A 57068-nucleotide genomic window follows, 5' to 3' on the forward strand; every position below is an offset into this window, starting at 1 on the left:
GCGCTGGGCGTTGCGCAGATGCTCCGGGCTGACCACCTGGGGCATGACCCGGCTGATGGACGCCTCGATGTCGATCGCCGGATAGTGCCCTTCCTCGGCCAGCCGCCGCGACAGCACGAAGTGACCATCCAGCACGCCACGCGCCGAGTCGGCGATGGGATCCTGCTGGTCGTCGCCTTCCGAGAGCACAGTATAAAACGCCGTGATCGAACCCCCACCTTTTTCTGCGTTGCCGGCCCGTTCCACCAGGCGCGGCAGCTTGGCGAACACCGACGGCGGGTAGCCCTTGGTCGCCGGCGGCTCGCCGATGGCCAGGGCGATCTCCCGCTGCGCCTGGGCATAGCGGGTCAGGGAATCCATCAGCAGGAGCACGTTCTTGCCCTTGTCGCGAAAGTATTCGGCGATGCGGGTGCAGTACATGGCCGCGCGCAGGCGCAGCAGGGGCGCATCGTCCGCCGGCGAGGCCACGACCACCGCCCGCTTGATGCCCTCCTCGCCCAAGATGTGCTCGATGAATTCCTTCACCTCGCGGCCCCGCTCGCCGATCAGCCCGACCACGATGATCTCAGCCTTGGTCAGCCGAGTCATCATGCCGAGCAGCACGCTCTTGCCCACGCCGGTACCGGCGAACAGGCCGAGACGCTGGCCGCGACCTACCGTCAACAAACCGTTGATGCTGCGGATGCCAACGTCCAGGGGCTCGCTGATGGGTTCGCGCTTGAGCGGGTTGATGGTGGGGCCGTCCATCGGCACCCAGTCTTCGGCGCGCATGCGGCCCTTGCCGTCCAGGGCGTTGCCCAGGCCATCCAGTACGCGCCCCAGCATTGACATGCCCATCGGCAGGCGACCGGTATCCGGCACCGGCACCACCCGGGCACCGGGCGCGATGCCGGCCAGGCTGCCCACCGGCATGAGAAAGGTCTTGTTGCCGTTGAAGCCCATCACCTCGGCCTCGACCTCCACCGGCTGATAGCCACCGCCATTGATCAGCCGGCAGCGACTGCCGACAGCGGCGCGCAGGCCTTCGGCCTCCAGGGTCAGACCGACCATGCGCAGCAGGCGGCCTTCGATCACCGGCTGCTGCTCCACCCGTATGGCTTCATCGTAGCCGCTGAGGCGGCGTTCGAAACTCAGACGCTCAAGACGCATGGGAGGCATCCTCGATGTCGATGTGCAGATCGGCTTCCTGGGGCTGGGTCGCCTGGTGGCGCTGCTGTTCGGCCAGCTGGGTCAGCGCCTGGGTCAGACGGGTCTCGATGCTGGCGTCGATGACGCTGCTCTCGGTCTCGATCCGGCAACCGCCAGGCATCAGGGTCTCGTCCTCGAGGATGCGCCATTTTTCTTCGTGGCGGTCACGCAAGGCCTTCATCAGCTCGAAGTCCTGGGGGCTGACCTGGATGCGGATGTTCTCGGCACCCATGGGCAGCAGCTTCAGCGCCGTGCGCACCACCTGAACCAACTGACTGGAGTCTAGCGTGAGTTCGCGCTGGATGACTTCGCGGGTGATATGCCGGACCAGCTGCACCATGCCGGCCTCCAGGGCCTGGTCCTGCTCGCCGATGGGATCGAGCAGATGGCTCATCAGGGTCTCCAGGCTGGCGAGCCGAGCGGTCAACGCCGCCTCGGCTTCCTGGCGCGCCTTGAGCTGGCCGGCGTGGTAGCCGTCGCGCTCGCCGGTGCCGAAGCCCTCGTTGTAGGCCTCCTGGCGGATCGCCTCCAGCTCTTCGAGGGTGATCGGCTGGACCTCTTCGACCGGGACCTCTTCGATCTGGGGCTCCGGCTGGGGCTCGGGCTCGGCTGCCGCGGGCACAGGGATTTCTGCAGGCGCATCGAAGCTGTCGAAGGCTGGCAGTCGCCAGACGTCGAAGGCTTCCAGATCCCGCGCCCTGATCAGTTCGCTCGCCGCTTCTTTGCTCATTACCTGTCCGTCAGAAAACCGCTACTGACCAGACCTTAGCAAAGCACAGGCCAATCCCGGCAAGCCGTCAGACCATTTCCTCGCCACCCTTGCCGCCGAGGACGATCTCGCCGGCGTCGGCCATGCGGCGGGCCACGGCGAGCACCTCTTTCTGCGCCCCCTCCACCTCGGACAGTCGCACCGGCCCCTTGGCTTCCAGGTCGTCGCGCAGCAGCTCGGCCGCGCGCTTGGACATATTGCGGAAGAATTTCTCCTTGATGCCATCGTCGGCGCCCTTGAGCGCCAGCACCAGCACATCCGAGGACACCTCGCGCAGGAGCGCCTGGATGCCGCGATCGTCGACGTCGGACAGGTTGTCGAAGACGAACATCAGGTCCTCGATCTGCCCCGACAGATCCTGATCCGCGTCGCGGATCGCGTCCATCAGCGGGCCTTCGACCGAGCTGTCCAGGTAGTTCATGATGTCGGCGGCACGTTTGACGCCGCCCAGGGCGGTACGGGTGGTACTGGCGCTGCCGGAGAACTGCTTCTCGAGGATCAGGTTCAGCTCCTTGAGCGCCGCCGGCTGCACGGTGTTCAGCGAGGAGACGCGCAGGACGATGTCCAGGCGCACCTTGTGATCGAAGTGGCCAAGGACTTCGGCCGCCTGGTCAGGATCCAGGTAGGCCACCACGATGGCCTGGATCTGCGGGTGCTCGTAGCGAATCACGTCCGCCACCGCCCGCGGCTCCATCCACTTCAGGCTGTCCAGACCGCTGGTGTTGCCACCCAGCAGGATGCGGTCGATCAGGCCGCTGGCCTTGTCCTCGCCCAGGGCCTGGGTGAGCATCTTGCGGATGTAGCCGTCGGCGCCCACGCCCAGACTGGTCTGGTCGCCCACCACCTCGATGAAGTCGCCCAGCACCCGCTCGACCTGCTCGCGGTTGACGTTGCGCATCTGGGCCATGGCGGTACCGACCTTCTGTACCTCCTTGGGTCCCATGTGGCGCAGGATCTGCGCGGCATCGGCTTCACCCAGCGACAGGAGGAAGATCGCGGCCTTCTCTACCTTGGAAAGTTGCGCTTCATTCGTCGCCATTGATCCAATCCTTCACTACCTGGGCGACACGGCCCGGATCATCGTTGACCAACTGCTTGATGGCGGTCAGTTGAGCGTCATAGCCCTCGCTCGGGCTCGGCAGCAACAGTGGTGCCGGACCGGCCAGACTCACCTTGTCGTCGGCCAGATCGTCCGACAGGCCATCCAGACCACCGGCACCCAGGGCACCGGCACCACCGGCAGCGGCCAGGGCAGCGGCGTCCTTGGTGTTGCCACCGGACAGATTCTTCAGCACCGGACGCAGCACCCCAAAGACTAGCACCAGGATGAAGAGGACGCCGAGGGCCTGCTTGACCACGCCCCAGAACCAGGGCTGCTGGTAGAAGGGAATGCTCTCGATCTCTTCCTGCTGCACCGGGGCAAAGGGCGCGTTGATCACGCTCACGCTGTCGCCACGGCTGGCGTCGAAGCCCACGGCATCCTGCACCAGACGGGTGAAGCGAGCCAGGTCTTCGGGGGTCCAGGGCTGGTGGCTGACCTTGCCGGCCGCATCGACCTTGACCTGATCGTCCAGCACCACGGCGACGGAAAGTCGACGCAGACGGCCCTGCTGCTGACGGGTATAGCTGATGCTGCGGTCCAGCTCGTAGTTACGGGTGTTCTGCTCACGCTTGTCGGTCGGGTACGGCAGGGTTGCCGGCAGGCTGGTCTTGCTGTCGTAGATGTACTGGTCGTTGGCGTCACGCAGCGGCTGGCCGGGAGCGATGTAGTTGGCGCCGCCACCCTGGGCACCGGCCTTCTCCGGGGTCGAAGACGGACCGGGCGGCTGGTTGGACAGGGCACCGGGCACGCCCTGGGCGCCGCCGCCGGACGTCTGGCGCTGCTCGCTGTTCTGCTGCTCGCTGCGCAGTGCCGGTTGATCGGGATTGAATTGCTCGGCAGTCGATTCCACGGCGTTGAAATCCACATCCGCGGCCACTTCGGCCTTGAAACGACCGTTGCCCACCACCGGCTGCATGATGTTCTGCACACGCTGGGTCAGGGAGCTTTCCATCTTGTGGGTGTAGTCCAGTTGCTTGCCGGCGATCGACAGCTCGGACATGTTCTGCTGGTCGGACAGCAGCTGCCCCTTCTGGTCGACGATGGTGACCTGGGACTTGTCCAGTTCCGGCACGCTGGTGGCGACCAGATTGATGATGGCCATGACCTGACCGGCATCCAGGGTACGGCCGGGATACATCTCGACCAGTACCGAGGCGCTCGGCTTGCGCTCGTCACGGACGAACACCGAACTCTTCGGGATCGCCAGGTGCACCCGGGCGCCCTTGATGCCGTTGAGGCTGGAGATGGTCCGGGCCAGTTCGCCTTCCAGGCTGCGCCGATAGTTGGCCGCCTCCATGAACTGGCTGGTGCCCAGCGGCTGCTCCTTGTCCAGCAGCTCGAAGCCAACATTGCCATCGGAGGGGGTGATGCCGGCTGCGGCCATCTTCATGCGCGCCCGGCCGAGGTCGTCGGACTTGACCAGCAGGGCGCCGGAATTCGGATCGACCTTGTAGCCGATGTCGGCCGCGCCCAGGGCCTGCAGCACCTGATTGGCGTCGAGACCATTCATGCTGGTGTACAGCGGCCGATAGTCCGGCTGCTGGGTCCAGAGCACCACGGCAAAGCCCAGGGCGACGCTGGCGGCCAGGCCGATCAGCAGCCCCATCTGCCGCAGCAGCGGCATGTCGGACAGGTTGTCGAGAAAGCTGAGCCCCAGCAGCGACTTCTTGGGCTTGTCTTCAGCCTCGGGCTTGGTCGTCGGGACGGGTGCGTTGGTGAGAGCTTCAGCCATTTTCTAGACCGTCCTCAAATCGACATTTGCATGATGTCTTGGTACGCCTGAACAAACTTGTTGCGTACCTGGGTCAAGGCCTGCACGGAGACGCTGGCCTTCTGCGAAGCGATCATGACTTGAGTGAGGTCGACGCCGCCCTGCCCCAGCTCGAAGGCCTTGGCCATCTCGCCAGCGGTCTGCTGGGTCTCGTTGACGGAGCCCACGGCCTTGCTGAGCATGTCGGCGAAGCTCGGACCCTGGACCTGTTCCGCGCCGGCAGCCGGAGCTACCACGGCTTTCGACCGGGCCATGGCTTCGGTCTGCATGGAGCGCATTTCCAGCATCAACCGATTGAACTCGACACCTTGAACCATTTGCTCTGCTCCTCTGGCACGGGAAATTGACGCCGTACCCACTCGTGTCAGAGATAGAGCAATGCCTGTGCCAGATCCTAAAAATCCAGCCAAAACAATGGTTTGGGAAAAAGGTGCAAAGAGACGGTTAAAGTTTGCCGAAAATCAGTCGACGCTGAGCAGTTCGCGGTTGCGCTGCAGCAGAGCCTTGCCGATGCCCTTCACCTCGAGCAGCTCGTCCACCGAGGCAAAGGCGCCATGGGCTTGGCGATGGTCGACGATCGCCTGTGCTTTGACGGCCCCTATTCCCCGCAGCCGTTGCAGCGCGGTGACGTCGGCGACATTGATGTTCAGGGGTGCCAGGCTGGCATTCGCGGCAGGTTTGGGTGCAGCACCCGTGCCAGGCTCACAGGCATTGGCCCAGGGACCGAACAGGGCCAGCAACGTCACTATCCAGACGAATCTCATAGAGGAACCTCCCTGTTCCGCTGTTTGATCCGGAGAGCTTAACGCAAAGGGTCAGACGGTCAACTCACCAGAGACCCTGCTTGGGCACGCTCGGTCTGGAGCGCCAGCAGGGTCTGGCGAACGCCCTGGCGCCAGTCGCTCGGCGGGATGCCGAAGTGCTGCTCCAGCGCGCTGGAATCCAGCATGGAATAGGCCGGGCGCTTGGCCAGGGTGGGAAATTCGGACGTGGCGATGCCGGTGATGAGCGGCGCCCGTTCCAGCATGCCCAGCTCCTCGCCGGCATCGATGATGTAGCGCGCGAAGTCGCACCAGCTCAGGCCGCTGTCGCCGCCGAAGTGATAGAGGCCATAGGCCGTCTGCTCAGGCCGGGCTTCGGCCTGGACGGCGATCTGCAACAGCGCATCGGCGATGTGGCCGGCGTAGGTCGGGCAACCCACCTGGTCGCTCACCACCCGCAGTTCGTCACGATCGGCAGCGAGCCGCAGCATGGTCTTGAGGAAGTTGTTGCAGTGCTCGCTGAACACCCAGGCGGTTCTCAGCACCACCGAGCGCGGGCAGGCGGAGAGCACGCGGTTCTCCCCTTCCAGCTTGGTCATGCCGTAGACCCCGGACGGACTGACCGGATCCTCGACCTGATAGGGTTCGGTGGCGGTACCGTCGAACACATAGTCGGTGGACAGGTGCAGCAGGGCGATGCCGGCGGCGCCGCAGGCCTGGGCAAGCACCGCAGGACCTTCGATATTGCCGCGGGCGGCGATCTCGGGTTCCTGCTCGGCCTTGTCGACCGCCGTGTAGGCGGCCGCATTGATCACGACGTCCGGAGCGAACCGCTCGAGATGGCTGGTTACCGAGCCTTCGTCAGCGATATCCAGAGTGGCACGTCCATGGGCCTCCCATGCCAGTTCTGAACGCTGAAGACGATCGGTCAGACAGCGTCCGACCTGACCGTTAGCTCCGGTAACCAGTATCTTCATCTATACAGCTCCGCCAATCGAAGGCCTTGTGCATCTTTGGCGGACAGGATGGGATCCGTTACCCGCCAGTCGATATTCAGATCCGGATCATTCCAGATCAAAGACCCTTCATCAGAGGGATCGTAATAATCTGTGCACTTGTATTCAAAATCAGCGGTTTCCGACAGCACCACGAAGCCGTGGGCCAGGCCCGGCGGTATCCAGAGCTGGCGCTTGTTGTCTTCCGAGAGGATCTCGGCGACCACGTTGCCGAAGGTGGGCGAACCGCGACGGATGTCGACGGCCACGTCCAGCACCTCGCCGCGCACCACGCGCACCAGCTTGCCTTGCGGCTTGCTGCGCTGGAAATGCAGGCCACGCAGCACGTTCCGGGCGGAGCGCGAATGGTTGTCCTGCACGAACGGCAGGGTGATCCCCGCCTGCTGGGCATAGCGCTCCGCCTGGAAGGACTCCAGGAAGAAGCCGCGGTCGTCACCGAAGACCTTGGGTTCGATCAGCTTGACGTCCGGGATCGCGGTGTCGAAGACCTGCATCAGTCCTGCTCCTTGCACAGCCGCGCCAAGTACTGGCCGTAACCGGTCTTGCTCAGCGCTTCGGCCTGCATGGCCATCTGCTCGCAGGTGATCCAGCCCTTCTGGAAGGCGATCTCTTCGAGGCAGGCGACCTTCAGACCCTGGCGCTTCTCGATGGTCTGGACGAAATGGCCGGCTTCCAGCAGGGCGTCGTGGGTACCGGTGTCCAGCCAGGCGAAACCACGGCCCAGCAGGGAAACGTTCAGCGAGCCACGGCGCAGGTACTCGTTGTTGACGTCGGTGATTTCCAGCTCGCCCCGGGGCGACGGCTTGATGTTGGCGGCGATGTCCAGCACGTCGTTGTCGTAGAAATACAGACCGGTGACGGCATAGTTGGACTTCGGCTTCTTGGGCTTTTCTTCGATGCTCAGGGCCTTGCCCTGCTCGTCGAACTCGACCACACCGAAACGCTCGGGGTCGGCGACGTAGTAGCCGAAGACGGTGGCGCCCTTGTCCACGCTGGCAGCCTTGAGCAGCGTCTCGCTGAAGTGCTGACCGTAGAAGATGTTGTCGCCGAGGACCAGGCAGACGTTGTCATCGCCGACGAATTCGCGACCGATGATGAAGGCCTGGGCCAGGCCGTCCGGGCTGGGCTGCTCGGCGTAGCTCAGCTGCATGCCGAAGTGGCTGCCGTCGCCGAGCATGCGCTGGAAGCCGGGCAGGTCGGCCGGCGTCGAGATGATCAGGACTTCCTGGATACCGGCCAGCATCAGCACGGACAGCGGATAGTAGATCATGGGCTTGTCGTAGATCGGCAGCGACTGCTTGGACACGCCCAGGGTAATGGGGTGCAAACGGGTACCGGAGCCACCGGCCAGCAGAATTCCCTTGTATTTGCTCATGGCAATCGTCCTCTGAAAATTGACTGTTGCTGTCGGTCGAACACGCCCGCGGGCGTGTCCGCGATAGGATCGTTAAACGGCTTCGCCGAGACGCTCGAGGCGGTAGGCGCCGGACAGTACCCGCTGCCACCACTCACGATTGTTCAGGTACCAGGTTACGGTCTTGCGCATGCCGGTCTCGAAGGTCTCTGCCGGCGTCCAGCCCAGCTCGCGGCCGATCTTGCTGGCGTCGATCGCGTATCTCATGTCGTGACCCGGGCGATCCTTGACGAAGGTGATCAGGTCGCGATAGCGCTCGACACCCTCGGGCTTCTGCGGAGCCAGTTCTTCGAGCAGGTCACAGATGGTCTCGACGACCTGCAGGTTGCGCTTCTCGTTGTGGCCACCGATGTTGTAGGTCTCGCCGACCTCGCCCTGGGTCACCACGGTATAGAGGGCGCGGGCATGATCTTCGACGAACAGCCAGTCACGCACCTGGGAGCCGTCGCCATAGATCGGCAGCGGCTTGCCATGGATGGCATTGAGAATGACGTGGGGGATCAGCTTCTCGGGGAAGTGATAGGGGCCATAGTTGTTCGAGCAGTTGGTCACCAGTACCGGCAGCCCGTAGGTCCGACCCCAGGCACGTACCAGATGGTCGCTGCCGGCCTTGCTAGCCGAATAGGGCGAGCTCGGGGAATAGGGCGTGATCTCGGTGAAGAGGTCGTCGGTACCGTGCAGGTCGCCGTAGACCTCGTCGGTGGAGATGTGGTGGAAACGGAAGGCTGCCTTGGCCTCCGGCGCCAGGTCGTTCCAGTACGCACGGGTCACCTCGAGAATGACGCCGGTGCCGACCACATTGGTCTGGATGAAGGCGGCAGGGCCCTCGATGGAGCGGTCCACGTGGGACTCGGCAGCCAGGTGCATGACCACGTCGGGCTGGAAGGACGCGAAGACCTGCTGCAGGGCGGCGAAGTCGCAGATGTCCACCTGGTGGAATTCATAGCGGTCGGAGTCGGCGACTTCGGCCAGGGAATCCACGTTACCGGCGTACGTCAGCTTGTCGACGTTGGCAACCTTGCATTGGGTCTCGTTGATAAGAAAACGTACCACGGCGGAACCAATGAAACCCGCGCCACCTGTTACCAGTACCTTCATCCTGAATCCTGCCTATATCGATTTGTACATCATCGCGCCCGGCGCTGCGGACGAGACATCGGAGGACGGCGCAGCCATCCCTGGCTTGGGTCACAGCCACGGCTATGTACCCAAAGACCTGAGTTAAACAGTGGCAGGAAAAGAAAGTTCAGCCTAGCGCTGGGCGGCTGCCGCTTCTGTGCTCGGCTTCAAATCCAGGCTGAAAGAAAGCGTGGACGGGATCACTCGATGGATCTCTTGCCGTGCAGCCAGTCGACGATGTCGCCCTCTGGCGAATAGCCGGCGACGGTGTCGCGCAACAGTTGCCGGACGCGGAGATAATCACCGGCATCGATCGCGCGACTCAGCTCGACGAGGGCTGCCCGGAAGGCATCCCAGGCCAGGAAGTCTTCGCTGGCACGCATGATCTTCGGATGGGAAGTCGGACTCACGTCGTCACCGATGAGCAACTCTTCATAGAGTTTTTCACCGGGTCGCAGCCCGGTGAACTCGATGGCGACATCGCCATGGGGATTGGCCGGCGAGCGGACGCTCAGGCCCGATAGCTTGATCATCTGCTCGGCCAGTTCGACGATGCGTACCGGCTCGCCCATGTCGAGCACGAAGACGTCTCCGCCCTCGCCCATGGCGCCCGCCTGGATGACCAGTTGGGCGGCCTCGGTGATGGTCATGAAGAAACGCGTGATCTTGGGATGGGTGACGGTGACCGGCCCACCCTTGCGGATCTGGGTCCTGAACAACGGGATGACCGAACCGGACGAGCCCAGCACGTTGCCGAATCTCACCATGGTGAAGCGGGTGCGATTGACCTGATGGATACCATCCGTTTGCCCGTGCAGCACGGGCGCCGCCTCGCGACTCAGGGCCTGCAGGATCATCTCGGCCAGGCGTTTGGTACTGCCCATGATGTTGGTGGGCCGTACCGCCTTGTCGGTGGAGATCAGCACGAAACTGGTCACGCCAGCCTGGATGGCCGCCTGGGCGGCATTGAGGGTGCCCAAAACGTTGTTGCCGAAACCCTCGGCAATGTTGTGCTCGACCATGGGCACGTGCTTGTAGGCTGCCGCATGGTAGAGGGTGGCCACCTTCCAGTGCCGCATCACCTGCAGGAGCAACGGCGCGTTGCGAATGGAGCCCAGCACCGGCACCAGGGTGACCGGCAGCGCTTCGCGCTGGATATAGGTCTCCAGCTCACGGTGGATGCTGTAGAGGTTGAATTCGGCGTGGTCGAGCAGGATCAGGGTGCGCGGTTTCTGGCCAATGATCTGCCGGCACAGCTCGGCGCCGATGGATCCCCCTGCCCCGGTCACCATCACCACCTGGGCGGTGATGCAACGGGCGAACAGCTCGGGCCGGGGCGTCACCGGATCCCGTCCCAGCAGATCGGCGATATCGACCTCCTGGAGGTCGTCCACCTGTACCTTGCCGCAGGCCAGGTCGCTGATCCGCGGCACGGTTCTGACGTGCAGCGGATAGGGTTCCAGCAGACCGAGAACCTCACGTCGCCGTGCGCGAGTAGCGGACGGGATCGCCAGAAGGATCTCCTCGGCGCCCGTTTCATCGATCATCTGCTGGATGTGTTTGGGGGTGTAGACCTTGAGACCGGCAATGATGCGATTGGCGATGCTCTTGTCATCGTCGATGAAGGCCACCGGACGCATGGCCCGGCCCATGCGCAGCGCCGCGACCAGCTGATTGCCCGCCGAGCCGGCGCCGTAGATGGCGACCCGTGGCAGTTCGTCCGGCTGCTTGATGAAGGGCACGGTAATGGCGCGATACCAGTCGCCCAGGAAATACTGGCGCAGCGCGAGACGCAGGCCGCCGATCAGGATCAGGCTGACGATCCAGTAGTTGAAGATCATCGAACGCGGGACGATCTCCGGCAGGTCGCGATACCAGTAGATGACTACCGACAGCAGCAGCGTCGACAGCGTCACCGCCTTGGCGATGGCGATCAGGGCGTCGTTGCCCAGGTAGCGCATGACCGCGCGGTACATGCCGAAGCGGATGAACAGGGGAATGGCGATGGCCGGCGCAGTGATGAACAGCCAGGCATGCCCACTGAAGGGCTCGATCATCTGCACGGAACCCAGGCGCAGATAGAAGGCCAACCATAACGAGAGCCAGATCAGCAACAGATCGACCGCGACCTGGATGACTCTCTTGGTACGCCGGTTCAGCTTGACCAGATGGTCACGCAACATGTCAGTGTCCCTAATCCCTGAATCCGGTGGACTGCGCAGCCATGGCTACCTCATCGGTCCCAGCATGGTATCGAAGGGCCAGGCAAAGCAAAGGCCCATAGGCAAGCAAGAGCCCCAGTATGGCACTTAAAAGCCCCAGCCCCACCAGCAAAGCGATAGGCAGCAACCAGAACAGGTTGATGGCGAGTACCGTCAGGGTCACCGGGCGATGGGCGCCATGCTGACGGGAGGCCCACTGATAGGCGTGGGTGCGATGAGCCTCGTAGGGCTTCTTGCCCCGGCTCAGCCGCCGCAACAGGGTCCAGGTCGCATCGACCACGAAGACGCCGAGCAGGATCAGCCAGGCCCAGAACAGCGACAGCTCCACCAGTGCCGCCTGCAACGACAGCATGCCGAGAATCAGACCGAGAAAGCCACTGCCGACATCACCCATGAAAATGCGCGCTGGCGGAAAATTCCAGCATAGGAAGCCACCCACGGCCGCCGCCAGGAGCAAGGGTGCGCCCAGCAAGGCGCCATGCTCGGTCACGGCATAGATCAGCGCCATGCCCAGACAGACGACGAGCGCCTCGACGCCGGCGATCCCATCGATGCCATCCATGAAATTGTAGAGATTCAGCAGCCAGACCAGATAGAGCACGCCAAGGGTCATCACCAGCCAGCCGGGCAGCCCCAGAACAGCGGACAGCTGCGCAGGAAGTGCGCCATAGCCGCCCAGCCACAGCAGGGCAGCGAGCGCCGCCAGGAAGTGACCCAGCAGACGCCAGCCGGCGCCCACGTGCCGATGATCGTCGACGAAGCCGAGCACTGCCACCAGCAGCCCCGCGCCTATCAGGACGCCGCAGGAAGCCGGATCAAGCTGCCCCAGCAGCTCCAGCACCACACAGCCGAGCACGAACACCACGACGATCGCCAGGCCGCCGCCTCGAGGCGTCGCCACCTGGTGCGAACTGCGCGCGTTGGGTTCGTCGAGCAGGCCTCCGGACAGGGCATAGCGGCGCAGCGCCGCCGTGCCGAGCCAGCTGCAGCCGCCAGCCAGGAGCAACAGGAGCAACATCATTTCCGACCCTCCGCACCGGCCCGTTGCGCGCCCAGCGCACGCAAGGCGGCGCGTGCCGACAGCGGGGGCTGCCAGCCCAGCAAGGTCTTGGTGGGCTGGATGTCGACCTGCAGCGACCCACAGAGACGTTGCGCCACCTCGCCCCGCCCCAGCAATCTGGCGCCCCATTCGAGCCAGGCGGACGGAACGGCGATCAGCCGGGGTTTCTGACCCAGGCCTTCGGCCAGCGATTCGAGCAGCTCGGCGGTGGAGAGATCTTCATCGTCGCTGACCAGCAGGATGGCCCCGGCCGCCTTGGGCGCCGCGATGCACAGGATCAACAGATCGAGCAGATTCTCCAGGGCAAGCAGACTGCGCCTGTTGTGCCGAACGCCCCCCAGTGGCAGCGGTACGCCCCGCGCCAGGGTGTCCAGCAGACGGGCCACATTGGCCTTTACCCCAGGCCCGTAGATCAGTGGTGGACGCACGATGACCACTTCCAGCCCGGTCTCGGCCATCAGCGCCAGCAGCTGCTGTTCGGCAGCGGCCTTGGAACGCGCGTAGGCATCGGTGGGTGCGGGCAGATCGTCAGCGCGAAAGGGCTTGCCGGGAAGGGTCCAGTCACCATTGACCTTGATGCTGCTGACAAAGATGAAGCGACGGACGCCAGCAGCCTGGGCGTCCCGTGCCAGCTTGAGGGTTGCCGCCCGATTCACCTCATCGTAGCGAGCCTCGCTGACCACGCCTGGCTGCTCGCCTAGCTGATGGACCCGGGCGGCGAGATGAATGACGGCATCCACCCCTGCCAGGGGCGCGGACCAGTCGGTATCGGCGGACAACTCACGGATCACCGGAATCACCTCGCTCGCGATCGAGGCAGCTGCCGGCTGGCGCTGCGCGGCGACCACCGGATACCCCTTGGCCTGTAGCTGCCGAACCAGGGCTGCGCCGACGAAGCCCCCCGCCCCAGTCACCAGAATCTTGAGTTCCATCAATGCGTTGCGCCGTGCCAGTCAGCCAGGAAAGGGCGCTTATGGTATGACATTGCCCCGCAAGGGCCTAGCCACGCAGAACGCAGGCATAAAAAAGCCCGCCGAACCTGAGCTCGGCGGGCCGAAAAACTTGAGAACCTTAGAAGGTCTTGGCGGAAGCCTGGACTTCGACGGCCTGGAAGCGAGCGGTCGGCTGGCCAACGTAGTGGCGCGAGAAGCTCTCGACGCGCTGAGCGGGCTGCAGAAACAGGGCAACCATCCAGCTACCGGCCAGAGCGGCTACAGCGAGGAAGGGATGACCGAGGTGCATGCTGGTGAAGCAGGCGGCGATACCGATCCAGATGAAAAGATAGTGGCGCATGACAACTTCCTCACTCGGCGTGGACTACGAGGTCACCCAAGACCTTATGTGAAGGAAGTCTCATACAAAAATCGGAACCCGTCTACAAAAATATCAAAACGGCTTGACTTTTTTTGTAAACGTCAAAATACCGATACCAGCCTTATGAATAACGCTTTTTTGACGGCTCAGAGCTAGCCAAAAAAACAAGGAAAATCAAACTCTTGTCGGGCAGACAGAGAAAAGACCGGCAGTGGGCGACGGCTTTATGGCTCCAGCTCGTTGACCCTGTCCCGCAGCTCCTTACCTGGCTTGAAGTGCGGAACGAACTTGCCGTCCAGCAGTACCGACTCGCCGGTCTTGGGATTGCGCCCCGTACGGGGTTCGCGATAGTGCAGCGAAAAGCTGCCGAAGCCGCGGATCTCGATACGGTCTCCAGTGGAAAGTGCCTGGGCCATCTGCTCCAGCATGGTCTTGATCGCCAGTTCGACATCCCTGGACGACAACTGCCCCTGATAGGAAACGATGCGCTCGATCAACTCCGACTTGGTCATGGATTTTTTCCTTCGTTATCAAGCGGCTAGATCACCTCCAAGGACTTTTAGCACGCCGACGGATTTTTGAAAAGTCAAGCGGACGACTTTGGTCCCGGCAACTTTTTACGGGTCATGACCACCCTGCCCAATTTTCGCCAGCCAAAAAAAAGCGACCCCGAAGGGTCGCCTTTTATTCAAGCTCGAACTTAGTTCTGGCTTTCCATCTGCGCCTTGATCAGGTCGCCGATGGTGGTGGGGCCAGCAGCAGGCTCTTGCTTGCTACGCAGGGAGCTCATGGCCTCCTTCTCGTCGTCAACGTCCTTGGACTTGACGGAGAGGCTGATCACGCGGCTCTTGCGATCGATGCTGATGATCTTGGCTTCGACTTCGTCGCCTTCCTTCAGCACGTTACGGGCGTCTTCGACGCGGTCACGGCTGATTTCGGACGCCTTCAGGACGCCTTCGATCTCGTTGGCCAGGGTGATGACAGCGCCCTTGGCATCGACTTCCTTGACGGTACCGCGCACGATAGTGCCTTTCTCGTTCAGGGAGGCGTAGTTGGAGAACGGATCGTCTTCCAGCTGCTTGATACCCAGGGAGATGCGCTCGCGCTCCGGGTCAACGGACAGGATCACGGTGTCCAGCTCGTCACCCTTCTTGAAGCGACGCACGGCTTCTTCGCCGGTTTCGTTCCAGGAGATGTCGGACAGGTGTACCAGGCCGTCGATGCCGCCTTCCAGACCAATGAAGATACCGAAATCGGTGATCGACTTGATGGTGCCGGAGATGCGGTCGCCCTTGTTGAACTGACCCGAGAACTCTTCCCACGGGTTGGCGCGGCACTGCTTGATGCCCAGGGAGATACGACGACGCTCTTCGTCGATATCCAGGACCATGACTTCCACTTCGTCGCCGACCTGAACGACCTTGGACGGGTGGATGTTCTTGTTGGTCCAGTCCATTTCGGACACGTGCACCAGGCCTTCCACGCCCTCTTCCAGCTCGGCGAAGCAGCCGTAGTCGGTGAGGTTGGTGACGCGCGCCTGAACGCGGGTGCCTTCCGGGTAGCGGGCCTTGATGGCGACCCACGGATCTTCGCCCAGCTGCTTCAGACCCAGGGAGACGCGGTTGCGCTCGCGGTCGAATTTCAGCACCTTGACGTCGATCTCGTCACCGACGTTGACGATTTCCGACGGATGCTTGATGCGCTTCCAGGCCATGTCGGTGATGTGCAGCAAGCCGTCTACGCCGCCCAGGTCGACGAACGCACCGTAGTCGGTGAGGTTCTTGACGATACCCTTGACTTGCTGGCCTTCCTGCAGGGATTCCAGCAGAGCTTCACGCTCGGCGCTGTTCTCGGCTTCCAGGACGCTACGACGGGAAACGACAACGTTGTTGCGCTTCTGGTCCAGCTTGATGACCTTGAACTCGAGTTCCTTGCCTTCCAGATGGGTGGTGTCACGCACCGGACGGACATCGACCAGGGAGCCCGGCAGGAACGCGCGGATGCCGCTGACGTCGACGGTGAAACCGCCCTTGACCTTGCCGTTGATGACACCCTTGACCACTTCGTCGGCGCTGAACGCGGCTTCCAGGACCAGCCAGGACTCGGCGCGCTTGGCCTTTTCGCGAGACACTTTGGTTTCGCCGAAACCGTCTTCGACGGCATCCAGGGCTACGTGGACTTCGTCACCCACGTTGATGGTCAGCTCGCCTTGTTCGTTGTAGAACTGCTCGAGCGGAACCAGGCCTTCGGATTTCAGGCCGGTATCGACCACAACCCAGTCGCCATCGATCGACACCACGGTGCCGACGATGATGGCGCCCGGCTGCATGTCGAGGGATTTCAGACTTTCTTCAAAGAGTTCTGCGAAGCTTTCGCTCATGTTCATACCTGTTGTATGGATACCCGATGTATCCGGCTACCGCATGACCAGCCCATGCGGGGTGAGTGGTTACCATCCGGCTGCCGGGATGCGACTGGTTCCCGGTAGCTTTCACCGACGACTCGGATGAGTCTCGGCCTTCATCCCGCCAGGTCGCGCTCGGCGGCCAGGGTCAGGATGCGTTCCAATACCTGTTGTATGGAGAGATGCGTGGAATCCAGCTCGACGGCATCGTCGGCCGGCTTGAGCGGAGCAACGCTACGCTGACTATCGCGGGCGTCCCGCTCACGGATCTCTTCCAGGAGGGCAGGCAAGCTAACATTTTCGCCCTTCTGCTTCAACTGAAGATAACGCCGCTGTGCTCTTTCCTCGGCACCGGCGGTCAGAAAGATCTTCAGCTCGGCGTCCGGAAACACCACGGTGCCCATGTCACGGCCATCGGCGACCAGACCGGGCGCCTCGCGGAACGCCTGCTGGCGCTGCAGCAGGGCATCGCGCACGGCGGGCAGGGTAGCGACCTGGGAGGCGCCGGCGCCGACTTCCTCGGTCCGGATGACGTCGGTGACGTCCTCCCCTTCGAGGATGATGCGCTGGCCGTGCTCATGCCCGGCAAGAAACTGGACGTCCAGGTGGGCCGCCAGCAACTTGAGCGACTCTTCGTTGGTGTAGTCCACGCCATGGTTGCGGGCGGCGAAGGCCAGCAGGCGGTAGAGCGCGCCGGAATCCAGCAGATTCCAGCCCAGCTGACGGGCGACCAGCGCCGCGAGGGTGCCCTTCCCCGAACCGCCAGGGCCATCGAGGGTGATGACGGGTGCGGTACTGCTCATGAGTGCCCCTCCGTAAGAGATTGATGGACGGCGACCTGAGCGCCGGCCTGGGTACGACTGGCGAGGATGCGCCCGAAATATTCGCGCGCGCCGCGGGCATGGGTCAGCACCTCCATGAGGAACTGACCATCGCCGGCCTGGATGGCGCCGCGCAGCTCGTCGAGATCGGCGCGATAGGTGTCCAGGGCCTGCAGCACGGCTTCACGATTGGCGATGAAGATGTCGTGCCACATGGTCGGATCGCTGCCGGCGATGCGGGTGAAGTCGCGGAAACCGCCAGCAGCGTAATGGAAGATCTCGCGGTTCTCGCTGCGCTTGGCCAGGGAATCCACCAGATTGAAGGCCAGCAGGTGCGGCAGGTGGCTGGTGGCAGCGAGGACCTGGTCATGATGCTCAACGGTCATGTGTTCGACATCGGCCCCTATGGCGCGCCAGAGCCGGTCGACCTTGTCCAGATCGGACGGCAGGGTCTCTTCCAGTGGCGTGAGGATGACCTTGTGCCGATTGAACAGCGCCGCGTTGGCTGCCGTGACGCCGCTGCGCTCGGAGCCGGCGATGGGATGACCCGGCACGAAGCGCAGCGACTGGCCGGCGAAGGCCTGGCGAGCGGCGCGCACCACGTTGCCCTTGGCGCTGCCGACGTCGGTGAGGATGGCACCCTGCAGCGGCAAGGCCGCGAGATCGGCCAGCACCCGCTCCATGGCCAGGATGGGCACGGCGAGCTGGATGACGTCGGCACCCGGGCAGGCATCGTCCAGCTCGGCGACGCAGCGGTCGACCACACCCAGTTCGACCGCCAGCCGGCGGGTCTCGGGATCGCGATCGACCCCGACCACCTCACGACAGAGACCACTGGCGCGAGCGCCCTTGGCGAAGGAGCCGCCGATCAGGCCCAGGCCGACAACGACGAGACGGTCGATCAGAAGGGTGGCCACTTCAGCCACGACCCAGGACCTTGCTCAGCGCCGTCAGGAAACGGGCATTTTCCGCTTCGGTGCCGATGGAGACGCGCAGGAAGGTCGGCATGCCATAGCCGGCGACGGGCCGCACGATGACGCCCTCCTGCAGCAGCCCCTGGTTGATCGGCGCGGCGTCGCGCCCCAGGTCCACGGCGATGAAATTGCCACGGGAAGGAATCCACGCCAGGCCGAGGTCGCGGAAACCGGCTTCCAGCTGGGCCATGCCCGCATCGTTGAGGGCCCGACTGCGGGCCAGGTAGTCGCTGTCGGCCAGGGCCGCACAGGCCGCGGCCTGGGCCAGGCTATTGACGTTGAACGGCTGGCGCACCCGATTGAGGACGTCGGCCACGATCGGCGAGGAGAAGGCATAGCCGACGCGCAGGGCGGCCAGGCCATAGGCCTTGGAGAAGGTACGCGAGACGACGAGGTTGGGGTACTGGGCAAGGAATGCCAGGCCGTCCGGCAGCTCGTCGCCCTCGGCGTATTCGATATAGGCCTCGTCCAGTACCACCAGGACGTGCTCGGGTACGCGGGCGAGGAAGAGTGCCAGGGCCTCGCTGTCGAACCAGGTGCCGGTAGGGTTGTTGGGATTGGCGATGAAGACCACCCGGGTGTCGGCATCGATGGCGGCGAGCATGGCGTCGAGGTCATGCCCGTAGTCCTTGGCCGGGACGCTGCGGCCTTCGGCGCCGATGGCCAGGGTCACCAGCGGATAGACGGCGAAGGCATGCTCGCTGAACACGGCGTTGTAGCCGGGCGCCAGATAGGCCCGGGCGACCAGTTCGAGGATGTCGTTGGAGCCGTTGCCCAGGGTGATGCCAGGGGCGGCCACACCGAATCTCTGGCTGAGGGCCTGCTTGAGGTCGAAGCCGCCGCCATCCGGATAGCGGGTCAGCTCGGCCAGTTCGGCACGAATGGCTTCGAGGGCCTTGGCGCTGGGGCCGAGCGGGTTCTCGTTGCTGGCGAGCTTGACGATGCTGGCCGGCGCCATGCCCAGTTCACGGGCCAGTTCATCGACGGGCTTGCCAGGCACGTAGGGCGAGAGTTTCTGTACGCCGGGAAGGGCTTGTGCCAGGAAATCGCAGCTCATGGAGACCTCTTCAACTTGCAATGACGACGGTCGGGCCGCCGAAAATGGGCGCCATCTTAAAGCCAAGGCGGGTCGCGGACCAATCGAAGTTGCGCCTGCGCGACGGAAAGCCCCTAGCTGATGGCGCTGTAACGCCCGGGCCGATGGTTGATCGCCAGGGTCAGATTGAGGATCACGGCGCCCAGGATCGAGACGAGGATGGCACCGGGTTCGACGACCCACAGCGCCAGCAGGACGATCAGGCAATCGATGCCCATCTGCACCTTGCCCGCTCGCCAGCCATAGCGCTGCTGCAGATAGAGCACGGCAATGTTGATGCCGCCGAGGCTGGCCTGGTGACGGAAGAGGATCAGCAGCCCCACGCCCATCAGGACGCCGCCCATCACCGCGGCATAGAGGGGCTGCAGTGCACTGAAGGCGACAAAGCCCGGGGTCAACTCGGTCAGCAGCGACACCAGGGTCACGGCCGCCAGGGTCCGCAGGGTAAAGGCCCAGCCCATGCGCCGCACGGCCAGCCAGTAGAACGGCAGGTTGATGAGAAAGAACGCCTGACCGAAGGAGAGGCGCGTGCCGTACTGGGCGAGAAAGGCCAGGCCCGCGGTACCGCCGGTGAGCAGGCCGGCCTGGCGATAGAGATTGACCGCCAGGGCGATCATCAGGGTCGCGCTGAGCAAGGCCAGCACATCTTCGAGCAGATTGTGCCGTTGGGGAGTCACGGAGGTCATGGGGCCATCCTGGCGCAAGGGGGAAGCCGACCCCGACTCCGGAATCGGCCGGGAGGTTGTCAGCCGAGTTCGGCCAGCAGCTTCTCCCACTCCTTGGTTTCCTTCTTGGAAGGCGCACCCAGCAGCTCGACCGCCTGGCGCAGGCGGAAGCGGGTGAGGTCCGGACCGAGGATCTCCATGGCATCCAGCACCGAGACCGAACTGGCCTGACCGGTGATGGCGGCGAACAGCAGCGGCATGACGTCGCGCAACTTCAGCTGCTGGTGCTCGGCGACCGCCTGGATCACCGCAGTAATGCGTTCCTTGTCCCACTGGCGCAGGCCTTCGAGCTTCCACAGCAGCAGTTGCATGACCAGGCGGACCTGGTCGGTGGACAGCTTCTTGTGCTGGAACAGCGCCGGATCCAGATTCAGGGCGCCACTGAAGAAGAAGCCGGCCAGTGGGGCGATCTGGCTGAAGGTTTCGACCCGCTGTTGCACCAGCGGGGCGATCTTGAGCAGGTACTCGGGATTGAGCGCCCACTGCTGCACCTCGGCGGCGAAGCGCTCGGGGCTCAGCTCGCGCAGCCACTGGCCGTTGAGCCAGGAGAGCTTCTCGACGTCGAAGATCGGACCGCCCAGGGAGACGCGCTGGAGGTCGAAATGCTCGACCATCTCGTCCAGGGTGAATTTCTCGCGCTCGTCGGGCATGGACCAGCCCATGCGGCCGAGGTAGTTGAGCATGGCCTCGGGCAGATAGCCCATGCGCTGGTAGAAGGTCACCGAGGTGGGATTCTTGCGCTTGGAGAGCTTGCTCTTGTCGGGATTGCGCAGCAGCGGCATGTAGCAGAGCTGCGGCTGCTCCCAGCCGAAGTATTCGTAGAGCTTGATCAGCTTGGGCGCCGAGGGCAGCCACTCTTCACCGCGCAGGACGTGGGTGATACCCATCAGGTGGTCATCGACCACGTTGGCGAGGAAGTAGGTGGGCAGGCCGTCGGCCTTCATCAGCACCTGCATGTCCATGCGATCCCAGGGGATCTCGACCTCGCCACGCAGCAGGTCGGGGACGACGCAGACGCCCTCCTCCGGGACCTTCATGCGGATCACATAGGGCTGGCCGGCGTCCAGGCGCTGCTGCACCTCATCCGGGGTCAGCCGCAGGCCGCGACCATCGTAGCGCGGGGTCTCGCCCCGTGCCTGCTGTTCGGCGCGCATCTGGTCGAGTTCTTCCGGGGTGGCGAAGCAGAGGAAGGCATGCCCTTTCTCCACCAGCTCCCGGGCGTACTTCCAGTAGATCTCGCCGCGTTCGCTCTGCCGATAGGGGCCATGGGGGCCGCCGACGTCGGGGCCTTCGTCCCATTCGATGCCCAGCCAGCGCAGGGCGTCGTAGATCTGCTGTTCGGATTCGCGGGTCGAGCGGACCTGGTCGGTATCCTCGATGCGCAGGATGAACTGACCGCCGTGCTGACGGGCGAAGCAGAGGTTGAACAGGGCGATATAGGCGGTACCGACATGCGGGTCGCCGGTGGGCGACGGCGCGATGCGCGTGCGAACGGTGGTCATCGGCTTTCTCGAAAAACGCGAAGGGACAAAGGCGGAATGGTAGCAGCGCCAGCCCTGGCGCTGCCAGTTGGCGGAAAGCCCGAGCCTGTTCATGTTCTCGTGAGCTAGAGCCAAGCAAGGCGAAAATAGCTGAGGAAGCGGAGTTTACGAAGGGTAAATGAGCATTCCGAAGCAATTTTTCAACGCGGCTTGGCCGACGCGCAGCAGAACAGGTACAGGCTCCTAGACCTGGACCAGGCGCTCGCGCAGTGCCTGGATCTCATCGCGCAGCTGGGCGGCGGATTCGAACTGCAGGTCGCGCGCCAGCTGCAACATCTTCTCTTCGAGCTGACGGATGCGCTTGCCGATCTCGCTCGGCGAGCGCAGTTCGGCGGCGTATTCGCCCTGGTCCTCGGCGGCCTTGGCCACTCGGCGCTTGCCCTTGGCACCCGGGGCCGCGGCGCCTTCCATGATGTCGCGGATGTCCTTCTTGATGCCCTGGGGCACGATGCCGTGTTCTTCGTTGAAGGCCAGCTGCCTGTTGCGCCGGCGTTCGGTCTCGTCGATGGCGCGCTGCATGGAGCCGGTCATGTTGTCGGCATAGAGGATGGCCTTGCCGTTGAGGTTGCGCGCCGCCCGGCCGATGGTCTGGATCAGCGAACGCTCGGAACGCAGGAAGCCTTCCTTGTCCGCGTCGAGCACCGCCACCAGGGAGACTTCCGGCATGTCCAGGCCTTCGCGCAGCAGGTTGATGCCTACCAGGACGTCGAAGGTACCCAGGCGCAGGTCGCGGATGATCTCCACTCGTTCCACGGTGTCGATGTCCGAGTGCAGGTAGCGCACCCGTACGTCGTGGTCGGCCAGGTAGTCGGTGAGGTCCTCGGCCATGCGCTTGGTCAGGGTGGTGCAGAGCACCCGCTCCTCCTGGGCCACCCGCAGGCGGATCTCGGAGAGCAGATCGTCCACCTGGGTGGTGGCCGGACGGATCTCGATGATGGGGTCGACCAGGCCGGTGGGGCGCACCACCTGCTCGACCACGCGGCCGGCGTGCTCTTCCTCATAGGGACCGGGGGTAGCCGAAACGAAGATGGTCTGGGGCGCACCGGCCTCCCACTCCTCGAATTTCAGGGGCCGGTTGTCCAGCGCCGAGGGCAGGCGGAAGCCGTATTCCACCAGGGTTTCCTTGCGCGAGCGGTCGCCCTTGAACATGGCGCCAATCTGCGGAACGGTGACGTGGGATTCGTCGATCACCAGCAGGGCATTGCTCGGCAGATAGTCATAGAGAGTGGGTGGCGGCTCGCCCGGACCCCGCCCGGACAGGTAGCGACTGTAGTTCTCGATACCGTTGCAATAGCCCAGTTCGAGGATCATTTCCAGGTCGAAGCGAGTGCGCTGCTCCAGCCGCTGGGCTTCGAGCAGGCGATTCTGGCTGCGCAGCCATTCCAGGCGTTCGGCGAGCTCCCGCTTGATGTTCTCGATGGCGCCCAGCAGGGTCTCGCGTGGCGTGGCGTAGTGGGTCTTAGGATAGAAGGTGAAGCGCGGCAGCTTGCGGATCACCTCGCCAGTCAACGGATCGAAGGCCGACAGGCTTTCCACCTCATCGTCGAACAGCTCGATGCGTACCGCTTCCAGGTCGGATTCCGCAGGGAAGATGTCGATGACGTCGCCGCGCACCCGAAAGGTCGCGCGGGCGAATTCCATGTCGTTGCGGCTGTACTGCAACTCGGCCAGGCGACGCAGGATGGTGCGCTGGTCGATGCGGTCGCCGCGATCCAGGTGCAGGACCATCTTCAGGTAGGCCTCGGGACTGCCCAGGCCGTAGATCGAGGACACCGAGGCGACGATGATGGCGTCCTTGCGCTCCAGCAGCGCCTTGGTGGCGGACAGACGCATCTGCTCGATATGGTCGTTGATGGACGAGTCCTTCTCGATGAAGGTGTCCGACGAGGGCACATAGGCTTCCGGCTGGTAGTAGTCGTAGTAGGAGACGAAGTACTCCACCGAGTTGTTCGGGAAGAAGGCCTTGAATTCACCATAGAGCTGGGCGGCCAGGGTCTTGTTCGGCGCCAGCACCATGGTCGGGCGCTGCACCTGAGCGATGACGTTGGCGATGCTGAAGGTCTTGCCCGAGCCGGTCACGCCGAGCAGGGTCTGGTGCGACAGGCCCGCCTCCAGGCCTTCCACCATCTGGCGAATGGCTTCGGGCTGGTCGCCGGCCGGGGTGTAGCGAGTGGAGAGCTGGAATGCGGACATGGCTGCCTCAAGAGCGCGGAAATGCACGGACACCACCGCGCCGACGCAAGGTCAGGGCGGTGTGGACGAGGAAAAAGCTGGAAGGCCCTAGATGAGGTCGCATGCACCCCTTTGCAATCCGCCTGCGGCGCCGCACGTCAGGAAATCTCCTACCGAGGTCGGGTCGCGATGGTGCCTGCAGGGGGCTATACTCCTGGTTCCTAAGCGTTCCGCCCTTCCCTTCACCCCTCATTCGAGCCCCTGCCCCATGAGTTTGTTCTCCGCCGTCGAAATGGCACCCCGCGACCCCATCCTTGGCCTGAACGAGGCCTATAACGCCGATTCCCGTCCGCACAAGGTCAATCTGGGCGTGGGGGTCTACTACGACGAGCAGGGCCGCATTCCGCTGTTGCGCGCCGTGGCCGAGGCCGAGCAGCAGCGCGTGGCCGCCCAGGCACCGCGTGGCTACCTGCCCATCGAGGGCATCACCGCCTATGACCAGGCCGTCCAGCACCTGCTGTTCGGCGCCGAGTCGAGCCTGGTGCGCGAAGGCCGTGCCATCACCGTGCAGGCCGTTGGCGGCACCGGTGCGCTGAAGATCGGCGCCGACTTCCTCAAGCGGCTGCTGCCGGATACCGTGGTCGCCATCAGTGACCCGAGCTGGGAAAACCACCGCGCGCTGTTCGAGGGCGCCGGCTTTCCCGTGCAGAACTATCGCTACTACGACGCTGCCAGCAACGGCCTGAATCGCGCAGGTTTCCTGGCCGATCTCCAGGCGCTGCCGGAGCGCTCGGTGGTGGTGCTGCACGCCTGCTGCCACAACCCCACCGGCGTCGATCTGCAGCCGGCCGACTGGCAGGCGGTGCTGGACGTGGTCAAGGCGCGCAACCTGGTGCCCTTCCTCGACATCGCCTACCAGGGCTTTGGCGACGGCATCGAGGAAGACGCCCAGGCGGTACGCCTGTTCGCCGACTCCGGCCTGACCTTCCTGGTCTCCAGCTCCTTCTCCAAATCCTTCTCGCTGTACGGTGAGCGGGTCGGCGCCCTGACCCTGGTCAGCGAGAGCCGCGAGGAAAGCGCCCGGGTGCTGTCCCAGGTCAAGCGGGTGATCCGCACCAACTACTCCAACCCGCCGACCCATGGCGCCACCATCGTCGCCAGCGTGCTGAGCAATCCCGAGCTGCGCGCCCTGTGGGAAGCCGAACTGGGCGAGATGCGCCAGCGCATCCGCACCATGCGCAACGCCCTGGTGGAAGGCCTGGCCGCGGCTGGCGCCACTCGCGACTTCGCCTTCGTCAACGCGCAGCGCGGCATGTTCTCCTACTCCGGCCTCACCGCCGAGCAGGTCGAGCGGCTGAAAAGCGAATTCGGCATCTATGCGGTCAGCACCGGACGCATCTGCGTGGCGGCGTTGAACGAGCGTAATCTGCCACCGACCGTCCAGGCCATCGCCGCCGTCCTGAAGGGCTAAGACGGCACTTCCGGCAGCGTCTTTTCAGGGCGCTGCCAAGGCTTGACTTCCCGTTATCTATCAGTAAGATACGCTCCGTTGTTCCGCGATAGCTCAGTCGGTAGAGCAAATGACTGTTAATCATTGGGTCCCTGGTTCGAGTCCAGGTCGCGGAGCCAAAATCTGAAAAGCCCGTAGCGGGTGACCGCTACGGGCTTTTTCATGGGCGCAACTTACCTGTTACCGGCCCCTGCAAAGGGTCTAGGCATAGCGCCCCTGGCGCCCGGGCGGCGGGCAACTGCGGTGCAACGCCTCCAGATCCCAGGGCTTGGGCAGAAAGGTCGCTCGTGCCGCGCGAGCGGGATTGTCGTCGCAATAGCCCGAGGTGATGACGATGGGCAGATTGGCCTGCCGCCCACGGGCCTGCAGTGCCAAGTCGACGCCGCTCAGGATTCCCGGCATGCGCACATCGGTGAAGAGCAGATCCAGCTGCGGCTGCTCGTCCTGCAGAAAGGCACAGGCCGCATCGGCGCTGCCGAAGGCATGCACCTGATAACCCCAGCCCTCGAACAGCTCCTGCAGCAGATCCAATAGGACGGGCTCATCTTCGGCGACCAATACGCGCTGGCGATTCATGAGCGAATCCTGTGATGGTTAAAGACGTAATCGTTTGACCATAACGTTTCGCTGCCGTCCTGACTTGTACGACCAAGGGCACTCTGTACAAGAAAAAACCCTCGTCCCGCCCAGAGCCAGCCATTTCGTTCGGGAAGGTGCAGGCCTTGTACAGGAAATCGCCGTCGAGCCGGACAGAGCCACCTTTGGTGCCACCATCCGCCCAAGCGAGACGGCTTTGCGTTAAGCTTGCGCCGCCGCCGTCTACCCCGCAGGTCAGAGCCTTGGATCCGTCGTCTCGTCGTCACTGGATCAGCGATCTCAGCAGCAGGATCCGCGCTCGCCCGGCACTGGCCTACAGCCTCGCCTTGCTGGCATTCGCCCTGGCCCTGGCGGCACGCTTCGCCCTGGTGGACGTCCTGATGCAGGGCTTTCCCTACCTGACCTTCTTTCCCGCCGTCATCCTGACCGCCTTCTTCTGCGGCAGCCGCGCCGGCACCCTCTGCGCCGTGCTGTCCGGACTGGCCGCCTGGTACTTCTTCATTCCGCCGGGCTGGACCTTCGACGTAGGGCCCCAGGGTGCCCTGGCCCTGGCCTTCTATGTGGTCATCGTCAGCGTCGACATCGTGCTGATCCATTACATGCACACAGCCAGCGCCCGGCTGCGCGCCGAACAGCAGGTGATCCACGACCTCTACAACGTCCAGACGACAATGTTCCAGGAGTTGCAGCACCGGGTCGCCAACAACATCCAGTTCATCGCCTCGCTGCTCATGCTGCAGCAACTCAAGTTGCCCGGCGACAGCCAGGCGTCCCAGGCCCTGGAAGAAGCCCGTTCGCGGCTGGAGAGCATCTCGCGCATCCACCGGCGCCTGCACGACCCCGCCGATGCCGATCAGCCAGTGGCCCATCACCTGCAGTTGCTGACCAGTGATCTGCTGGCCGCCGCGGGCCAGGCCAATGTCTCCTGCGCCATCACCGCCGAACCGCTCAATTTCGACCTGCCCCGCCTGACCACCCTGTCGATGCTGGTGGCGGAGGTGGTGACCAATTCCCTCAAGCACGCCTTCGACGCCGGCCAGCGTGGCCTGATCAGCATCAGCCTGCAGCGCGGCGACGATCAGCGACTGCTGTTGCGGATCGCCGACAACGGTCGGGGCATGCCGCCGCAATTCAATCCGCGTACCAGCCAGCGCCTGGGCTTCAAGATCATCAAGAGCCTGGCCGAACAGCTCGGTGGCGAGGCGCACTACCGCAACGACCACGGTACCGTGGTCGAGGTACAGCTGGCAGCCTAGGGCATGGCCCCCACCCGCGCCGGGCTAAAACCCTATACAATGCGCGGCTTTTCCAGCCAGGTGCCCCGCCATGACCGCTTTGCCACCCTGTCCCCTCTGCGCATCCGAATACACCTACGCCGATGGCGATCAGCTGATCTGCCCGGAATGCGCCCATGAATGGACGCCCGGGGACGTCGGTACCGCGGCTGAAGCCAAGGTGATCCGCGATGCGGTCGGCAATCCCCTGCAGGACGGCGATACCGTCAGCGTGATCAAGGACCTCAAGGTCAAGGGCTCGTCGCTGGTGGTCAAGGTCGGCACCAAGGTCAAGAACATCCGCCTGGTCGACGGCGATCACGACATCGACTGCAAGATCGATGGCATAGGTGCGATGAAGCTCAAATCCGAGTTCGTCAAAAAGGTCTGATCGTCGTGCCGGGGTGTTCCCTGGCGGAGCGATGCCCTACCCTTGAGGCTCTTTCCCTCCTGCCAAGGACTCTCCATGTCTCAGCGCTTCATCCGCTCGGCCCTGTTCCTCGCGCCCCTGCTGCTCGCCGGCCAGGCCTTCGCCCAGTCGGCGCCTGCCAACGCCCAGGAACCTCAGCCGTCAGTCACGGAGAAGTATGGCGACTGGCAGGTGATCTGCCGCATCGCCCGCAACGCGGACCGCTCCGCGCAGCTGTGCGCCATCACCCAGCAGAAGGACAGCGCCAAGGGCCAGCGCATGCTGGTCACCGAGTTGCGCCCCAATCGGGAAGGTGTGGACGGCATCCTGGTGCTGCCCTTTGGCGTGGCGGTGACCAAGCCGATCTCGCTGCAGATCGACAAGCGCAGCCTGGAGAATCGGCCCTTCCACACCTGCATCCCCCAGGGCTGCGTGGTGCCGGTGGAATTCGTCGGTGACGTCTTCAAGCAGCTGCAGCGCGGCGGTCGCCTGACCGTGACCACTCCGGTCGCCAATGGCGAGACCGCCAGCGAAAGCCTGTCGCTCAAGGGTTTCTCCAAGGCCTATGACCGCGCCAAGGAACTGACCAAGCCGCTGTAAGGACCGCTAGTCTGGCAAGGGCGCTGCCGGGTGCTGTGCCGTGCCGCTGGCGGCGGCACACTCCACGGCGGCCACCAGCGCCAGGGTACGGGCGGCATCCTCGGCGCTGACCAGGGGAGCCTCCTCTCCCCGCGCGACCCGCACGAAGTGCTCCAGCTGCAGACGCAAGGCCTCGTCCGGGGCCGCGGCCCGCACCTCCATAGCAAGCGGCTGGTGCCAGCCGGCGCCCGGCTCGGCATAGCGCCAGAGGCGCAGCTGCGGCACGCTCAGGGCGCCTTCGGTGCCGGCGAAGAGGTAGCAGGACTGGTCCGGCTGGTGGGGATAGACCGGATTCTCGCCACTGGTGAGCTCCCAGCTCCAAGGCGCGACGGCGCCGTCACTGGCGGTGAGACTGCCCAGGGCGCCGCTCTCGAATTGCAGGTTGATCACGGCGCTGTCGGCATTGGCGTAGCCGCGCAGGGCGTTGTCGGCGAAGGCCTGGACCTGGCGCACCTCACCGCAGAGATGACGCAGCAGGTCGAGGTCGTGGATCAGATTGGTGAGCAGCATCCCGGCCCCCGCTTCGCGGCGCCAGGCACTCTCGAAATAGCTCTCAGGCTTCTGCAGTTGCCACAGCGCGGTGACGGTGACCAGGCGACCAAGCGCGCCCTGGCGCAACAATTCATGAGCCCTGGCGATCAGCGGATTGTGGCGACGATGATGCCCGACCAGCAGTGGCACGCGCTGGTCGCGCTGGGCGTGCAGCAGCTGAGCCACCTCTGCTGACGTGGTCCCCACGGGCTTCTCCAGCAGCAGCGGGATGCCCAGATCCAGACAATCCAGGGCGGTGGCCACATGCAGCGCATTGGGATTGGCGACGATCACCGCTTCCGGGCGCACGCTTTCCAGCAGCTGCCGATGATCGCGGAAATGCGGCACGGCCCACTGCGCGGCGAGCTCGGCCGCCCTCGGATCGGGATCGGCCAGGGCGCACAGCCGGGCGCTCGGCACGGCTTGAAGATGATGCAGGTGCTGGCGGCCCATGTTGCCGGCGCCGATGAGGGCGATGCGCAAGGCAGCGACCATGAGAGAACCCCTTGTTGTGGTTGTCGAGGTCGCTCGACTCTAAGGGACGCCCGGTCGAAGGCGCTACTGCACCGGCAGGAAATTGATGAACAGCAGACTCTGGGCGTAGTTGACGCCGATGCGCCGATAGCGCTCGTCGAGCAACTGGGCGAGCAGGTCCAGGCGGGCGACGATCTTGCCGAACTCGGTGGCGAAGCTGAGGTTGCTGCCCTCCTCCGAGATCTCGTTGGCGAACAGCAGCGGTTCGCCCTCGGCGTTCTTGCGCTGGCCGAGCAGCCAGGTGGCTTTCTCGATGTTGCGGGCCGCGTTGTTGACGAAGCGCGCATTCACCACATCGGTGATGTAGAACTCGGTGCGATTGCCGTGGGCCGCGATGATCATGCTGCCGATGGCATAGATGAAGGCGCCGACGCGGTCGCCGCGGTAGTCGTCGCCGAGCACGTAGCTCAGGGCCGCCACGTCCTTGCGTCCGCCCAGCGCAGGCAGGCTGCGCTGCTGCTCGATGGCCATGCGGATCTCGCGCTCGGCGCTGGCGGCATCAGGCAGGCCGGTCTTCTTCCATTCGGCCGGATTGCGCAGGTAGAGCTTGTTCATCAGCCGGTAGAGACTTTGCAGATTGGCCTGCATGGCGAGGGTAGCCATGCGGTCGGAGCTGGTCTGCAGGAATTCGCTGGGGCGGGTCTTGCCGAATTGCCGGGCAATGTCCTGGGCGGACTGGCTGCTACAGCCGGCCAGGCTCGCGAGCAGGAGGCCAATCACACACCCAAGACGGGCGACGGCTGTGAAGGTAAGGGCAGGCATGGGGGCTTCGGCGGCTAAGGGCAGCCGAAGGGTAAGGCCTTCCCTGGCCGGCCTGCTGTGCGGCAGGCCAAGGAATGGGCCTTTTCGAGCCTATTCAAAGGCTCGCGAGCTAGCGACAAACACGGCCTAGGTGGCCCCGCGAAAATGGCTGAGGAAGCGGATCGGACCTGCGCTCGGGTTTACAAGTAGTAAATGAGCATTCCGACCGGGCTGGCGACCCAGGGCATTTTCAACGCCGTTCGACCGACGCGTAGCAGCTTTTGAACAGGCTCAGCCGTTGCTGGGGAAGGCAAACTGCGAAGCCTCCTGGGCCTCGCGTTGCGGCCAGCGCTGGGTAATGGTCTTGCGGCGGGTGTAGAAGCGCACACCGTCCGGGCCGTAGGCGTGAAGGTCGCCGAACAGCGATCTCTTCCAGCCGCCGAAGCTGTGGTAGGCCACCGGCACCGGCAGCGGCACGTTGATGCCGACCATGCCCACCTCGATCTGATCGGCGAACAGCCGCGCCGCTTCGCCGTCGCGGGTGAAGATGCAGGTGCCGTTGCCGTACTCGTGGGCATTGATCAGGGCGATGCCCTCTGCCAGGCTCTTGACCCGCACCACGCAGAGCACCGGACCAAAGATCTCTTCCTTGTAGATGCGCATCTCCGGGGTGACCTGATCGAACAGGCAGCCACCGAGGAAGAAGCCCTCTTCATGATCGGCGACCTTGAGACTGCGGCCGTCCACCACCAGCTTGGCGCCCGCCGCCACGCCATCGACGACATAGCCGGTGACCTTGTCCAGGTGCGCGCCGGTAACCAGCGGGCCCATGTCCAGGCCGCACTGGGTGCCCGGGCCGACCTTGAGCTTCTCGATCTCCGGCACCAGCCGGGCGATCAGGGCATCGGCGACCTGGTCACCGACGCAGACCGCCACCGAGATGGCCATGCAGCGCTCGCCGCAGGAGCCATAGGCAGCACCCATCAGGGCATTGACGGTGTTGCCGAGGTCGGCATCGGGCATGACCACCGCATGGTTCTTGGCGCCGCCCAGGGCCTGGACGCGCTTGCCCTTGGCGGTGCCGCGGGCATAGATGTATTCGGCGATGGGGGTGGAGCCGACAAAGCTCAGCGCCTTGACCTCGGGGCGTCGATCAGACCGTCCACGGCTTCCTTGTCGCCATGTACCACGTTCAACACGCCCTTGGGCAGGCCGGCTTCTTCGAACAGCTGGGCGATGGCCAGGGTGGAACTGGGATCGCGCTCGCTGGGCTTGAGGATGAAGGTGTTGCCGCAGGCGATGGCTAGCGGATACATCCACAGCGGCACCATGGCCGGGAAGTTGAAGGGGGTGATGCCGGCCACCACGCCCAGGGGCTGGAAGTCGGACCAGGTGTCGATGCTCGGACCGGCGTTGCGGTTGTATTCGCCCTTGAGCAACTCGGGTGCCGCGGTGGCGTATTCGACGTTCTCGATGCCGCGACGCAATTCGCCGGCGGCGTCTTCCAGGGTCTTGCCGTGTTCTTCGCTGATCAGCTGCACCAGGCGCTCTTCGTTGCTCTCCAGCAGCTGCTTGAAGCGGAAAAGCACCTGGGCGCGCTTGGCCGGAGGAGTGTTGCGCCAGGCTGGAAAGGCGGCCTGGGCGGCGTCAACGGCCTGCTGCAGAGTGGCCGCATCGGCCAGGGGCACTTCGCGGATGACCGCGCCCGTGGAAGGGTTGTAGACCGGTGCGCGGCGGCTGCCACCGTCGACCAGCTGGCCGCCGATGAGATGTCGAATGGTCATGGGCTGTCTCTTTCACATTGATTGGCGGGGGCTTGGACTGCAAGCACCTGTTCTTTCCGCGGCCTCACACCGGCAATGGCCGATCCGGGTTCCGCTTGAGTTCTATTTCGATGAAAACCACTTCCTCGCTACCGGCATTGACCACATTGTGCTCAGTGCCCAATAGACGGCTATAGCTCTGCCCTGCGACGAGTTGCGCCCGCCGTTCGCCTTGGTCGGTTTCCAACAGCAGCTCGCCCCCGGTCATGGGTACGACGACATAGTCCATGGCATGTCGGTGCCAGCCGGTTTCCGCACCGGGCGCGAAGCGCCACTCGGTCACCAAGACCTGTTCGTTATCGAGCTGAACGGTAGCCGTCGCCGCGGTTCTCTCGCCCATCTCAATCCACCTTGTGCAAGGCGTCACCGACCGCGGCGAAGACGCGATCCAGGTCTTCGATCCTGGCATTGAAGGTAGGTCCGAACTGCAGGGTGTCGCCGCCGAAGCGAACGTAGAAGCCGGCCTTCCACAGGGCGATGCCGGCCTCGAACGGGCGGATTACCGCATCGCCGTCACGCGGGGCGAGCTGCAGGGCACCGGCCAGGCCGCAATTGCGGATGTCCACCACATGCTTGGCGCCCTTGAGGCCATGCAGCGAGGCTTCGAACTTAGGTGCCAGCTCGGCGGCCTGCTGCACCAGATTCTCACGTTCCATGAGTTCCAGCGCCGCCAGACCCGCGGCACAGGCCACCGGATGGGCCGAATAGGTGTAGCCATGGGGAAACTCGACCATGTGCTCAGGCGTGGCCTGGTTCATGAAGGTGTCGTAGATGGCGCTGCTGGCGATCACCGCGCCCAGGGGCACGGCGCCGTTGGTGACCTGCTTGGCCACGTTCATGATATCCGGCGTCACGCCGAAGAATTCGGCGCCGGTGTGGCGGCCCATGCGGCCAAAGGCGGTGATGACCTCGTCGAAGATCAGCAGGATGTCGTGCTGGGTGCAGATCTCGCGCAGGCGCTGCAGATAGCCCACCGGCGGCACGATCACCCCGGCCGAGCCGGACATGGGCTCGACGATGACGGCCGCGATATTGGACGCATCGTGCAGCTCGATCAGCTTGAGCAGCTCGTTGGCCAGCTCGACGCCGCCGGTCTCGGCCATGCCCTTGGTGAAGGCCATGCCCGGTTGCAGGGTATGGGGCAGATGGTCGACGTCCATGAAGGAGCCATACATCTTCCGGTTGCCGCCGATGCCGCCCAGGCTGGTGCCGGCAATGTTGACGCCGTGGTAGCCGCGGGCCCGGCCGATCAGCTTGGTCTTGGCGGGTTGACCCTTGATGCGCCAGTAGGCCCGCGCCAGCTTGACCGAGGTGTCGGCGCTCTCGGAACCCGAGCCGGTGAAGAAGACATGGTCCAGACCCGCCGGGGTCAGCTCGGCCATCTTTTCGGCCAGTTGGAAGGACAGCGGATGGCCGTACTGGAAGCCCGGCGAATAGTCGAGGGTGCCCAGCTGGCGCGCCACGGCCTCCTGGATCTCCTTGCGCGAGTGACCGGCGCCGCAGGTCCAGAGTCCGGAGAGGCTGTCATAGATGCGCCGCCCCTGGTCGTCGATCAGCCAGCTGCCTTCGGCGGCCACCACGATGCGCGGATCCTTCTGAAAGGCGCGATTGGCGGTAAAGGGCATCCAGTGGGCACGCAGGTTGAGCTGGGCGGCGACAGGTGGCGAAACGGTCAGCGGCTGGTTCATGACGGGGCCTCGGGCGGTGACATTGAGCCTGCAGAATGCGCCCAGTCTTGCGTGAGTTAAATGGTTTTTTTCTCGCGTCTATACATCTTGAAACTCACCCAATCATGGGTTCTAACCAGTGAAATCAAAAGAAACTGGCGGGGGAAACGACACCGCTTCATGCAGTCACGGATTGGCTGAAAAGCCCTTCATAGACGCAATTATCCGTGCCAACTCGGCGCCATAGAAATATTTTGAAACCAACAAATTTGATTAGTAATCAATAACTTGCCTGAAACACTTTAAGCTGGCCGCCTGCCACCGTAGTCCCGTGGCGCCGAGGCACCTCGCCTCACCTCTTTTCCCGGCGCGTAGTCCAGCCGGGCGCGGTAGCCTGTCCGCCGTCTCTGCCGCGTAGCCAACCTTCCGCTTTTGCCAACCCGTGCCCCTCTTCCGAGGCAGAGCGCGCGGTTCAGCTATTCCTCAAGGAAACCTCCCCCATGCTGATTCAGCTCAACTGGATCCGCGGCCTGGCGGCCGTTCTCATCGTTTTCCACCACATGACCGTGGGCAGCTACCAGACCACCGAGCACCAGCAGATCGCCCTCAATCTGCTGTCGCTGGAAACCACCTGCATCTTCGTCGCGCTCTCGGGCTTTTTCTTTCGCTACAACCTCGGCAAATACAGCTACCAGGTCTATCTGGGCAAGAAGCTCCAGAACGTCATCCTCCCCTATCTGCTGATCTCGATTCCCGCCGTGCTGCTCTATGTCTCCGGACTCAAGCAGGAACACGAGTGGATCGACATGAACGCCTTCCATGACTGGCCGCCCTTTGCCCAGACGGCGCTGCTGCTGGCCACTGGCGCCCACCTGGGTCCGCTGTGGTTCATTCCGGCGCTGACGCTGATCTTCCTGCTCGCGCCGGCCCTGGAGTGGATCGTCAAGCGTGGCCTGCTACCGGCGGCGACCATGGTCGGCCTGCTGTATTTCCTGGTGTCCGATCGCCCGATCAATGACGCCGATCCGCTGCTGGCGGCCCTGCACTTCCTGCCGATCTACCTCTGCGGCATGCTGGCCTGCGAACAGCGCGAGCGGCTGCAACGGCCCCAGGCGCGTTACTGGCTGCTGGCGGCCCTGCTGCTGCTGAGTGGCGCGGCAGTGCTCGACAGCGCCTTCTACGGGCTGCAGAAACTGGCACTGTGCCTGTTGCTGTTCGCGGTCTTCAGCCAGAAGGTCAAGGCGCCGGGATACGCCGAGAGCCGCCTGACCAAGAGCATGGCCCTGCTGGGCGCCTACAGCTTCGCCATCTACTTCCTGCACGGCTATCTCGCCGGCGCCTATCGCGTGCTGGGTCGCCTGCTTGGTGAGCAGAACTTCGCCCAGTACCTGGGCACCCGCCTGTGCCTGACGCTGATCACCCTGCTCTGCTGCATCGCCGCGGTCTGGGTGGTCAAGCAGGTCACCCGGCAGCGCAGCCGGGTCCTGATCGGCGCCTGAAACCGGTCGCTGGCGCCGCTCCCGACGGCGCCTTATGCTGTCCCGCATTTGCGGTGGCAGCCATGAAGACGACGCGCAAGGCCCTGCTCGCCCAGGTCGGCGATTTCGAGATCCGCCTGCTGCGACTGTTCAAGACGGTGGTGGAATGCGGCAGCTTCACCGCCGCCGAAGGCCGGCTGGGCATCACCCGCTCGGCCATCAGCCTGCACATGAACGACCTGGAAAAACGCCTGGGCATGCGCCTCTGCCAGCGCGGGCGCGCCGGTTTCTCCCTGACCGACGAAGGCCGCGAGGTGCTCAAGGCCAGCCAGTCGCTGTTCGCCGCCCTGGAAGGCTTCCGCAGCGAGGTCAACCAGCTGCACCAGCACCTGCGTGGCGAACTGAACCTGGGCATCATCAACAACCTGGTGACCCAGCCGCGCATGCGCATCACCCATGCCCTGGCCGCGCTCAAGCGCGCCGCGCCGGGGGTGGTGGTCAACATCGGCATGACCCTGCCCGGCGAGATCGAGACCGGCGTGCTCGACGGCCACCTGCACCTGGGCGTGCTGCCGCTGATCAATGCCCTGGCCGGGCTGGACTACCTGCCGCTCTACGAGGAACGCGCCCTGCTCTATTGCAGCCGCAGCCATCCGCTGTTCGCGGTGGCCGACGCGGCGCTGGACGACGCCCTCCTGGCCGCTCAGGACGCCGTCGGCCCCAATCACCTCCTCAACCAGGACGGCCACGAACGCCATGCCGCGCTGAACTGCACGGCACGCGCCTCGGATCGCGAAGGCGTGGCCTTTCTCATCCTCACCGGCTGCTACATCGGCTACCTGCCCGACCACGTCGCCCAGCCCTGGGTAGCCCAGGGTCAGTTGCGCGCCCTGAATCCCGAGCGCTTCCACTTCGACACCACCCTGGCCGCCGTCACCCGCAAGGGCCGGCGACCGAATCTGGTGCTGGAGCGCTTTCTCGAAGCCCTGGCCGAGACCGTCTAGTTGGCGCTGCGGGTCGGGCGGACGACAATCTCGTTGACGTCCACATCGTCCGGCTGCTCGATGGCATAGCGCACCGCGCGGCCGATGGCGTCGGGTTGCAGGGCAATGGCGCGATAGTCGTCCATCATCGCCCGCGCCGCGGGATCGGTGATGGTGGAAGCCAGTTCGCTTTCCACCACACCCGAATGGATGCAGGTGACCCGCAGATCGTCACGCTCCTGGCGCAGTCCCTCGGAGATCGCCCGCACCGCGTGCTTGGTGGCGCAATAGACCGCCGCCGTGGGTACCACCGACAGGGCACCGATGGAGCCCAGGTTGATGATGTGCCCGGCGCCACGGGCGGTGAATTCCGGCAGCACCGCGGCGATGCCGTTGAGCACGCCCTTGATGTTGACGTCGACCATCTGCATCCATTCTTCGGTCCTGAGCGAGGCCATGGGCGACAGCGGCATGATCCCGGCGTTGTTGACGATGACGTCCACCCGGCCCCAGCGCTCGCGAGCCGCCTGGGCGAAGGCGACCACGTCGGCGCTGTCGGTGACGTCCAGCCGGCGGCAGGCGGCTTCGCCACCCGCGGCGTTGATCTCGGCCGCCAGGGCCTCCAGCCGTTCGCTGCGGCGCGCGCCGAGCAGCAGCTTGCAGCCGGCCGCGCCCAGTTCGCGCGCGATGCCCGCGCCTATGCCACTGGAGGCGCCGGTAATGAGTACGACCTTGTCGATAGCCATGAAGTGTTCCTCTCGAATGGGGTGGTTTGCCTGGACGGCCTGCTGGCCGGCTGCGTGCCCTTCCGGTACTGCGACCTTCCAGGCTTGCCACCACCTTAGCGAAGGCTCATTGTCGTGATAATTCCCCCGCTCCTGACTGCCATGGTTAGCCAGACTCACCAATGCACACCGATCTGAATCTGCTCAAGGTCTTCGTCGTGGTGGCCACGGCGGAGAATTTCCGAGTGGCGGCTGATCGCCTGGGCGTCAGCCGCTCCGCGGTCAGCCAGGCCATCCGCCGCCTGGAAGACGAACTGGGCAGCTCGCTGGTGCAGCGCACCACCCGCAGCGTGCGCCTGACCGAGGCTGGCGAACGCCTGCAGCGGCAGATCGCCGGGCCCCTGGCCGGTCTGCTCGGCGCCCTGGAAGACGCCAGTCACGCCGGCCCGCCGCGCGGATTGTTGCGGGTCGCGGCCACCTCCATCGCCGAGCGCTTTCTCGATGGGCCGCTGCTGGCCAGCTTCGTCGAGGCCTATCCGGAGGTGACCCTGGACATCACCGTCACCGACGAGGAATTCGATATCGTCGCGCGTGGTTTCGATGCCGGCGTACGGCTGGGCGAGGTGATCGAGCAGGACATGATTGCCATTCCGGTGACCGGACCGCAGCGCGAAGTGGCGGTGGCGACCCCGGGCTATTTCGCCCGTCATGGCCGACCCCGGCACCCGCGCGAACTGGCGGGCCACCGTTGCATCGGCTGGCGCCCGGCCCCGGAGGTGGCGCCCTGGCGCTGGGAATTCAGCGAGAACGGTCGCGCCTTCGATGTGGCCGTCGCGCCGCGGATCACCACCAACGACATGCTGCTGATGGTGCGCGCCGCCCTGGCCGGAGGCGGCATCACCTTTGGCATGGAGGACACCTTCCGCCCCTATCTGGCGGGGGGTGAACTGGAGCGGGTGCTGGAAGACTATCTGCCGCCCTTTCCTGGCTTCTACCTCTACTATCCGAACCGCCACAACCTGGCGCCCAAGCTGCGGGCGCTGGTGGAGCATGTGCGGGGGTATCGGGAGGAGAAGGAGGGGTAGCCGGGTTGGGGCGGCCCTCACCCCGGCCCTCTCCCGGAGGGAGAGGGAGCGCCCGCCTGACCCCGCGTAGCGTGGAAAACGGCAAAGCCTTTTCCACCTGGTGCGAAGGCAGGTCCTGTTGGGCCTTGGCGATGGAGCCGCCTCAACCCAACCTAGGCATCCTGTAGGTTGGACTGAGGGCAAGCGAAGCCCAACATCGACCGACCGATATCAGCTTTCCAGAATCCACCGATTGATGGCCTGGGCCAGGCCATCTTCCTGGTTACTGGCCGTTACCCGGTCAGCCGCTTCCCGTACCCCTGCGCCGGCCTGGCCCATGGCGATGGCCAGGCCAGCCTGGCGGAACATGGGCACGTCATTGCTGCCATCGCCGATAGCCGCCGTGCGCGCCACCGGTACGCCCGCGGCCTGGGCCAGTTCGATCAGGGCATCGCCCTTGTTGGCCTTGGGATGGGTGATGTCGAGGTAATAGAGCTGGGAGCGCAGCACCGTGGCGCCCTCCCCCAGCTGCTCGCCCAACTCGCCTTCCAGGGCTTCGAGGCCGGCATGATCGCTACCGGCGGCGACGATCTTGTCGACCCGATCCAGATAGGGTTCGAAGGATTTCACCACAGTCGGCCCATACCCCAGCGCCCGAGTCTCACGCGGAACGTAGGCACCCTGTCCATCGCGCGTCAGCCAGAGGTCATCGGCGAACAGCCAGACCTCGAAGGCTTCATTGTCCAGCCGCTCCAGCACCTGGCGCGTCACCGGCTCCGCCAGGCGATGGGCGCGGATCAGGGTACCGTCCGCCTCCACCAGATTGCCGCCGTTGAAACCGGCCACCGCCTGATGAATGCCCAGTTGTCGTACCAGCGGCAGCAGCGCCCGCGGTGGGCGGCTGCTGACCAGGGTAATGGCCTTGCCGGCCGCCTGCAGCCGCTTGACGGCGGCGATCACCGCCTCGCTCAGGCTCTTGTCGTCGCGCACCAGGGTGCCGTCGATATCCGACACCAGCAGGTCGATGGGGATCAGGTCAGCGGATGCCATGAGCGGCCGTCCTTCTGCAGGAGTTCATCGGCACCGGCGGGACCGGCACTGCCCGCGGCGTAGCTTTCCACCGCGCCGCCCTGTTGCCAGGCGTCGAGGATGGGTTGCACGGCGCGCCAGCCGTTCTCGATGTTGTCGGCGCGCTGGAACAGGGTCTGGTCGCCGATCAGGGAATCGTAGATCAGGGTTTCGTAGCCGGTGGAGGGCTGCATCTCGAAGAAGTCGCTGTAGGCGAAGCCCATGCGGATGTTTTCCAGCTCCACCAGCGGTCCCGGCCGCTTGGCATGGAAATCGAACCACATGCCTTCGTCGGGCTGGATCTGGATGATCAGGTAATTGGGCCGCATCCGGTCGATCTTGGTGTCGCGAAACTGGGCGTAGGGCGCGTGCTTGAAACAGATGGCGATCTCGGTATCGCGCGCGGTCAGGCGCTTGCCGGTACGCAGGTAGAAGGGCACACCCGCCCAGCGCCAGTTGTCGACGAACAGCTTGAGCGCCACGTAGGTCTCGGTCTGGCTTTGCGGATCGACCCGCTCTTCCTCGCGATAGCCTTTGACGGGCTTGTCGTTCATCGTCCCGGCGGCGTACTGGCCACGCACCGAATTGGCCAGGGCCTCTTCGGTGGTCTGGGGGCGGATGGCGCCGACCACCTTGGCCTTCTCGTCACGCACCGAGGTGGCATTGAAGGACGCCGGCGGCTCCATGGCGACCATGGCCAGCAGCTGGAACAGGTGGTTGGGCACCATGTCCCTCAGGGTGCCGGTCTTCTCGTAGAAATCGCCCCGCGACTCCACGCCCACGGTCTCGGCCGCCGTGATCTGCACATGGTCGATGTAGTGGTTGTTCCAGAACGACTCGAACAGCGCGTTGGAAAACCGGCTGACCAGGATGTTCTGCACCGTCTCCTTGCCCAGGTAGTGGTCGATCCGATAGATCTGCTTTTCGTCCATGTTCGCCAGCAGGCGCTGGTTGAGCGCCTGGGCACTGGCCAGGTCGGCGCCAAAGGGCTTTTCCACCACCAGTCGGCGATAGGCGTCTTCGCGCTCTTCCAGCAGGCCGGCCTTGCCCAGACGCTCGGCGACGTCGCCAAAGAAGCGCGCGGCGGTGGCCAGGTAGAAGACGGCATTGTCGGTGTCGGCCTGGGCGATGCGCTCGCCTACCGCCTGATAGGTGGCGTCTTCGAGGAAGTCACCCTGCAGATAGCGGATGCGCCCGCGCAACTGACCCCAGAGATCGGCATCCAGCGCCTCGTCCCGGGACTTGCCCTTGGCTTCGGCCTGGTCGCGGATGAAGGCTTCCAGCCGATCGGCGAAACCTTCGTCGGTGTTGGGATTGTGGTCGACGCCGATGATCTGGGTGCGGTCGTCGAGCAGGCCGTCACGCAGCAGGTTGTACAGCGAGGGGATCAGCAGTCGCTTGACCAGATCGCCATTGGCGCCGAACAGAAAGAGCGTGGCGGGCGGCGCGGTGGGCGCCTTGGTGCAGGAGCGGCGCTCCTGGGCGGCGGTGCTGGGGGTAACGGCAGGAGAATCGGTCATGACAGGGCCTTATCCACGAGGGCGGCTGATGCCGTCCCCCGGGACGCGGCCCGTGGCCGCTCCACAGGGGAACGGCCAGGGTTTTATTGCGGGATTTCGACGTGGCCGCCAAAGCCGAAGCGCATGGCCGACAGCAGCTTGTCGGCGTAGGTGGCTTGCTGGCGAGAACGGAAGCGCGCATAGAGGGCAGCGGACAGGACGTTGACCGGCACCGCCTCCTCGATGGCCGCCTCGATGGTCCAGCGGCCTTCGCCGCTGTCGGCCACCGAACCGGAGAACTTCTCCAGCTCGACGTCGCCGGCCAGGGCCTGGGCGGTCAGGTCCAGCAGCCAGGAGGACACCACGCTGCCACGGCGCCAGACTTCGGCGATGTCGGCCAGGTCCAGGTCGAAACGCTCGTCTTCCGGCAGCTTGTCGCTGTTCTTCATCTTGAGGATGTCGAAGCCCTCGGCGTAGGCCTGCATCAGGCCGTACTCGATGCCGTTGTGCACCATCTTGACGAAGTGACCCGAACCGGCCGGACCGGTGAAGATGAAGCCGCGCTCGGCACGCTCGTCCGGGGCGTTGCGGCCACGGGTCCGTTCGATGCTGCCGTAGCCGGGAGCCAGGGCCTCGAAGATGGGCTCCAGGCGCTCCACAGCCGCGGACTTGCCGCCGATCATCATGCAGTAGCCGCGCTCCAGGCCCCAGACGCCACCAGAGGTACCGACGTCGACATAGTCGATGCCCTTCTCGGCCAGGGTCTTGGCGCGACGGATGTCGTCCTTGTAGTAGGTGTTGCCGCCATCGATGATGACGTCACCGGGAGCCAGGCGGTCGGCCAGCTCGGCGATGGTCTGTTCGGTCGGCGCGCCCGCCGGCAGCATGACCCAGATGGCCCGCGGCTGTGCCAGGGCGGCGATGACGCCATCCAGGCTATCGGCGGTGATGGCGCCTTCCTTGCCGAGGCCGGCCACGGTTTCGGCACTGCGGTCATAGACCGCGACTTCATGCCCATGCTTCATCAAACGCCGTGCGATGTTGCCGCCCATGCGGCCCAGTCCGATGATTCCCAATTGCATGCTGATGACTCCTTGAGGTCAGGCGACCGCCGCCTCGACCAGTTCGACGATTTGTTGCAGGCCGGCGTCGATGTCGCCGCCCTTGATATGCACGCGCAGATAGCGCCGTCCCCGCTCGGCCAGCACCTCGAGGTCGCCTTTGGCCTGGGCGGCCTCGACGACACCAAAGCTCAGACTCCGCCCTGGAATCTGCAGGTCGTTCTGGGCATCGGCGGTAATCTGGATGAACACACCCGAGTTGGGACCGCCCTTGTAGGCCTGTCCGGTGGAGTGCAGGAAACGGGGGCCGAAGCCGCCGACGGTCGCTACGCGCTTGCTGTCGCGAATGCTATCACGCATGGCGCCCAAGGCCTCCTCGTGCACGGCATTGCGCTCGAGATAGGCCAGCACGGCGAGATAGTCGCCGGGCTGCAGGCGTGCCAGGTGCGCCTTGATCGCCGCGCGGGCGGTGTCCTGCCCCTGCAGGTCGGCATCGCCGAACAGTGTCAGCGTGCCCTCCTCCAGCAGCGGCTCATCACCGGCCAGACGACCCTCGCGCTCGTAGCCATCGGTAAGGGCACGGGTCTTGATCTTGCTAGCTTCCACATCCGGCTGGTCGAAGGGATTGATACCGATGACGGCACCTGCCACTTCGGTGGCCACCTCCCAGCGGAAGAATTCCTGGCCGATCAATTCGGCGCGCGCCAGACGGATGTCCACCACCGGATGCCCGGCGGCGGCCAGGGCCTGCAGGCGACTGTCGCGCTCGGCGTCTTCCTCGCCGGCCAGCACCAAGCTGACGAACACCCGGTCCCTGCCGTAGACGCCTGGCTCGCCGAGGGGCTCCAGGTCCACCGGGATGATGCCCTTGCCCTGCTTGCCGGTGCTCTCGGCGAGCAGCTGCTCCAGCCAGGCGCCCAGACTGGCGACACCCGGTGAAGCGATCAGAGTGACCTTGTCGCGTCCGGCACGCACCGCCTCGCCCAGGACCACGCCCAGGCGAATGCCGGGATTGATGGCAGGGGGCGCACTGGGGCTGCAGGCCAGTACCATGGGCTGGGTCACCTGGAAGAAGTCGGCTACCGAGTGGCCAAGCAGCGCCAGGGGCACCATGCCGAACACCGACAGCACCGAGTAGCGCCCGCCGATATGGGGATCGCCCTGGAAGATGGCGCGGTAGCCTTTGGCCGTGGCACTGGCTTCAAGCTTGGAACCCGGATCGGTGATGGCGACGAAGCGCCGCCGCACCTCTTCCGCCCCCAGCGCCTGCTCGACGGCCTTGTGGAAGTAGGCCCGCAGGATTTCCGGCTCCAGGGTCGAGCCGGATTTGCTCGATACCAGGAACAGCGTCTTGCGCAGGTCCAACTGTTCTTCCAACGCGGCGATTTGCGCCGGGTCGGTGGAATCCAGCACCTTTAGGGTGAGTCCGCCCGTGGCGGTACCCAGGGTATTGGCCAGCACTTCCGGGCCCAGGCTCGAACCACCCATGCCCAGTAGCACCACGGTATCCAGGCTTTCCTTGCGAACGGCCTCGGTCAAGACCCCGAGGGCAACCGGATCGGCCTGACGCCCCTGGGCCGCGGCCAGCCAGCCGACCCACTGGTCTTCGTCACGACCGGTCCAGAGCGAGGCGTCGCCCTGCCAGAGCCGGCGCGACCAGCCTTCACGCCGCGCCTCATCCAGGCGGGCCTCGACGGCTTCATTCAGATCGTCTGGCAGACGATAGTCCGCGGCATTCAGGCGCTCGCCAAGAAACTCGAGACGCTTCTGCCCGACCGCGCCCAACAGGGCATCGGCGGCATCTTCGAATTGCCGGGCGCCGTCCTTGACCAGCCGCTTGGCCACGCCATCGAGATCCAGCCCGAAACGGACGGTCGCATCCACCACCCGCTGCGCGGCGTCGATAGCGGTGCTCAGCATGGGGGCTGCCGTGCCATGGTCGCGGAAGGCGTCCATGGTCTTCGGCGGCATGGTGTTGACGGTGTCCGGGCCGATCAGTTGATCGACATACAGGGTATCGGGATAGGCGGGATCCTTGGACCCGGTGGAGGCCCACAGCAGACGCTGCGGATGAGCGCCCTTAGCTGCCAGCACCTTCCAGCGTGGCGACTGGATGAGACGCAGGTAATCCTGATAGGCCAGCTTGGCGTTGGCGATGGCGACCTTGCCGCGCAGCTCGGTCAGTTCGCCGTCGTTACCCTTGCGCTCGTCGATCAGCTTGTCCAGCACGCCGTCGACCCGGCTGATGAAGAAGCTGGCGACACTGGCGAGCCGACTGATGTCCTTGCCCTGATGCAGCCGGGCTTCCAGACCCGCGATATAGGCCTCCGCTACCGCCATGTAGGCATTGCGATCGAACAGCAGGGTCACGTTGACGTTGATCCCCTCCTCGATCAGCTTGCGGATGGCCACCGCCCCTTCGGGCGTGCCGGGCACCTTGACCATGAGGTTGGGCCGATTCACCGCCTGCCAGAGGCGGCGCGCCTCGTCCAGGGTGGCACGGGTATCCAGCGCCAGATAGGGCGAAACTTCCAGGCTCACATAACCATCGCGTCCTTCAAGCCGGTCATAGACCGGCCGCAGGATGTCGGCCGCCTGCTGGATGTCCTCGATGGCCAGATGCTCGTAGACATCCACCGGCTCGGCATCGGCCCGTTCCAGGAAGGCCTTGAGGCTGGCATCGTAGTCGCTGCCGTGGCCCATGGCCTTCTCGAAGATCGAGGGGTTGGAGGTGACGCCCGTCAGGCCGTCACGCTCGATCAGCTTTTGCAGCTCACCCTTGGCGAGGAACTCGCGGCTGACGAAGTCGAGCCAGACCGCCTGGCCCTGCTCCGTCAGCTGTTTGAGTGGATTGCTCATGTGGCGCTCCCTTTGCGTTGCGCCTGTTCCTTGGCCAGCTTGACCACGTTTTCCACGGTGTAGCCGTATTTCGCCTGCAGCTTGCCGATGGGCGCGGAGGCACCAAAGGTGCTCATGGTCACCGAGGCACCCTTGCGACCGATGTAGCGCTCCCACCCCAGGGGACCGGCCTGCTCGATGGCAACGCGGCCCAGGACCTCGTCCGGCAGCACCGACTGCTTGTAGGCCTCGTCCTGCTCCTCGAACAGCTCCCAGCAGGGCATGGAGACGACGCGTGCCTTCACCCCTTCGCCCTGGAGCTGCTCATAGGCCTGCATCGCCAGGCCCAGTTCGCTGCCGGTGGCCATGAGGATCACCTGGGGCTTGACGCCTTCGGCATCGGCCACCACATAGGCACCCTGGGCGACGCCCTCGGCGCTGGCGTACTTGGCGCGATCCAGAGTCGGCAGCGGTTGCCGCGACAGCACCATGCAGGAGGGTCGATTGGTCTGCTGCAGCGCGATCTTCCAGGCTTGCACCGTTTCATTGGCATCGCCCGGACGCAGGGTCAGCAGACCCGGCGTGGCGCGCAGCTGCGCCAGGTGCTCGATGGGCTGGTGAGTGGGGCCATCTTCGCCGACGCCGATGGAGTCGTGGGTGAAGACGAATACCACCGGCAATTCCATGATGGACGCCAGGCGGATCGGCGGCTTCATGTAGTCGCTGAACACCAGGAAGGTGGCAGTGAAGCTGCGCAGGTAGCAGAGCGCCATGCCGTTGGCGATGGAGCCCATAGCGTGCTCGCGGATGCCGAAGTGCATGTTGCGCCCCGACGGCTCACGGGCGGAGAAGCTGCCCGCGCCATCGAACTTGAGATTGGTCTTGGTGGACGGCGCCAGATCCGCCGCCCCGCCCACCAACCAGGGAATGTTCTGGGCAAAGGCATTGAGCGCCTTGCCACCGGACTCGCGGGACGCCACACCCTTGGCATCGGTATCGAAGCTGGGCAGCTTGGCGTCCCACCCTTCCGGCATCTCACCGGCGCGCATGCGCTGGATTTCATCGGCGCGGGTCGGATCGTCCTGACGCAGGCGATCGAAGGCACGGTTCCAGTCTTCGTACAGACCGCTGGCACGTTCCAGCAGGGCGTCGCGCAGGTGGTGACGGGCGTCGTCGGGCACCAAGAAGTCGGCATCCTCGGGCCAGCCATAGGCCTTCTTCGCCAGCTTGATCTCGTCCGCACCCAGGGGCTCGCCGTGGGCTGCCGCGGTGTTCTGCTTGTTGGGTGCGCCGTAGCCGATGAGGCTGTCGACCACGATCAGGGTCGGTTTGCCGGTGTTGCCCTTGAAGCGATGCAGGGCAGCGGCCAGGGCTTCGGCGTCATTGGCATCCTTGACGTGCAGGGTATGCCAGCCATAGCCGCGGAAGCGCTCGGCCACGTCCTCGCTGAAGGCCAGCTCGGTGTGGCCTTCGATGCTGATGGTGTTGTTGTCGTAAATCCAGCAGAGGTTGTCCAGCCCCAGGTGACCGGCCATGGAGGCCGCCTCGCCGGTGACGCCTTCCATCATGTCGCCATCGCCGCAGAGCACATAGACGTCATAGTCGAACAGGGTCACACCCGGCTGGTTGAAACGGGCGGCCAGCCACTTCTGGGCCAGCGCCATGCCGACGCTGTTGCCGCAGCCCTGCCCTAGCGGACCGGTGGTGGTCTCGATGCCGGTGGTCATGCGGTACTCGGGATGACCCGGGGTCTTGGAATCCAGCTGGCGGAATTGCTTGATGTCGTCGAGGCTGACCGCTTCCTTGCCGGTGGCGGTGCCGTGCTCGTCGATTTCCTTGACGCCCGCCAGGTGCAGCAGCGAATAGAGCAGCATGGAGGCATGGCCGACCGACAGCACGAAGCGGTCGCGGTTGGGCCAGTCCGGATGCTCGGGGTGATAGCGGAGGAAGCGGCTCCACAGCGTGTGGCCGACCGGGGCCAGGGCCATTGGCGTACCGGGGTGCCCGGAGTTGGCCTTCTGCACTGCGTCCATGGACAGGGTACGGATGGTATTGATGACGAGCTGGTCGGCGTTGGAGCTGGAAGGTGCGGTGGAACCCATGGCAAGCGTCCTCGTGCTGGCAGGCGCGCCACCCGCGGCGAAAACGGCAAACACCGTCCGTGAAACCGTTTTCAGCAAAGGCGGCGCCTAAGAGAAGAAAGCAAAGCGGCCGGACAGGGTCCGGGGCGGCAGGGGCATGCATCCTCTGCGACCCCACGCCGCAGTCGCGATCCTTCCTCTAGAACAGCACGCCAGAGGGTTGGTTCCGCACGGGTAGATAGCCGGCTATCGACTTGCGCGCTCAGTACCCGGCGGCGAGGGCCAACTCGACGTCCAGGCCGGCGTCGCGCATCTGCGCCAACTTGTACCTAAGGGTACGCGCGCTGATGCCGAGGCGCTCGGCGGTCTCCTTGCGGCGGCCGCGTTCGGCCTTCAGGGTATCGAGAATCACCTGGAATTCCCGATCGCGCAGATCGGCGTCCAGCGGACGTATGTCATCGCCAATGCCTGTCGCTGGCACAGGCGCGGCGGCAGGCGTCGGGGATACCCCGGTCGGCAACCAGTGCAGCCCGAAGTCCTCAGCCTGGATCTGCTGGCCCGCTTGCAGGATCAGCGCCCGCTGCACGGCGTTGTCCAGCTCGCGCACATTGCCCGGCCAGGGATGCTCGGCCAGGGCCTGGCGCGCGGCAGGGCTCAGGACCGGTACCGAACGATTCATCCGCGCGGCCTGGACCGCCAGCAGTCGTTCGGTCAGGGGCACGATATCGGCCGGTCGCTGGCGCAGCGGCAGCCAGGCCAGCGGAAACACCGACAGGCGATAGAAGAGGTCTTCGCGGAAGCGCCCGGCGGCCACCTCCTCCGCCAGCTTGCGGTTGCTGGTGGCTACCACGCGGATGTCCAGCGCCAGTGGCTTGCGCGCCCCAACCCGCTCCACCTCGCGCTCCTGCAGGACCCGCAGCAGCTTGGCCTGCAGGCCCAGCGGCATCTCGGAGATCTCGTCCAGCAGCAGGGTACCGCCCTGGGCCAGTTCGAACTTGCCCGGCTGGGCGGCGATGGCCCCGGTAAAGGCGCCCTTCTCGTGCCCGAAGAGGATGGCCTCGAGCAGGTGATCGGGAATGGCCGCGCAATTGACCGCCACGAAGGGACCATCCGCCCGCGCCGATTGATCGTGGATGAAGCGCGCCAGCACCTCCTTGCCGGTGCCCGACTCACCGGTGATGAGCACCGTGGCCTCGCTCCGGGCCACCCGGCTGGCCAGCTCCAGCAGTTGCCGACTCTGGGGATCGGCCGCCACCGGCTGGCGAGCATCGGACAGGTGCCGTCCCTGTGGGCAGCAGCGCGCCAGGGTCTCCAGTAACAGGCGCGGCTCGAAGGGCTTGACCAGATAGTCCGCCGCCCCACCGCGCATGGCCTCGACGGCGCGTTCGATGCTGCCGAAGGCGGTCATCAGCAGCACCGGCAGCGCCGGATCGCGCAAGCGGATACTGGCCAGCAATTGATGCCCGTCGATACCCGGCATGTTGACGTCGCTGATCACCAGGCCAAAGGACTCATCGGCCAGCGCCAGCAGCGCCGCCTCGCCGCTGTCCACGGCGCGATAGCGATAGCCGCCAAGTTCCAGGGTGTCGGCCAGGGCTTCGCGCAGGGCACGGTCGTCTTCCACCAGCAGGATGGGCAGGGTCATGCCGGGATCTCCTCGTTCGCCAGCAGCGGCAGGATGAAGGTCACCACCGTGCCGCGCCCTACCCGGGAGCGCACGTTCAGCCGCCCGCCATGGGCCTTGGCCATCGCCAGGGCGACCGGCAGGCCGAGACCGGTACCGGTGGTCTTGGTGCTGAGAAAGGGTTCGCCCAGCCGTTGCTGGACCGCCTGCGGAATGCCGGGACCGCTGTCACTGATCGTCAGGCACAACTCCCCGTCACGACGATGGAGATGCACCTTGAGTCGTCCCGGGCGGCCACTGCCGGCCATGGCCTGCAAGGCGTTGTGGATGAGGTTCAGAGCGGCGCCCACCAGCATGTCGCGGTTGCAGGCGAGCAGCCCAGCCTGGACATCGAGTTGCCAGCGTACAGGGCAGTCGCCGAGATGCGGGTTCGCGGCCTCGCGCAGGGCAGTGAACAACGCGGCCGGCGTCAGCCGATCCGCCAGCGGCAATTCGCCCCGGGCGAACACCAGCATGTCGCGGACCTGGTTTTCCAGTTCGTGCAGCCGTTCCTTGAGGCGGCCGGCGAAACGCTGCTGTTGCGCCAGCGCCAGACCGCCCTCCTCCAGATGGCTGGCATAGAGCAGCGCCGCGGTCAGCGGGGTCCGGATCTGATGCGCCAGCGAAGCCATGGTCCGCCCCAGTGCCGAGAGTCGTTCATGTCGTGCCAATTCGCCCTGCAGATGACGAGTTTCGGTGAGGTCGTTGAGCAGCACCAGTTGCCCCGGTTCGCCATCCAGGGAGCGGATGGCGATGGACAGGCGTCGCCCGTCGCGCAGGGACACTTCGTGGCCATCGTCATGGCGCGGCGCAAAGGCCCGCGCGATCACCGTACGCCACAGCTCACCGGCCAAGGGTTCGCCGAGCAGGGCCTCCGCCACCGGGTTGGCGTCGCGCACGCGTCCGGCGCCATCCACCACCACGATACCGGCGGGCAGCACATCGAGCAGATTCTGCAGCCGGCTGGCCAGGCGCTCCTTTTCCGCCAGCTCCTGCAGGCGCTGGGCAGACACCCACTCCAGTTCGCCCTGCAGCGAATTCATCCGGGCTTCGAGCAACTGGAAGGATTCGCTCAGCTGACGCGACATCTGCCCCAGGGCTTCGCGGGCCTGTGCCGAGGCGGAGGCCTCCACGGCAGCGTCGACGGAGACGGTGGAAGAAAGGGCTTGCGCAGGCATCGGCTGGGGCTCGCGACGGACAATTGACATTATCCGGGCTGGAGCAAGACCCATGCCGCCCTGGCGTCAAATCGCCGTAGCGTGGAAAACGGCGCAGCCTTTTCCGCCCCTTGCAGCGCTATAAAGTAGAGGGTGGATGAGGCTACGCCGTCATCCACCCTATCCGATACGCTAAGTACCGCTGAAGGTGCACTAGATCTCTTCGTCGAACTCGTCGTCGCGGCGACCCATGCCGTACTTGCGCATCTTCTCGACCAGGGTGGTCCGGCGGATACGCAGTCGCTCGGCGGCACGCGCCACTACGCCACCGGCATCGTCCAGCGCCTGCTGGATGAAGCTCTTTTCCAGGTTGGCCAGGTAATCCTTGAGATCCAGGCCTTCACTGGGCAATAGCGCCGAGGAAGACACCTCGAGGGTCCCGATCCCGGCCATGGCCTCGCGCTCCTGCAATTCCTCGCGCAGGGATTCCACCATGGGATCGGCTTCGTCCTCCACGTAGCGGAACTTGAGCGGCAACTCGGCCACGCCGATGACGCCATAGGGATGCATGATCGCCATGCGCTCCACCAGGTTGGCCAGTTCACGGACGTTGCCCGGCCATTCGTGGCGGCACAGCGACATGATCGCCGCGGAGTTGAAGCGGATGGAACCACGCTTCTCATGTTCCATCCGGGCGATCAATTCGTTGATCAGCAGCGGAATGTCTTCGCCCCGCTCGCGCAGCGGCGCCATGTCGATGGGGAAGACATTGAGACGATAGTAGAGGTCTTCGCGGAAGGTGCCCGCGGCGATCATCTGCTCCAGATTCTTGTGGGTCGCCGCGATGATGCGCACGTCCACGCTCTGGGTCTTGTTGCTGCCCACCCGCTCGTAGGTCCGTTCCTGCAGCACGCGCAGCAGCTTGACCTGCATGGGCAGCGGCATGTCACCGATCTCGTCGAGGAACAGGGTGCCGGTGTTGGCCAATTCGAAGCGTCCGGCGCGGCTGGTGATGGCACCGGTGAAGGCGCCCTTCTCATGGCCGAACAATTCGCTTTCAAGCAACTCGGCGGGAATGGCGCCGCAGTTGACCGGCACGAAGGGTGCCTCGCGGCGCTTGGAGTGGAAGTGCAGGTTGCGCGCCACCACCTCCTTGCCGGTACCCGATTCGCCGAGGATGAGCACCGTGGCCTCGGTATCGGCCACCTGCTGCATCATCTTGCGCACGCCCTGAATGGCGCGGCTGGTACCCACCAGGCTGCGGAACAACTCGGGCTCGCGCTGACGCCCGCGATCCCGGGCCTGGTCGTACATCTCTCGATAGACCTGGGCGCGGTGCAGGGAGTCCAGCAGCTTGTTGTAGGCCAGCGGATACTGGAGAGAGACCAGCACGCGGCGGCGAACGTCGTCCGGCCATTCCGGTTGCGCCGATTCGCCCAGCAGCAGCAGCGGGACCATCTCGTCCCAGGCCACGACCTGCTTGAGCAGCTCGACGCTGTTGCCGCGACTGTCGACGCGACCGACCAGCACGCAGCTGACCTGGCGACTGTTGTCGAGCGCTTCGAGGGAGGCTTGCCAATCGGAACTGGTGCAGGCGAGATGAGCTTCGCCGAGAAAATCGAGAATGACCGATACCGCCTTGCGCCGCTCGGCTTCATCGTCGATCAGAAGGATCTTGGTTTCACGCCACATGTCCCTGCCCCAATTCGGCTTGTCGGTTCGCTACGCGCAGGTGTCGCCTGCATCCAAGTGCCAACTGGTCGGCATCTTGCGCAAGTTAAGACAAATTGTGATGCGGGGTCAATTTTATGGCGGCGAAATATTCAAACTTTGAATTACCGTCCAACAGATGACAGTCAACCGAACAGTTGATAGACCTTGGCGGCCTGATTCGACTTGTTGAGCTTGGTCAGCTCCTGGGCGGTGGCGTCCCGCTCTGCCTTGCAGCCTTGCAGCAGGGAGGCATAGAGGGCAAGGAGACGCTCGAGACTGGCACGTAGGGCTACGGCCTCGTCGCCCGTGGCATACATAGCTTCGTCGACGAACAGCCGGCAATCCAGATCCAGCTCGGCGATCCGCGTCCAGTCTCCGGCCTTGAGCGCAGCGGCCATCTGCTCATAGACGAGCTCGACGCGTTCCACCGGGGTCTTTTGCATGGCGACGTTCATCGGTCGACTCCAGATCAGGGGGCAATGGCATCCCAGCCGGATTTGATCTCGCGGATCAGGCCGGATACTTCTTCCAGGATAACAGGATCATTGTTGCGGTTGGCTTCGCTGAGCCGGCGGATCATATAGTCATACAGACGATCCAGGTTGGCGGCGAGCTCGCCACCCTGCTCGAAATCCAGGACGTCCTTCAGACCGGCGATGATGGATACCGCCTTGCCAATCAGCTCGCCCTTCTCCGGCAGCCAACCGCGTTCCAGGGCACCTTGCGCCTTGGCCAGACGATCCAGGGCGCCCTGCATGAGCATCTGGATCAGCTGATGGGGACTGGCTTCGAACACCTGCGCCTGCAGGCCGACCTGCTGGTACTGGCGCATGGCTGTCATTGCGTTCATGTCACGACCTCTGTGTGTTTCCGATACCTTCTTTATCGGTCATCACGGGAAGAACTTGACCCTTTTATCGACCGGATTGGCCGAATCCGCCCACTCAACTCTTGTTGGCGAAGGGCATGGCCGCCAGCTGTTGGGACAGCGAGGACGCGGTGCTCGACAACGACGAGTACAGCTGGTCCATGGCATTATATTGCTTGTACAGACGATCAGAGAGCGCCGTCATCCGGGTGTTGAGCGTAGCGGTCTGGGCATCCACGTTCTTCAAGGTGGTGCTCAGGGAGTTAGAGCGCTGCTCGAGAATGCCATTGGTCATGGTATAGGGATCGAGCTTGCCCTTGAGGCGCGCCGCTATGCCCTGGTCGCCGGTGAAGAAGCTGGTCAGGTCGCTGAAGTTGGAACTCACCATATTGCCCAGCTTGGTGTCGTCGATGGCCAGGGTGCCATCCTTTTGGGTGGTGATGCCCAGGTCCGCCAGCGCCTTGATGGCGCCTGTCCCCTGCATGGTGCCAAGTTCGCCACGGATGGTTGTCGTAAGGCCGCGGGCTGTCGCATCCCCCACCAGCGCAGCCGCGATGGGCGAACTGTTGTCCCCGACCTTCGTCACCGAGGTCTGGGTCTTGATGACGCCCATCAGCTTGTTGTAGGCATCCACAAAGCCCTTGATGTTGCCCTTGACCCCCGACTCGTCCTGGCTGACGCCGACGGTCATTGGACTGTCCGCCGGGGTGGTGGCCTTGAGGGTGAAACTCAGACCATCGACCGCATTGCTCACCGTGTTCGAGGCACTGGTGACCTTCAGACCATCGATGGTCATCTGGGCGCTCTTGGCTTTGGAAAGCGAGTGGGCGGCAGCAGGATCAGTGGAGTCAGTGTTGCTCGGAGTATAGGCCAGCTTGGTCAGACTCTGCTTGCCCGAACCGTCGTCACCGCTTACCGCTACCGAGATGTCGTTACCGTCGCCGGTCTTGGTGCTGCTCAATACCAGGCGTGAACCCGTGTCGTCATTGACGACACTGGCACTGATACCCTGACTCTGTCCGGCCTTGTTGATGGCATCGCGGATTCCACTCAGGGTGTTGTTGGTGGCATCGACCTGGATGTCCGACAACTTGGTATCGCCGACCTTGATGCTCAGCGTGCCCTTGCCGAAGGTGGTGGGAGACGTAGTAGAGGTCTTGTTGTCGCTGGAAGTCGTGGTGAAAGTAGCTGGCACGGATGCCAGGGCCACCTTGCTGCTGCCCGCCAGCTGAGTGACGGTGACCTGGTAGCTCCCGACACTGGCGCTGGTGCTGGCCGTTGCCGTGAGATAGTCGCTTTTCGACAGGGTGACGGCCCGCGCCTGGAAGCTTGTGGGGCTGTTGAGCGTGGTCAGCGCGGTCTGGAATTCGCTGATGGCGCCCTTCAGGGAACCGATCGCGGTCAGTTGCGCAGTCGCCTTGCTCTGCGTCGCGTTCAACTGATCCATCTTCGGTGCCTTTTCGGCGGCCACCATCTTGGTGACGATGGAGTCGATGTCCAGTCCCGAGCCGCCAATCCCGCTGATACCTGCCATATCACTATCCCCCTGCCAACGTTACGTCGTCGCCCCTGCGTTCAGATAGCCTGATACAAGTTCCGCGCCAACTAGGCTTCGGCCTTGAACATCAGGCTGCGCATGTCATCCAGCTGCTTGGCCAGCTTGAGCACTTCCTCGCTGGGCATCTGCCGGATGAGCTTGCCGGATTCGCCGTCCAGCACCTTGACCACCACCTCGCCGGTGGAGTCATCGATACTGAAATCCAGGTTGCGGTGGTCTTCCTGGAATTTCGACTTCAACTTGGACAGGGCACCATCCACATTGCCGTCTTCCGGCTTCTCGGCCTTATCACCGTCAGCCTTGCTGGCCTGGGAAATCGGCTTGACCGTGGAGTCTGCCGTGGGCGCCGAAGCACTGAAGGATGTCGCGGCGGCAGGGCTCGATTGAGCGCCATAGGGCCTTACCGCTGAAAAACCCGTTGTCTTGACGATATCCATTGTAATGTCCTCACAACGCATGAAAGGGAGAAGGGGCGTCCCCCTTCTCCCTGCCTAGACCGATCTCCGCCCTTACTGGAGCAGGCTGAGAACCGACTGCGGCAGCTGCTTGGCCTGAGCCAGGATCGCGGTACCAGCCTGTTGCAGCACCTGGTTCTTCGACAGGTTCGCGGTTTCCGCGGCGTAGTCGGTGTCCTTGATGCGGCTGCGGGCGGAGGTGGCGTTCTCCGAGATGTTGGTCAGGTTGCTGATGGTGTTATCGAAGCGGTTCTGCACCGCACCGAGGTCGGCGCGCTGGCTGTCGATGTTGGCCAGGGCCTGGTCGATCACGGACAGGGCCTTCTGGGCGCCGTCGGCGGTGGAGATATCGACGTCGGATACCTTGCTCAATGCAGACTTGGTACTACCGAAGAGTGCTGTAGTGCTTCCGGTCATGGCGAAAGTAGTCGGCGAGTCCAACTTGACGTAGCCCATCGCCTGGCCCCCGCTAGCCCGAACATCGGTCGCGGTGCTGAAGGTACCGTCGGATTTCTGCGAGGCGACGTTGATCGCGCCCGTGGCACTGTTGGTATCAGCACCGAAGGTGATGTTGTCACCGGTGGCCGAAGTGATGGTGAGCTTCTTGGCTTGGGTGTCGTAGTTGGCGGTGACGCCCAGCTTAGCGGCGTTGGCGTTGATCTGGTCAGCCATGTCCTTGGTGCTGGTCACGCCTACCAGGCTCAGCGAATTGCCGCCAACGTTCATGGTCATGTTGGCCGAACCGCTGGAAATGGTATCGGTCACGGTGACGACGGTACGTGCCGAGGCGGTAAGGCCCGGAATCTGGCCGTTCATGTTGCCAGCGATGGTCTTGGCCGAATCACCGGAGGCGTAGGTTACCGCCGTGCTCTTACCACCACCCACCAGGGTGATGCTGCCGCTTGCGGTCAGGGCGCCGCCGCTACCAGCCACTACACTACCAGCGGTGGTGCTGGCACCACTGCCCACCTGGTTGGAGCCCAGGGCGGTAGCCGAGGTGTCCTTCAGAGTGACATCGATGGTTTCGTAGGCGTTGGCACCGATCTGGAAGCTGGTGGTACCGAAGGAGCCGTCCAACAGCTTGCGGCCACCGAAGGTAGTGGTCTGGGCGATACGAGTCAGTTCGTTCTGCTGCGCGGTCACTTCTTTCTGCAGGGCGGAACGGTCGGCATCGCTGTTGGAGCCGTTGGCGGATTGCACGGCCAGGTCGCGGATACGCTGCAGGATGTTGGTGGACTGCTGCATGGCGCCTTCAGCGGTCTGCGACAGGGAGATACCGTCGTTGGCGTTGCGAGTCGCCTGGTTCAGGCCGTTGATCTGGTTGGTCAGACGGTTGGAAATCTGCAGACCGGCGGCGTCGTCCTTGGCGCTGTTGATGCGGCTACCAGTGGACAGGCGCTGCATGGAGGTGGCCAGCGAGCTGGACGCGTTCTGCAGGTTACGCTGGGTGTTCAGAGACGGAATGTTGGTATTGACGGTAAGGGCCATGGTGGCGTCCTCCAGTAGAGCCTCGTTTGCCTGAACTCGCTAACTAGAGCGGCCGGTTCAAGCATCCCTGTATTTCACTCATGGAATGTATCGGCGTCACTCGTCGAAACTTTAGACCTACATGATGGCTTTTTGCCGACCACCACCCCTTGAACATCCGTGCTTGACCGCTTCACGGCTCGACACCTAGCCACAGGCCGGCCATGTTGCGTTTTGGCAGCTCCCCTCCAGGGATCAGGGCCCAGCTCGAACCATTGATGCCAAAAAGGGAGAAGGGGTTACCCCCTTCTCCCTTTATCTACCGCCTCGCTTTACTGGAGCAGGCTGAGTACCGACTGCGGCAGCTGCTTGGCCTGAGCCAGGATCGCGGTACCGGCCTGTTGCAGCACCTGATTCTTCGACAGGTTCGCGGTTTCCGCGGCGTAGTCGGTGTCCTTGATGCGGCTGCGGGCGGAGGTGGCGTTCTCCGAGATGTTGGTCAGGTTGCTGATGGTGTTGTCGAAGCGATTCTGCACCGCACCGAGGTCGGCACGCTGGCTGTCGATGTTGGCCAGGGCCTGGTCGATCACGGACAGGGCCTTCTGAGCGCCGTCAGCCGTGGAGATATCGACGTCGGATACCTTGCTCAGCGACGATGAAGTACTACCGAAGAGTGCTGTAGTGCTTCCGGTCATGGCGAAAGTAGTCGGCGAGTCTAACTTGACGTAGCCCATCGCCTGGCCCCCGCTAGCCCGAACATCGGTCGCGGTGCTGAAGGTACCGTCGGATTTCTGCGAGGCGACGTTGATCGCGCCCGTGGCACTGTTGGTATCAGCACCGAAGGTGATGTTGTCACCAGTGGCCGAAGTGATGGTGAGCTTCTTGGCTTGGGTGTCGTAGTTGGCGGTGACGCCCAACTTGGCGGCGTTGGCGTTGATCTGGTCAGCCATGTCCTTGGTGCTAGTCACGCCTACCAGGCTCAGCGAATTGCCGCCGACGTTCATGGTCATGTTGGCCGAACCGCTGGAAATGGTATCGGTCACGGTGACGACGGTACGTGCCGAGGCGGTGAGACCCGGGATCTGGCCGTTCATGTTGCCAGCGATGGTCTTGGCCGAATCACCGGAGGCGTAGGTTACCGCCGTGCTCTTACCACCACCCACCAGGGTGATGCTGCCGCTTGCGGTCAGGGCGCCGCCGCTACCAGCCACCACGCTACCGGCGGTGGTGCTGGCACCACTGCCCACCTGATTGGAACCCAGGGCGGTGGCCGAGGTGTCCTTCAGAGTGACATCGATGGTTTCGTAGGCGTTGGCACCGATCTGGAAGCTGGTGGTACCGAAGGAGCCGTCCAACAGTTTGCGGCCACCGAAGGTAGTGGTCTGGGCGATACGAGTCAGTTCGTTCTGCTGCGCGGTCACTTCCTTCTGCAGGGCGGAACGGTCGGCATCGCTGTTGGAGCCGTTGGCGGACTGCACGGCCAGGTCGCGGATACGCTGCAGGATGTTGGTGGACTGCTGCATGGCGCCTTCAGCGGTCTGCGACAGGGAGATACCGTCGTTGGCGTTGCGAGTCGCCTGGTTCAGGCCGTTGATCTGGTTGGTCAGACGGTTGGAAATCTGCAGGCCGGCGGCGTCATCCTTGGCGCTATTGATGCGGCTACCGGTGGACAGGCGCTGCATGGAGGTGGCCAGCGAGCTGGACGCGTTCTGCAGGTTACGCTGGGTGTTCAGAGACGGGATGTTGGTATTGACGGTAAGGGCCATGGTGGCGTCCTCCAGTAGAACCTTGTTTGCCTGAGCATGCGAGTGGGACCTGCTTGCTCAGGCGCCCCGGTAATTCGCATTCAAGATATTTATCGGTGCTTATCGTCAAACCTTTAGAATTTTTAGCGACTTTTTTCGCCAGAAGCTTGACAGCAAGCGATCTTCCGATTCGTGCAAAAGGGTTATCGACCGAAGTGACGATTTATTTAGCCCGCACGAGACAATTTGCGGAGGGTTACCAGAAGCTGGCGCCTGCTGCACGCAGCCTTGAGCGGCTGGTGAAATGGAAAGCGCCCGAAAGACGGGCGCTTGGCAGGCGGCCGGTAGGCATAGGTAAACGCGCGCCGTGCTCCAATGCGATCAGTCGGGTAACCAGGCCGCTCGCCACGCCAGCAGGTTGTCCCCCTCCAGCATCCAGTCGCGGTGAACA

49 protein-coding genes, 1 tRNA gene and 2 pseudogenes (2 of these 52 running past the window's edge) are annotated in these 57068 nt (G+C 64.2%); 8 read left to right on the forward strand and 44 right to left on the reverse strand.

Features of this window, described 5'->3' with window-relative positions:
• The 22 genes and pseudogenes from fliI to uvrB form a co-directional block, all read right to left on the reverse strand.
• Positions 1–1149: the 5' portion of a flagellar protein export ATPase FliI gene (fliI, locus tag BGI51_RS23050; RefSeq protein ID WP_017642072.1), read on the reverse strand. 198 nt of this gene lie to the left of the window's left edge; the window shows 1149 of its 1347 coding nt (coding positions 1–1149); its start codon is at positions 1147–1149; the stop codon falls past the left edge of the window.
• A complete protein-coding gene (gene fliH, locus BGI51_RS23055; RefSeq protein ID WP_187979887.1) occupies positions 1139–1918 on the reverse strand; it encodes a flagellar assembly protein FliH in 780 nt (259 codons plus the stop codon). The genes fliI and fliH overlap by 11 nt, the downstream gene beginning before the upstream one ends.
• Before the next feature lie 67 nt (positions 1919–1985).
• Positions 1986–2996: a flagellar motor switch protein FliG gene (fliG, locus tag BGI51_RS23060; RefSeq protein ID WP_133862399.1), complete on the reverse strand. Its 1011-nt coding sequence runs from the start codon at positions 2994–2996 to the stop codon at positions 1986–1988.
• The gene (gene fliF / locus BGI51_RS23065) at positions 2983–4791 is read right to left on the reverse strand and encodes a flagellar basal-body MS-ring/collar protein FliF (protein ID WP_187979888.1); all 1809 of its coding nucleotides are present in this window, start codon (positions 4789–4791) and stop codon (positions 2983–2985) included. The genes fliG and fliF overlap by 14 nt, the downstream gene beginning before the upstream one ends.
• A gap of 14 nt (positions 4792–4805) precedes the next feature.
• Positions 4806–5147, reverse strand: a complete 342-nt coding sequence (fliE, locus tag BGI51_RS23070; RefSeq protein ID WP_132832054.1) for a flagellar hook-basal body complex protein FliE — start codon at positions 5145–5147, stop codon at positions 4806–4808.
• Between the two features lie 144 nt (positions 5148–5291).
• On the reverse strand, positions 5292–5594 hold the full coding sequence (locus BGI51_RS23075) for a ComEA family DNA-binding protein (RefSeq protein ID WP_133862401.1): 303 nt from the start codon (positions 5592–5594) through the stop codon (positions 5292–5294).
• Positions 5595–5653: 59 nt separating this feature from the next.
• Positions 5654–6568, reverse strand: a complete 915-nt coding sequence (rfbD, locus tag BGI51_RS23080) for a dTDP-4-dehydrorhamnose reductase (protein ID WP_187979889.1) — start codon at positions 6566–6568, stop codon at positions 5654–5656.
• Positions 6565–7101, reverse strand: coding sequence for a dTDP-4-dehydrorhamnose 3,5-epimerase (gene rfbC, locus BGI51_RS23085; RefSeq protein WP_133862403.1), 537 nt, complete (start codon positions 7099–7101; stop codon positions 6565–6567). The genes rfbD and rfbC overlap by 4 nt, the downstream gene beginning before the upstream one ends.
• On the reverse strand, positions 7101–7982 hold the full coding sequence (gene rfbA / locus BGI51_RS23090) for a glucose-1-phosphate thymidylyltransferase RfbA (RefSeq protein WP_133862404.1): 882 nt from the start codon (positions 7980–7982) through the stop codon (positions 7101–7103). Before rfbA ends, rfbC begins: the two co-directional genes overlap by 1 nt.
• 72 nt (positions 7983–8054) lie before the next feature.
• A complete protein-coding gene (gene rfbB / locus BGI51_RS23095) occupies positions 8055–9119 on the reverse strand; it encodes a dTDP-glucose 4,6-dehydratase (RefSeq protein ID WP_187979890.1) in 1065 nt (354 codons plus the stop codon).
• Positions 9120–9340: 221 nt separating this feature from the next.
• Positions 9341–11323 carry a polysaccharide biosynthesis protein gene (locus tag BGI51_RS23100; protein WP_187979891.1) on the reverse strand — a complete coding sequence of 661 codons (1983 nt, stop codon included), beginning with the start codon at positions 11321–11323 and terminating at the stop codon, positions 9341–9343.
• Between the two features lie 10 nt (positions 11324–11333).
• Positions 11334–12380 (reverse strand): MraY family glycosyltransferase, encoded by a 1047-nt coding sequence (locus BGI51_RS23105; protein ID WP_431312621.1) that lies wholly within the window; start codon positions 12378–12380, stop codon positions 11334–11336.
• The gene (locus BGI51_RS23110) at positions 12380–13354 is read right to left on the reverse strand and encodes an NAD-dependent epimerase/dehydratase family protein (protein ID WP_187979893.1); all 975 of its coding nucleotides are present in this window, start codon (positions 13352–13354) and stop codon (positions 12380–12382) included. Before BGI51_RS23110 ends, BGI51_RS23105 begins: the two co-directional genes overlap by 1 nt.
• A gap of 139 nt (positions 13355–13493) precedes the next feature.
• Positions 13494–13715, reverse strand: coding sequence for a hypothetical protein (locus BGI51_RS23115; RefSeq protein WP_133862409.1), 222 nt, complete (start codon positions 13713–13715; stop codon positions 13494–13496).
• Between the two features lie 245 nt (positions 13716–13960).
• Entirely contained in the window at positions 13961–14248 is a 288-nt protein-coding gene (ihfB, locus tag BGI51_RS23120; RefSeq protein ID WP_133862410.1) for an integration host factor subunit beta, read from the reverse strand.
• A 188-nt stretch (positions 14249–14436) separates the two neighbouring features.
• Positions 14437–16116, reverse strand: coding sequence for a 30S ribosomal protein S1 (gene rpsA, locus BGI51_RS23125; RefSeq protein WP_007160397.1), 1680 nt, complete (start codon positions 16114–16116; stop codon positions 14437–14439).
• A 140-nt stretch (positions 16117–16256) separates the two neighbouring features.
• Positions 16257–16943, reverse strand: coding sequence for a (d)CMP kinase (gene cmk / locus BGI51_RS23130; protein WP_007160398.1), 687 nt, complete (start codon positions 16941–16943; stop codon positions 16257–16259).
• Between the two features lie 38 nt (positions 16944–16981).
• Positions 16982–17866, reverse strand: a pseudogene (locus tag BGI51_RS23135) (prephenate dehydrogenase/arogenate dehydrogenase family protein); the annotation flags it as partial.
• Positions 17867–17879: 13 nt separating this feature from the next.
• Positions 17880–18992, reverse strand: a complete 1113-nt coding sequence (gene hisC / locus BGI51_RS23140; protein WP_187979894.1) for a histidinol-phosphate transaminase — start codon at positions 18990–18992, stop codon at positions 17880–17882.
• 113 nt (positions 18993–19105) lie between these two features.
• Positions 19106–19717: a YitT family protein gene (locus BGI51_RS23145; RefSeq protein ID WP_187979895.1), complete on the reverse strand. Its 612-nt coding sequence runs from the start codon at positions 19715–19717 to the stop codon at positions 19106–19108.
• 59 nt (positions 19718–19776) lie between these two features.
• Positions 19777–21258 (reverse strand): glutamate--tRNA ligase, encoded by a 1482-nt coding sequence (gene gltX / locus BGI51_RS23150; protein ID WP_187979896.1) that lies wholly within the window; start codon positions 21256–21258, stop codon positions 19777–19779.
• 222 nt (positions 21259–21480) lie between these two features.
• Complete coding sequence (gene uvrB / locus BGI51_RS23155) at positions 21481–23490, reverse strand: excinuclease ABC subunit UvrB (RefSeq protein WP_187979897.1); 2010 nt, start codon at positions 23488–23490, stop codon at positions 21481–21483.
• A gap of 247 nt (positions 23491–23737) precedes the next feature.
• On the opposite strand from uvrB, the gene BGI51_RS23160 reads away from it, so the two are divergent.
• Both BGI51_RS23160 and BGI51_RS23165 read left to right on the forward strand, forming a co-directional pair.
• Entirely contained in the window at positions 23738–24940 is a 1203-nt protein-coding gene (locus tag BGI51_RS23160) for an amino acid aminotransferase (RefSeq protein ID WP_187979898.1), read from the forward strand.
• A gap of 82 nt (positions 24941–25022) precedes the next feature.
• Positions 25023–25098 (forward strand) — tRNA-Asn (locus BGI51_RS23165).
• A gap of 82 nt (positions 25099–25180) precedes the next feature.
• Here the strand turns inward: BGI51_RS23165 and BGI51_RS23170 are convergent.
• Complete coding sequence (locus BGI51_RS23170) at positions 25181–25555, reverse strand: response regulator (RefSeq protein WP_187979899.1); 375 nt, start codon at positions 25553–25555, stop codon at positions 25181–25183.
• 263 nt (positions 25556–25818) lie between these two features.
• Between BGI51_RS23170 and BGI51_RS23175 the strand changes: the two genes are divergently transcribed.
• The 3 genes from BGI51_RS23175 (at position 25819) to BGI51_RS23185 (ending at position 27859) form a co-directional block, all read left to right on the forward strand.
• The gene (locus BGI51_RS23175) at positions 25819–26832 is read left to right on the forward strand and encodes a sensor histidine kinase (protein WP_252977173.1); all 1014 of its coding nucleotides are present in this window, start codon (positions 25819–25821) and stop codon (positions 26830–26832) included.
• 70 nt (positions 26833–26902) lie between these two features.
• Complete coding sequence (locus tag BGI51_RS23180; protein WP_158894478.1) at positions 26903–27241, forward strand: zinc ribbon domain-containing protein YjdM; 339 nt, start codon at positions 26903–26905, stop codon at positions 27239–27241.
• Between the two features lie 75 nt (positions 27242–27316).
• Positions 27317–27859: an invasion associated locus B family protein gene (locus BGI51_RS23185; RefSeq protein WP_187979900.1), complete on the forward strand. Its 543-nt coding sequence runs from the start codon at positions 27317–27319 to the stop codon at positions 27857–27859.
• 6 nt (positions 27860–27865) lie between these two features.
• Here the strand turns inward: BGI51_RS23185 and BGI51_RS23190 are convergent, their stop codons facing one another.
• From BGI51_RS23190 to BGI51_RS23210, 5 genes and pseudogenes are all read right to left on the reverse strand, one after another.
• Complete coding sequence (locus BGI51_RS23190; RefSeq protein WP_187979901.1) at positions 27866–28924, reverse strand: Gfo/Idh/MocA family protein; 1059 nt, start codon at positions 28922–28924, stop codon at positions 27866–27868.
• Between the two features lie 63 nt (positions 28925–28987).
• Positions 28988–29725: a hypothetical protein gene (locus BGI51_RS23195; protein ID WP_187979902.1), complete on the reverse strand. Its 738-nt coding sequence runs from the start codon at positions 29723–29725 to the stop codon at positions 28988–28990.
• A gap of 270 nt (positions 29726–29995) precedes the next feature.
• Positions 29996–31488, reverse strand: a pseudogene (locus tag BGI51_RS23200) (CoA-acylating methylmalonate-semialdehyde dehydrogenase).
• A gap of 64 nt (positions 31489–31552) precedes the next feature.
• A complete protein-coding gene (locus BGI51_RS23205) occupies positions 31553–31867 on the reverse strand; it encodes a cupin domain-containing protein (RefSeq protein WP_187979903.1) in 315 nt (104 codons plus the stop codon).
• Between the two features lies 1 nt (position 31868).
• A complete protein-coding gene (locus BGI51_RS23210; RefSeq protein ID WP_187979904.1) occupies positions 31869–33215 on the reverse strand; it encodes an aspartate aminotransferase family protein in 1347 nt (448 codons plus the stop codon).
• 479 nt (positions 33216–33694) lie between these two features.
• Here BGI51_RS23210 and BGI51_RS23215 point away from each other — a divergent pair, with 479 nt between their 5' ends.
• Both BGI51_RS23215 and BGI51_RS23220 read left to right on the forward strand, forming a co-directional pair.
• Positions 33695–34693: an acyltransferase family protein gene (locus BGI51_RS23215; RefSeq protein WP_187979905.1), complete on the forward strand. Its 999-nt coding sequence runs from the start codon at positions 33695–33697 to the stop codon at positions 34691–34693.
• 62 nt (positions 34694–34755) lie between these two features.
• On the forward strand, positions 34756–35676 hold the full coding sequence (locus BGI51_RS23220) for a LysR family transcriptional regulator (protein ID WP_133862425.1): 921 nt from the start codon (positions 34756–34758) through the stop codon (positions 35674–35676).
• Here BGI51_RS23220 and BGI51_RS23225 read toward each other — a convergent pair.
• Positions 35673–36401 (reverse strand): SDR family oxidoreductase, encoded by a 729-nt coding sequence (locus BGI51_RS23225; protein ID WP_187979906.1) that lies wholly within the window; start codon positions 36399–36401, stop codon positions 35673–35675. The two genes, BGI51_RS23220 and BGI51_RS23225, sit on opposite strands and share 4 nt — an antisense overlap.
• 161 nt (positions 36402–36562) lie before the next feature.
• Here BGI51_RS23225 and BGI51_RS23230 point away from each other — a divergent pair, with 161 nt between their 5' ends.
• Complete coding sequence (locus tag BGI51_RS23230) at positions 36563–37465, forward strand: LysR family transcriptional regulator (protein ID WP_187979907.1); 903 nt, start codon at positions 36563–36565, stop codon at positions 37463–37465.
• A gap of 210 nt (positions 37466–37675) precedes the next feature.
• Here the strand turns inward: BGI51_RS23230 and BGI51_RS23235 are convergent, their stop codons facing one another.
• The 15 genes from BGI51_RS23235 to BGI51_RS23305 all read right to left on the reverse strand — a co-directional run.
• Positions 37676–38494, reverse strand: coding sequence for an HAD family hydrolase (locus BGI51_RS23235; RefSeq protein WP_187979908.1), 819 nt, complete (start codon positions 38492–38494; stop codon positions 37676–37678).
• Complete coding sequence (zwf, locus tag BGI51_RS23240) at positions 38476–40032, reverse strand: glucose-6-phosphate dehydrogenase (protein ID WP_187979909.1); 1557 nt, start codon at positions 40030–40032, stop codon at positions 38476–38478. Before zwf ends, BGI51_RS23235 begins: the two co-directional genes overlap by 19 nt.
• Positions 40033–40115: 83 nt before the next feature.
• Positions 40116–41093, reverse strand: coding sequence for a phosphogluconate dehydrogenase (NAD(+)-dependent, decarboxylating) (gnd, locus tag BGI51_RS23245; RefSeq protein WP_187979910.1), 978 nt, complete (start codon positions 41091–41093; stop codon positions 40116–40118).
• Positions 41094–41111: 18 nt separating this feature from the next.
• Positions 41112–43931 carry a bifunctional transaldolase/phosoglucose isomerase gene (locus tag BGI51_RS23250; protein ID WP_187979911.1) on the reverse strand — a complete coding sequence of 940 codons (2820 nt, stop codon included), beginning with the start codon at positions 43929–43931 and terminating at the stop codon, positions 41112–41114.
• Positions 43928–46012, reverse strand: a complete 2085-nt coding sequence (gene tkt, locus BGI51_RS23255) for a transketolase (protein WP_187979912.1) — start codon at positions 46010–46012, stop codon at positions 43928–43930. The genes BGI51_RS23250 and tkt overlap by 4 nt, the downstream gene beginning before the upstream one ends.
• A gap of 241 nt (positions 46013–46253) precedes the next feature.
• Positions 46254–47636 carry a sigma-54-dependent transcriptional regulator gene (locus tag BGI51_RS23260; protein ID WP_187979913.1) on the reverse strand — a complete coding sequence of 461 codons (1383 nt, stop codon included), beginning with the start codon at positions 47634–47636 and terminating at the stop codon, positions 46254–46256.
• Positions 47633–48832, reverse strand: a complete 1200-nt coding sequence (locus BGI51_RS23265) for a sensor histidine kinase (protein WP_290127622.1) — start codon at positions 48830–48832, stop codon at positions 47633–47635. Before BGI51_RS23265 ends, BGI51_RS23260 begins: the two co-directional genes overlap by 4 nt.
• Positions 48833–49024: 192 nt before the next feature.
• Positions 49025–50503 carry a sigma-54 dependent transcriptional regulator gene (locus BGI51_RS23270; protein WP_187979914.1) on the reverse strand — a complete coding sequence of 493 codons (1479 nt, stop codon included), beginning with the start codon at positions 50501–50503 and terminating at the stop codon, positions 49025–49027.
• Between the two features lie 164 nt (positions 50504–50667).
• Positions 50668–50979, reverse strand: a complete 312-nt coding sequence (locus BGI51_RS23275) for a flagellar protein FliT (RefSeq protein ID WP_133862436.1) — start codon at positions 50977–50979, stop codon at positions 50668–50670.
• 14 nt (positions 50980–50993) lie between these two features.
• Positions 50994–51374, reverse strand: coding sequence for a flagellar export chaperone FliS (gene fliS, locus BGI51_RS23280; protein WP_187979915.1), 381 nt, complete (start codon positions 51372–51374; stop codon positions 50994–50996).
• Positions 51375–51468: 94 nt separating this feature from the next.
• A complete protein-coding gene (gene fliD, locus BGI51_RS23285; RefSeq protein WP_187979916.1) occupies positions 51469–52926 on the reverse strand; it encodes a flagellar filament capping protein FliD in 1458 nt (485 codons plus the stop codon).
• A gap of 71 nt (positions 52927–52997) precedes the next feature.
• Positions 52998–53387 (reverse strand): flagellar protein FlaG, encoded by a 390-nt coding sequence (locus BGI51_RS23290; RefSeq protein WP_252977174.1) that lies wholly within the window; start codon positions 53385–53387, stop codon positions 52998–53000.
• Between the two features lie 72 nt (positions 53388–53459).
• On the reverse strand, positions 53460–54893 hold the full coding sequence (locus tag BGI51_RS23295) for a flagellin (protein ID WP_187979917.1): 1434 nt from the start codon (positions 54891–54893) through the stop codon (positions 53460–53462).
• A gap of 311 nt (positions 54894–55204) precedes the next feature.
• Positions 55205–56638 carry a flagellin gene (locus BGI51_RS23300; RefSeq protein ID WP_187979918.1) on the reverse strand — a complete coding sequence of 478 codons (1434 nt, stop codon included), beginning with the start codon at positions 56636–56638 and terminating at the stop codon, positions 55205–55207.
• Positions 56639–56998: 360 nt separating this feature from the next.
• On the reverse strand, positions 56999–57068 hold the 3' portion of the coding sequence (locus BGI51_RS23305) for a methyltransferase domain-containing protein (RefSeq protein ID WP_187979919.1). The gene runs 4541 nt beyond the window's last position; only the last 70 of its 4611 coding nucleotides appear in the window; its start codon lies off the right edge, out of view — the gene reads right to left on this strand; the stop codon is at positions 56999–57001.

This window comes from Pseudomonas oryzihabitans (assembly GCF_014522265.1).
GTDB lineage: Bacteria > Pseudomonadota > Gammaproteobacteria > Pseudomonadales > Pseudomonadaceae > Chryseomonas > Chryseomonas aestiva.

What these genes read in the sequence shown, in the direction of transcription:
- fliH (WP_187979887.1), bottom strand. Translation starts at nt 1,918, where the DNA reads ATGAGCAAAGAAGCGGCGAGCGAACTGATCAGGGCGCGGGATCTGGAA.
- BGI51_RS23105 (WP_431312621.1), bottom strand. Translation starts at nt 12,380, where the DNA reads ATGTTGCTCCTGTTGCTCCTGGCTGGCGGCTGCAGCTGGCTCGGCACG.
- uvrB (WP_187979897.1), bottom strand. Translation starts at nt 23,490, where the DNA reads ATGTCCGCATTCCAGCTCTCCACTCGCTACACCCCGGCCGGCGACCAG.
- ihfB (WP_133862410.1), bottom strand. Translation starts at nt 14,248, where the DNA reads ATGACCAAGTCGGAGTTGATCGAGCGCATCGTTTCCTATCAGGGGCAG.
- BGI51_RS23225 (WP_187979906.1), bottom strand. Translation starts at nt 36,401, where the DNA reads ATGGCTATCGACAAGGTCGTACTCATTACCGGCGCCTCCAGTGGCATA.
- BGI51_RS23270 (WP_187979914.1), bottom strand. Translation starts at nt 50,503, where the DNA reads ATGTGGCGTGAAACCAAGATCCTTCTGATCGACGATGAAGCCGAGCGG.
- rfbB (WP_187979890.1), bottom strand. Translation starts at nt 9,119, where the DNA reads ATGAAGGTACTGGTAACAGGTGGCGCGGGTTTCATTGGTTCCGCCGTG.
- BGI51_RS23190 (WP_187979901.1), bottom strand. Translation starts at nt 28,924, where the DNA reads ATGGTCGCTGCCTTGCGCATCGCCCTCATCGGCGCCGGCAACATGGGC.
- hisC (WP_187979894.1), bottom strand. Translation starts at nt 18,992, where the DNA reads ATGAGCTGCGATTTCCTGGCACAAGCCCTTCCCGGCGTACAGAAACTC.
- gnd (WP_187979910.1), bottom strand. Translation starts at nt 41,093, where the DNA reads ATGCAATTGGGAATCATCGGACTGGGCCGCATGGGCGGCAACATCGCA.
- fliG (WP_133862399.1), bottom strand. Translation starts at nt 2,996, where the DNA reads ATGGCGACGAATGAAGCGCAACTTTCCAAGGTAGAGAAGGCCGCGATC.
- BGI51_RS23210 (WP_187979904.1), bottom strand. Translation starts at nt 33,215, where the DNA reads ATGAACCAGCCGCTGACCGTTTCGCCACCTGTCGCCGCCCAGCTCAAC.
- BGI51_RS23290 (WP_252977174.1), bottom strand. Translation starts at nt 53,387, where the DNA reads ATGGATATCGTCAAGACAACGGGTTTTTCAGCGGTAAGGCCCTATGGC.
- BGI51_RS23160 (WP_187979898.1), top strand. Translation starts at nt 23,738, where the DNA reads ATGAGTTTGTTCTCCGCCGTCGAAATGGCACCCCGCGACCCCATCCTT.
- BGI51_RS23300 (WP_187979918.1), bottom strand. Translation starts at nt 56,638, where the DNA reads ATGGCCCTTACCGTCAATACCAACATCCCGTCTCTGAACACCCAGCGT.
- BGI51_RS23185 (WP_187979900.1), top strand. Translation starts at nt 27,317, where the DNA reads ATGTCTCAGCGCTTCATCCGCTCGGCCCTGTTCCTCGCGCCCCTGCTG.
- rfbD (WP_187979889.1), bottom strand. Translation starts at nt 6,568, where the DNA reads ATGAAGATACTGGTTACCGGAGCTAACGGTCAGGTCGGACGCTGTCTG.
- BGI51_RS23250 (WP_187979911.1), bottom strand. Translation starts at nt 43,931, where the DNA reads ATGAGCAATCCACTCAAACAGCTGACGGAGCAGGGCCAGGCGGTCTGG.
- rfbA (WP_133862404.1), bottom strand. Translation starts at nt 7,982, where the DNA reads ATGAGCAAATACAAGGGAATTCTGCTGGCCGGTGGCTCCGGTACCCGT.
- BGI51_RS23295 (WP_187979917.1), bottom strand. Translation starts at nt 54,893, where the DNA reads ATGGCCCTTACCGTCAATACCAACATTCCGTCTCTGAACACCCAGCGT.
- BGI51_RS23170 (WP_187979899.1), bottom strand. Translation starts at nt 25,555, where the DNA reads ATGAATCGCCAGCGCGTATTGGTCGCCGAAGATGAGCCCGTCCTATTG.
- BGI51_RS23215 (WP_187979905.1), top strand. Translation starts at nt 33,695, where the DNA reads ATGCTGATTCAGCTCAACTGGATCCGCGGCCTGGCGGCCGTTCTCATC.
- BGI51_RS23195 (WP_187979902.1), bottom strand. Translation starts at nt 29,725, where the DNA reads ATGCCTGCCCTTACCTTCACAGCCGTCGCCCGTCTTGGGTGTGTGATT.
- BGI51_RS23115 (WP_133862409.1), bottom strand. Translation starts at nt 13,715, where the DNA reads ATGCGCCACTATCTTTTCATCTGGATCGGTATCGCCGCCTGCTTCACC.
- BGI51_RS23180 (WP_158894478.1), top strand. Translation starts at nt 26,903, where the DNA reads ATGACCGCTTTGCCACCCTGTCCCCTCTGCGCATCCGAATACACCTAC.
- BGI51_RS23235 (WP_187979908.1), bottom strand. Translation starts at nt 38,494, where the DNA reads ATGGCATCCGCTGACCTGATCCCCATCGACCTGCTGGTGTCGGATATC.
- BGI51_RS23230 (WP_187979907.1), top strand. Translation starts at nt 36,563, where the DNA reads ATGCACACCGATCTGAATCTGCTCAAGGTCTTCGTCGTGGTGGCCACG.
- BGI51_RS23275 (WP_133862436.1), bottom strand. Translation starts at nt 50,979, where the DNA reads ATGAACGTCGCCATGCAAAAGACCCCGGTGGAACGCGTCGAGCTCGTC.
- tkt (WP_187979912.1), bottom strand. Translation starts at nt 46,012, where the DNA reads ATGGGTTCCACCGCACCTTCCAGCTCCAACGCCGACCAGCTCGTCATC.
- zwf (WP_187979909.1), bottom strand. Translation starts at nt 40,032, where the DNA reads ATGACCGATTCTCCTGCCGTTACCCCCAGCACCGCCGCCCAGGAGCGC.
- BGI51_RS23265 (WP_290127622.1), bottom strand. Translation starts at nt 48,832, where the DNA reads ATGCCTGCGCAAGCCCTTTCTTCCACCGTCTCCGTCGACGCTGCCGTG.
- gltX (WP_187979896.1), bottom strand. Translation starts at nt 21,258, where the DNA reads ATGACCACCGTTCGCACGCGCATCGCGCCGTCGCCCACCGGCGACCCG.
- rfbC (WP_133862403.1), bottom strand. Translation starts at nt 7,101, where the DNA reads ATGCAGGTCTTCGACACCGCGATCCCGGACGTCAAGCTGATCGAACCC.
- fliE (WP_132832054.1), bottom strand. Translation starts at nt 5,147, where the DNA reads ATGGTTCAAGGTGTCGAGTTCAATCGGTTGATGCTGGAAATGCGCTCC.
- BGI51_RS23145 (WP_187979895.1), bottom strand. Translation starts at nt 19,717, where the DNA reads ATGACCTCCGTGACTCCCCAACGGCACAATCTGCTCGAAGATGTGCTG.
- fliS (WP_187979915.1), bottom strand. Translation starts at nt 51,374, where the DNA reads ATGAACGCAATGACAGCCATGCGCCAGTACCAGCAGGTCGGCCTGCAG.
- fliF (WP_187979888.1), bottom strand. Translation starts at nt 4,791, where the DNA reads ATGGCTGAAGCTCTCACCAACGCACCCGTCCCGACGACCAAGCCCGAG.
- fliD (WP_187979916.1), bottom strand. Translation starts at nt 52,926, where the DNA reads ATGGCAGGTATCAGCGGGATTGGCGGCTCGGGACTGGACATCGACTCC.
- cmk (WP_007160398.1), bottom strand. Translation starts at nt 16,943, where the DNA reads ATGAGCAGTACCGCACCCGTCATCACCCTCGATGGCCCTGGCGGTTCG.
- BGI51_RS23110 (WP_187979893.1), bottom strand. Translation starts at nt 13,354, where the DNA reads ATGGAACTCAAGATTCTGGTGACTGGGGCGGGGGGCTTCGTCGGCGCA.
- BGI51_RS23205 (WP_187979903.1), bottom strand. Translation starts at nt 31,867, where the DNA reads ATGGGCGAGAGAACCGCGGCGACGGCTACCGTTCAGCTCGATAACGAA.
- BGI51_RS23100 (WP_187979891.1), bottom strand. Translation starts at nt 11,323, where the DNA reads ATGTTGCGTGACCATCTGGTCAAGCTGAACCGGCGTACCAAGAGAGTC.
- BGI51_RS23220 (WP_133862425.1), top strand. Translation starts at nt 34,756, where the DNA reads ATGAAGACGACGCGCAAGGCCCTGCTCGCCCAGGTCGGCGATTTCGAG.
- BGI51_RS23260 (WP_187979913.1), bottom strand. Translation starts at nt 47,636, where the DNA reads ATGACCCTGCCCATCCTGCTGGTGGAAGACGACCGTGCCCTGCGCGAA.
- BGI51_RS23075 (WP_133862401.1), bottom strand. Translation starts at nt 5,594, where the DNA reads ATGAGATTCGTCTGGATAGTGACGTTGCTGGCCCTGTTCGGTCCCTGG.
- rpsA (WP_007160397.1), bottom strand. Translation starts at nt 16,116, where the DNA reads ATGAGCGAAAGCTTCGCAGAACTCTTTGAAGAAAGTCTGAAATCCCTC.